Annotated in this window: 50 protein-coding genes (2 of these 50 only partly in view); 21 read left to right on the forward strand and 29 right to left on the reverse strand. The window is 63.7% G+C overall.

The genetic code is table 11. The annotated features are described in order from the left end of the window. The 3 genes from ACXJMY_RS07550 to ACXJMY_RS07560 form a co-directional block, all read left to right on the forward strand. Positions 1-759, forward strand: the 3' portion of a protein-coding gene (locus ACXJMY_RS07550) for a patatin-like phospholipase family protein (protein ID WP_456618685.1). Its footprint begins 408 nt before the window's first position; 759 of the gene's 1,167 nt are visible here — the last part of the coding sequence; the start codon falls outside the window, past its left edge; the stop codon is at positions 757-759. Positions 760-1,822: 1,063 nt separating this feature from the next. Beyond that, positions 1,823-2,098 carry a DUF3303 domain-containing protein gene (locus ACXJMY_RS07555; RefSeq protein WP_456618686.1) on the forward strand — a complete coding sequence of 92 codons (276 nt, stop codon included), beginning with the start codon at positions 1,823-1,825 and terminating at the stop codon, positions 2,096-2,098. A gap of 566 nt (positions 2,099-2,664) precedes the next feature. Then, complete coding sequence (locus tag ACXJMY_RS07560) at positions 2,665-3,735, forward strand: acyltransferase family protein (protein WP_456618808.1); 1,071 nt, start codon at positions 2,665-2,667, stop codon at positions 3,733-3,735. A 245-nt stretch (positions 3,736-3,980) separates the two neighbouring features. Here the strand turns inward: ACXJMY_RS07560 and ACXJMY_RS07565 are convergent, their stop codons facing one another. Beyond that, a complete protein-coding gene (locus tag ACXJMY_RS07565; RefSeq protein ID WP_456618809.1) occupies positions 3,981-4,775 on the reverse strand; it encodes an IclR family transcriptional regulator in 795 nt (264 codons plus the stop codon). Between the two features lie 233 nt (positions 4,776-5,008). Between ACXJMY_RS07565 and ACXJMY_RS07570 the strand changes: the two genes are divergently transcribed. The 5 genes from ACXJMY_RS07570 (at position 5,009) to ACXJMY_RS07590 (ending at position 9,432) form a co-directional block, all read left to right on the forward strand. Continuing rightward, positions 5,009-6,169, forward strand: coding sequence for an aminotransferase class V-fold PLP-dependent enzyme (locus ACXJMY_RS07570; RefSeq protein ID WP_456618687.1), 1,161 nt, complete (start codon positions 5,009-5,011; stop codon positions 6,167-6,169). A gap of 28 nt (positions 6,170-6,197) precedes the next feature. Beyond that, positions 6,198-7,091, forward strand: a complete 894-nt coding sequence (locus ACXJMY_RS07575) for an amino acid ABC transporter substrate-binding protein (RefSeq protein ID WP_456618688.1) — start codon at positions 6,198-6,200, stop codon at positions 7,089-7,091. A gap of 66 nt (positions 7,092-7,157) precedes the next feature. Then, positions 7,158-7,952: an amino acid ABC transporter permease gene (locus ACXJMY_RS07580; protein WP_456618689.1), complete on the forward strand. Its 795-nt coding sequence runs from the start codon at positions 7,158-7,160 to the stop codon at positions 7,950-7,952. Continuing rightward, complete coding sequence (locus ACXJMY_RS07585) at positions 7,949-8,641, forward strand: amino acid ABC transporter permease (RefSeq protein ID WP_456618690.1); 693 nt, start codon at positions 7,949-7,951, stop codon at positions 8,639-8,641. Before ACXJMY_RS07580 ends, ACXJMY_RS07585 begins: the two co-directional genes overlap by 4 nt. Before the next feature lie 23 nt (positions 8,642-8,664). Further along, entirely contained in the window at positions 8,665-9,432 is a 768-nt protein-coding gene (locus tag ACXJMY_RS07590) for an amino acid ABC transporter ATP-binding protein (protein ID WP_456618691.1), read from the forward strand. Between the two features lie 57 nt (positions 9,433-9,489). Here ACXJMY_RS07590 and ACXJMY_RS07595 read toward each other — a convergent pair whose 3' ends face one another. Beyond that, positions 9,490-9,984 (reverse strand): hypothetical protein, encoded by a 495-nt coding sequence (locus ACXJMY_RS07595; RefSeq protein WP_456618692.1) that lies wholly within the window; start codon positions 9,982-9,984, stop codon positions 9,490-9,492. A gap of 129 nt (positions 9,985-10,113) precedes the next feature. Then, positions 10,114-10,326: a hypothetical protein gene (locus ACXJMY_RS07600; RefSeq protein WP_456618693.1), complete on the reverse strand. Its 213-nt coding sequence runs from the start codon at positions 10,324-10,326 to the stop codon at positions 10,114-10,116. Between the two features lie 89 nt (positions 10,327-10,415). Here ACXJMY_RS07600 and ACXJMY_RS07605 point away from each other — a divergent pair, with 89 nt between their 5' ends. Beyond that, a complete protein-coding gene (locus ACXJMY_RS07605) occupies positions 10,416-11,885 on the forward strand; it encodes an FAD-binding oxidoreductase (RefSeq protein WP_456618694.1) in 1,470 nt (489 codons plus the stop codon). Between the two features lie 18 nt (positions 11,886-11,903). On the opposite strand, the gene ACXJMY_RS07610 is transcribed toward ACXJMY_RS07605, so the two are convergent. From ACXJMY_RS07610 to ACXJMY_RS07620, 3 genes are all read right to left on the reverse strand, one after another. Continuing rightward, positions 11,904-14,786 carry an ATP-binding protein gene (locus ACXJMY_RS07610; RefSeq protein WP_456618695.1) on the reverse strand — a complete coding sequence of 961 codons (2,883 nt, stop codon included), beginning with the start codon at positions 14,784-14,786 and terminating at the stop codon, positions 11,904-11,906. A gap of 384 nt (positions 14,787-15,170) precedes the next feature. Next, a complete protein-coding gene (locus ACXJMY_RS07615) occupies positions 15,171-16,184 on the reverse strand; it encodes an aldo/keto reductase (RefSeq protein WP_456618696.1) in 1,014 nt (337 codons plus the stop codon). A 55-nt stretch (positions 16,185-16,239) separates the two neighbouring features. Next, on the reverse strand, positions 16,240-16,992 hold the full coding sequence (locus tag ACXJMY_RS07620) for an alpha/beta fold hydrolase (protein ID WP_456618697.1): 753 nt from the start codon (positions 16,990-16,992) through the stop codon (positions 16,240-16,242). Positions 16,993-17,329: 337 nt separating this feature from the next. On the opposite strand from ACXJMY_RS07620, the gene ACXJMY_RS07625 reads away from it, so the two are divergent. The 4 genes from ACXJMY_RS07625 (at position 17,330) to ACXJMY_RS07640 (ending at position 21,705) form a co-directional block, all read left to right on the forward strand. Next, complete coding sequence (locus ACXJMY_RS07625) at positions 17,330-18,265, forward strand: helix-turn-helix domain-containing protein (protein ID WP_456618698.1); 936 nt, start codon at positions 17,330-17,332, stop codon at positions 18,263-18,265. 82 nt (positions 18,266-18,347) lie between these two features. Continuing rightward, positions 18,348-18,809: a (2Fe-2S)-binding protein gene (locus ACXJMY_RS07630; protein ID WP_456618699.1), complete on the forward strand. Its 462-nt coding sequence runs from the start codon at positions 18,348-18,350 to the stop codon at positions 18,807-18,809. 10 nt (positions 18,810-18,819) lie between these two features. Next, the gene (locus ACXJMY_RS07635; protein ID WP_456618700.1) at positions 18,820-21,063 is read left to right on the forward strand and encodes a xanthine dehydrogenase family protein molybdopterin-binding subunit; all 2,244 of its coding nucleotides are present in this window, start codon (positions 18,820-18,822) and stop codon (positions 21,061-21,063) included. Positions 21,064-21,072: 9 nt separating this feature from the next. Beyond that, a complete protein-coding gene (locus tag ACXJMY_RS07640; RefSeq protein WP_456618701.1) occupies positions 21,073-21,705 on the forward strand; it encodes a hypothetical protein in 633 nt (210 codons plus the stop codon). A 113-nt stretch (positions 21,706-21,818) separates the two neighbouring features. Here ACXJMY_RS07640 and ACXJMY_RS07645 read toward each other — a convergent pair whose 3' ends face one another. From ACXJMY_RS07645 to ACXJMY_RS07670, 6 genes are all read right to left on the reverse strand, one after another. Continuing rightward, a complete protein-coding gene (locus ACXJMY_RS07645) occupies positions 21,819-22,364 on the reverse strand; it encodes a hypothetical protein (RefSeq protein WP_456618702.1) in 546 nt (181 codons plus the stop codon). Positions 22,365-22,685: 321 nt separating this feature from the next. Beyond that, complete coding sequence (locus ACXJMY_RS07650; protein ID WP_456618703.1) at positions 22,686-23,348, reverse strand: TadE/TadG family type IV pilus assembly protein; 663 nt, start codon at positions 23,346-23,348, stop codon at positions 22,686-22,688. Between the two features lie 12 nt (positions 23,349-23,360). Further along, entirely contained in the window at positions 23,361-23,912 is a 552-nt protein-coding gene (locus tag ACXJMY_RS07655; RefSeq protein WP_456618704.1) for a TadE/TadG family type IV pilus assembly protein, read from the reverse strand. A 10-nt stretch (positions 23,913-23,922) separates the two neighbouring features. Next, a complete protein-coding gene (locus tag ACXJMY_RS07660) occupies positions 23,923-25,341 on the reverse strand; it encodes a TadE/TadG family type IV pilus assembly protein (RefSeq protein WP_456618705.1) in 1,419 nt (472 codons plus the stop codon). Positions 25,342-25,722: 381 nt separating this feature from the next. Beyond that, positions 25,723-27,282, reverse strand: coding sequence for an acyl-CoA carboxylase subunit beta (locus ACXJMY_RS07665; protein ID WP_456618706.1), 1,560 nt, complete (start codon positions 27,280-27,282; stop codon positions 25,723-25,725). Then, on the reverse strand, positions 27,212-28,186 hold the full coding sequence (locus ACXJMY_RS07670; protein ID WP_456618707.1) for an IclR family transcriptional regulator: 975 nt from the start codon (positions 28,184-28,186) through the stop codon (positions 27,212-27,214). The genes ACXJMY_RS07665 and ACXJMY_RS07670 overlap by 71 nt, the downstream gene beginning before the upstream one ends. 95 nt (positions 28,187-28,281) lie before the next feature. Here ACXJMY_RS07670 and ACXJMY_RS07675 point away from each other — a divergent pair, with 95 nt between their 5' ends. The 4 genes from ACXJMY_RS07675 to glsA all read left to right on the forward strand — a co-directional run bounded on the left by ACXJMY_RS07675 (position 28,282) and on the right by glsA (position 34,145). Continuing rightward, positions 28,282-28,503, forward strand: coding sequence for a biotin/lipoyl-containing protein (locus ACXJMY_RS07675; RefSeq protein WP_011086715.1), 222 nt, complete (start codon positions 28,282-28,284; stop codon positions 28,501-28,503). Positions 28,504-28,669: 166 nt separating this feature from the next. Next, a complete protein-coding gene (locus ACXJMY_RS07680; RefSeq protein ID WP_456618708.1) occupies positions 28,670-29,836 on the forward strand; it encodes a TAXI family TRAP transporter solute-binding subunit in 1,167 nt (388 codons plus the stop codon). 238 nt (positions 29,837-30,074) lie between these two features. Continuing rightward, complete coding sequence (locus ACXJMY_RS07685) at positions 30,075-32,282, forward strand: TRAP transporter permease (RefSeq protein ID WP_456618709.1); 2,208 nt, start codon at positions 30,075-30,077, stop codon at positions 32,280-32,282. A 21-nt stretch (positions 32,283-32,303) separates the two neighbouring features. Next, positions 32,304-34,145, forward strand: a complete 1,842-nt coding sequence (gene glsA / locus ACXJMY_RS07690; protein WP_456618710.1) for a glutaminase A — start codon at positions 32,304-32,306, stop codon at positions 34,143-34,145. A gap of 15 nt (positions 34,146-34,160) precedes the next feature. On the opposite strand, the gene ACXJMY_RS07695 is transcribed toward glsA, so the two are convergent. The 5 genes from ACXJMY_RS07695 to ACXJMY_RS07715 form a co-directional block, all read right to left on the reverse strand. After that, the gene (locus ACXJMY_RS07695; protein WP_456618711.1) at positions 34,161-34,463 is read right to left on the reverse strand and encodes a nucleoside triphosphate pyrophosphohydrolase family protein; all 303 of its coding nucleotides are present in this window, start codon (positions 34,461-34,463) and stop codon (positions 34,161-34,163) included. A gap of 26 nt (positions 34,464-34,489) precedes the next feature. Continuing rightward, positions 34,490-35,017, reverse strand: a complete 528-nt coding sequence (locus tag ACXJMY_RS07700) for a carboxymuconolactone decarboxylase family protein (protein ID WP_456618712.1) — start codon at positions 35,015-35,017, stop codon at positions 34,490-34,492. A gap of 321 nt (positions 35,018-35,338) precedes the next feature. Continuing rightward, positions 35,339-37,567 (reverse strand): N,N-dimethylformamidase beta subunit family domain-containing protein, encoded by a 2,229-nt coding sequence (locus tag ACXJMY_RS07705; RefSeq protein ID WP_456618713.1) that lies wholly within the window; start codon positions 37,565-37,567, stop codon positions 35,339-35,341. A gap of 13 nt (positions 37,568-37,580) precedes the next feature. After that, entirely contained in the window at positions 37,581-39,185 is a 1,605-nt protein-coding gene (locus ACXJMY_RS07710) for an ABC transporter substrate-binding protein (protein WP_456618714.1), read from the reverse strand. A 20-nt stretch (positions 39,186-39,205) separates the two neighbouring features. Next, positions 39,206-40,612, reverse strand: a complete 1,407-nt coding sequence (locus ACXJMY_RS07715) for an aspartate aminotransferase family protein (protein WP_456618715.1) — start codon at positions 40,610-40,612, stop codon at positions 39,206-39,208. Positions 40,613-40,724: 112 nt separating this feature from the next. Between ACXJMY_RS07715 and ACXJMY_RS07720 the strand changes: the two genes are divergently transcribed. Further along, positions 40,725-41,483: a FadR/GntR family transcriptional regulator gene (locus ACXJMY_RS07720; RefSeq protein WP_456618716.1), complete on the forward strand. Its 759-nt coding sequence runs from the start codon at positions 40,725-40,727 to the stop codon at positions 41,481-41,483. Between the two features lie 511 nt (positions 41,484-41,994). Here the strand turns inward: ACXJMY_RS07720 and ACXJMY_RS07725 are convergent. The 12 genes from ACXJMY_RS07725 to ACXJMY_RS07780 all read right to left on the reverse strand — a co-directional run bounded on the left by ACXJMY_RS07725 (position 41,995) and on the right by ACXJMY_RS07780 (position 53,569). Continuing rightward, complete coding sequence (locus ACXJMY_RS07725) at positions 41,995-42,354, reverse strand: Zn-ribbon domain-containing OB-fold protein (RefSeq protein WP_456618717.1); 360 nt, start codon at positions 42,352-42,354, stop codon at positions 41,995-41,997. Continuing rightward, complete coding sequence (locus ACXJMY_RS07730; protein WP_456618718.1) at positions 42,351-43,487, reverse strand: thiolase family protein; 1,137 nt, start codon at positions 43,485-43,487, stop codon at positions 42,351-42,353. The genes ACXJMY_RS07725 and ACXJMY_RS07730 overlap by 4 nt, the downstream gene beginning before the upstream one ends. A 125-nt stretch (positions 43,488-43,612) precedes the next feature. Next, positions 43,613-44,812: a CaiB/BaiF CoA transferase family protein gene (locus tag ACXJMY_RS07735; protein WP_456618719.1), complete on the reverse strand. Its 1,200-nt coding sequence runs from the start codon at positions 44,810-44,812 to the stop codon at positions 43,613-43,615. A 118-nt stretch (positions 44,813-44,930) separates the two neighbouring features. Then, positions 44,931-45,131, reverse strand: a complete 201-nt coding sequence (locus ACXJMY_RS07740; protein WP_456618720.1) for a hypothetical protein — start codon at positions 45,129-45,131, stop codon at positions 44,931-44,933. Positions 45,132-45,279: 148 nt separating this feature from the next. Further along, positions 45,280-46,449 (reverse strand): acetyl-CoA acetyltransferase, encoded by a 1,170-nt coding sequence (locus ACXJMY_RS07745; RefSeq protein WP_456618721.1) that lies wholly within the window; start codon positions 46,447-46,449, stop codon positions 45,280-45,282. 58 nt (positions 46,450-46,507) lie between these two features. Continuing rightward, positions 46,508-47,158 (reverse strand): bifunctional 4-hydroxy-2-oxoglutarate aldolase/2-dehydro-3-deoxy-phosphogluconate aldolase, encoded by a 651-nt coding sequence (eda, locus tag ACXJMY_RS07750; protein ID WP_456618722.1) that lies wholly within the window; start codon positions 47,156-47,158, stop codon positions 46,508-46,510. Positions 47,159-47,171: 13 nt separating this feature from the next. After that, positions 47,172-48,164 carry a sugar kinase gene (locus ACXJMY_RS07755; RefSeq protein WP_456618723.1) on the reverse strand — a complete coding sequence of 331 codons (993 nt, stop codon included), beginning with the start codon at positions 48,162-48,164 and terminating at the stop codon, positions 47,172-47,174. A 23-nt stretch (positions 48,165-48,187) separates the two neighbouring features. Next, complete coding sequence (gene denD, locus ACXJMY_RS07760; protein ID WP_456618724.1) at positions 48,188-49,174, reverse strand: D-erythronate dehydrogenase; 987 nt, start codon at positions 49,172-49,174, stop codon at positions 48,188-48,190. Positions 49,175-49,253: 79 nt separating this feature from the next. Beyond that, a complete protein-coding gene (locus tag ACXJMY_RS07765) occupies positions 49,254-50,129 on the reverse strand; it encodes a carbohydrate ABC transporter permease (protein ID WP_456618725.1) in 876 nt (291 codons plus the stop codon). A gap of 2 nt (positions 50,130-50,131) precedes the next feature. Further along, the gene (locus ACXJMY_RS07770) at positions 50,132-51,079 is read right to left on the reverse strand and encodes a carbohydrate ABC transporter permease (protein WP_456618726.1); all 948 of its coding nucleotides are present in this window, start codon (positions 51,077-51,079) and stop codon (positions 50,132-50,134) included. A gap of 67 nt (positions 51,080-51,146) precedes the next feature. Continuing rightward, entirely contained in the window at positions 51,147-52,460 is a 1,314-nt protein-coding gene (locus ACXJMY_RS07775) for an ABC transporter substrate-binding protein (protein WP_456618727.1), read from the reverse strand. 47 nt (positions 52,461-52,507) lie between these two features. After that, the gene (locus ACXJMY_RS07780) at positions 52,508-53,569 is read right to left on the reverse strand and encodes an ABC transporter ATP-binding protein (RefSeq protein ID WP_456618728.1); all 1,062 of its coding nucleotides are present in this window, start codon (positions 53,567-53,569) and stop codon (positions 52,508-52,510) included. 204 nt (positions 53,570-53,773) lie between these two features. Between ACXJMY_RS07780 and gntR the strand changes: the two genes are divergently transcribed. The 3 genes from gntR to ACXJMY_RS07795 all read left to right on the forward strand — a co-directional run. Beyond that, complete coding sequence (gntR, locus tag ACXJMY_RS07785) at positions 53,774-54,874, forward strand: HTH-type transcriptional regulator GntR (protein WP_456618729.1); 1,101 nt, start codon at positions 53,774-53,776, stop codon at positions 54,872-54,874. Positions 54,875-54,996: 122 nt separating this feature from the next. Further along, a complete protein-coding gene (locus tag ACXJMY_RS07790) occupies positions 54,997-56,826 on the forward strand; it encodes an IlvD/Edd family dehydratase (RefSeq protein ID WP_456618730.1) in 1,830 nt (609 codons plus the stop codon). A gap of 115 nt (positions 56,827-56,941) precedes the next feature. Next, positions 56,942-57,671, forward strand: partial view of an SDR family oxidoreductase gene (locus tag ACXJMY_RS07795; protein ID WP_456618731.1) — the 5' portion only. Its footprint extends 2 nt past the window's final position; the window shows 730 of its 732 coding nt (coding positions 1-730); it begins with the start codon at positions 56,942-56,944; the stop codon is cut by the window's right edge — 1 of its three bases falls inside, at position 57,671.

The raw sequence follows: 57,671 nt of genomic DNA on the forward strand, positions 1-57,671 counted from the left end.
GGCGCCCGCACCGCGACCAGCTATTACGACACCGCGCCGCTGAAGGAGACGCTGCTCGAGCTCGTCGACTTCGACCTCATCAACGACAAGAAGGTCCGCTTCGCGGTCGGCGCGGTGAACGTGCTGTCCGGCAACTTCATCTATTTCGACAACGCCCATGACGAGATCGAGCCGGAGCACATCATGGCGTCCGGCGCGCTGCCGCCGGCGCTGCCGATGGTGCGGATCGGCACCGATCATTTCTGGGACGGCGGCATCGTCTCCAACACGCCGCTCCAGCATCTGCTCGACCAGGAGGACGACCTCAACTCGCTGGTGTTCCAGGTCGACCTGTTCAGCGCCCGCGGCGTGCTGCCGCGCTCGATCCAGGACGTGATGGCCCGCCACAAGGACATCATGTATTCCTCGCGCACGCGCCACAACACCGACGTCTATCGCCGCACGCACAATCTCAAGGTCCAGCTCTACAAGGCCCTGGCGAAGCTTCCCGACGAACAGCTGTCCGACGAGGAGCGCCAGCTCAAGGCGAGCCTGCGCGACATGCCGGAGATCGCGATCCTGCATCTGATCTACCAGCAGAAGGCCTATGAGGGCGACGCCAAGGACCACGAATTCTCGGGCACCTCGATGCGCGAGCACTGGGCGAGCGGCTACGAGGACACCAAGCGCACCCTGAAGCGGCGCGACTGGATCAAGATGCCCGAGGAAGGCATGGGCCTCGTCGTCCACGACGTGCACCGGGAGACGGAGAGCGCGTAAGCGCCGGCCCGCCGTCATCGCGCGCGCAATAATCGAGAGTGGAACTCGAGTTCACCCCCCATCGTCATTGCGAGCGCGGCGAAGCAATCCAGGCAGTCGCCGCTGAGAGACTCTGGATTGCTTCGCTGCGCTCGCAATGACGGAGTATGACGCATCATTGCGTTCATCCAATTCACGCTTCGGCCTGCAGACACGCCTCCGCATTCTCGCGACTTGTTTCGCCCGAGCTTTGCTCTCGTCGTTGCCCCTTCCGGCACGAAAGGGCGCAGGGAAGGCCGGGCGCCGGCTGGCACCCGCAGTCCCGTGTGCTGAAAAGATGCGCACGGGATGGACAACAGGTGAAGCCGAGCAACCGGCCTTCCCTGCGCGGATGGTTTTACGGCTTATGTCGTGCTCTCCCCGGGGAGCGATGCACTATTGCCCCCGTCGCCTTGCGGATGGCTGATGTGCCGACCCGGTTGGGCCGYCCGCATCACCGCAACACTTGACGCACAGACCCCGGGCGTCAGGACCACACGATTTTGCCGTCCGCGCACATCCCCGCCCCTGTCCCCGATGGCTGGCGTGCGCTCACCATCGAAGCCGAACGAGGACGCTGTCAGCGCCGTGTCGTACCGCGCGTGCTGATGCTCACGGGGATTCCGCCCTGCAACGGCCCGGCGCGGCGACGCCGTCGCGGCCACCGCCTCCCTGCCCGCGTCTCGTGACGGTCGCGAAACGCCCCTTCTGGCGGGCCGGAATGGACGGAATATGCGTCATATCCGAAATTCGGTAAACAAGAATGTTTTTGCAAGGAGGGATTGACAGGGTGTTTTGCCCGACGGGCAACGCATCATCTCGCTGAGTATCGCGCAGCTTCGTCAATGGTGCTGACGGTAATTCCCCGGAATTGCCCGTTGCTCCTGCCCCGGTCTGGGATGGACCATTCAACGCATCCACTTCGCCTCGGATCACACCCGCCGCGTCTGTTCTTTCGCCGTTGTTATTCGATACGCAGGCGCTATCGTGTGCAGGCGGCGCAGCCGCGACATTCATCCGATAATTCTAGTAGTGGGAGAATCGCATGAAATTCATAACCACCTGGAGCGTACCTCAAGGCACCTTCAATGCAGCCGTCGCCCGCTTTCTCGAGACCGGCGGCGCACCGCCCGAGGGCGTCAAGATGCTGGGTCGCTGGCATGGCATGAATGGACAGGGATTTGCGATCTCTGAATCGAGTGATCCAAAAGCCATGTATCGCTGGCTCGCGCAATGGTCTGACCTGCTCCCATTGACCGTCACGCCTTGCCTCGAAGACGCAGACGCGGGCGAGGTGATGGCGTCGCTCCCCAAGCGCTGAGCGTCAAGCGTTGATCATCAATACTCACGTCACTGCCGCCGCTGAAACCGGCGGTAGTGACATGCCCGCCAGTGGCGACCTCGCTGCTAGCGCTCAGACGGCGACCGAAGCTCGCATTGCTCGTGGCACTCATTGAGGCGTGCCGTACGTGCTGGCCCAGCCCAATCATGAGGCGGTCGGCTGGCCGAGGCGGGCCTGTGCAAGCAGTATGCCGTCAGAAGCGTCTTGATAGCCATCTGGTCTGTCTACGGTTCATTCCCAGAGACGACCTCTTACAGAAAACTGCGTGTCTCACCTGCGGAGCGCAATCCAGCGCTGTCATCGCAACTTCGCAAAGGCTCTGCAAACAATGCGTCTCGCGTAACATGGCCATCCTGATGGACGGCGTTTCTTTTGGTGCTGCCGCGACCGAGTTCATTCAGACTCTGCGCGACGGCAACAAGGGCAATTCGAGAGGATCTCCGTGACCATCGGCCAACGACTAGACGAGGTCCAGGGATTTGGACCTGGTTTTGATTTCATGCGCATATTCCTGGCCGTCAGCGTCGTGCTGATTTCACGCTCCGCTGACTACTGGAACGTGGTCTCCGCTCGATCCGGTCTGGATGTTTCAGTTTTCGATCCTGCCGATGTTCTTTGCGCTCAGCGGCTTCCTGATCGGGGGAAGTGCGCAGCGACTCGCGTTCAGCTCGTTCATCCTGAACCGCGGATTCCGGATCATGCCGGCCCTGGTCGTGGAAATCGTTCTCTCGGCATTGATTCTCGGGCCGCTCGTAACGAGCTTGGATCTCGCCTCCTACTTCAGCGACGAACGATTCTTCAGGTACTTCCTCAGTATCGTCGGTTTCATCCAATACGAACTCCCGGGTGTCTTTGAGAACGCCCACTATACGCGGATGCTGAACGGGCACGCGGCGGGGATTGTCAACGGGTCGCTGTGGACCGTCCCGCATGAGATGTTCTGCTACCTCATCATGTCAGCCATCATCCTCCTGGGCCTGCTCAAGAGACCTCTTTTCGTGCTGTCGTTGACAATTCTCGTCGTATCCGGTGCCATCGCGTTGCAACTGACGGCACCACATCCGGGCCGTATTCTTGACTCGCTCTCCTACATCTTTGTCCAACGTGGCTCCGCCCGTCTTATTCCGGCGTTTCTGGCCGGTTTGCTCTTCTATCAATTCCGGTACGCGATACCGTTCAGGTGGTCGCTCGCGGCGGCTTGCTTCGCCGGCCTTACCGCGATCCAGTTCATTGGGACGCAAGACTGGATCGCATCGGTGCTCGTCCAGGCCATAACCACACCGATGCTCGCCTACATCACGGTCTTCCTTGGATTGACGCCGCTTCCAAAGCTCGGAATTCTCGGCTCGAGTGATTACTCCTACGGGGTCTATCTCTATTCCTGCCCGATCCAGCAGACTGTGAACTGGCTACTGCCGGATATTCGCAGCAATACCTTCAATTTCGTCACCAGCCTGGTATTGACGGCGCTGTTCGCAGCCTTCTCCTGGCACTTCATCGAGAAGCCTGCACTCAGGTTGCGGAAGAGCTTTTCTTTGGGGCGGCCCGCACATCAAGCCGAGACGCTTGCCGTCGAACCGGCGCCGCTCACGGTACCCTCCCGCGAAATCGCCTAGGCAGAGAATGCGATGGTGGTGACAAGGCCGGACTGTCATCGTGATTGGCGCGACTGTGTCAAGATGCCGATGAAGGCATGGGCCTCGTCGTGCACGACCCACCGGGAAACGGAGAGCGCGTAACGCCCCCACCGCAAAAAACGCGAAAACAACCCCATGCACAGTAGCCGGGGCATGGCGGGTCAATGACTTAGCGCGTCCGCAAAGCGGTTTGACTCGTCGGGCAAAACACCGGCATCATGTCATCATTGAGTATCTGCGCCATCGTCGTCTTCAACTTGCAGAATGGTCTCCGACAGCAGAGCGGCAGCCTTTTGAAGCGGCGGTATGAACCGGTCCAGTTCGGCGAAGCTCACGCGAGCCACCGGTACCGAGACGCCCAGGCAAGCGATCAGTTCTCGATCCGGTGACAGAATCGGGACGGCACATCCCACCACTCCCTTCACATACTCTTCGTTTGTTTTGGCCCAGCCGCGTTGCCGCGTATCCTCGAGAACCTTCATCAGCCCGTGGACATCGACGATCGTCGTTTCCGTGAATTTGGTGAGGGGTAGTGCGCGGCAGAGCTTCGCCCGGGTCCGCTCGGGCAGTCTGCTCATGTAGATCTTTCCGGTCGACGTACAGTGTAACGGCGCCGCCTCTCCCGGATTGAACTGAAGACCTTGCGGCTCCGAAACGCGAACGCTGTCGACATAGGCAACGAAATTATCGCGGACGACGCCGATCTCGCATTGCTCGCCAATTTCTCCGGCGACCGCCCGAAGCACCGCGTGCCGCCGCGCGGTACGAAACGCAGCTCCTATGACAGCGGCGGACAGTGTGACGAGTTGGTTTCCGACAACGTAACGCTTCGTACCCAATGCCTTCTGAAGCAGTCCGCGGTCCTCGAGATTTCCAATCAACCTGTGCGCTGTCGGAAGAGGCAGAGACAGAGCCTTTGCAATCTCTGCTGCTGAGACGGCTTTGCGTTGGTCGGCAACGTGCCGAACGATCGCAACCGCGCGATCCAAAGGCCCATCCTTCTCAATTCGCTTCGTCATTTGCCCACCGGCCGAAATTGGCAGCGAAATCAATATCAAGATCATTCATTATCATTTTTCGGAATAAAATCTATTGAAATTCGACAATTTTGTTTGTCGAAATCCGGAAAGCTCATATTCTTGGCGTCGCCGGTGATTGACTGGAAATTGTGCAGCGCCGTCTCGCCGTTCGAAAATCTCGCTCCGCCGCTGGCCGAGAGCCAGGTCCCGACGGCGCTCAACAGGAGATGTGCATGTCTCGTCACTACGACGTGGACGCCGTGAGGAAGGAATTCCCCGCCGTTGAACGAATGGTCTATCTGGACTCCGGGTTTCAAACGCCACTTGCGCGCCCGGTGAAGGCCGCGATCGAGCTTTTCCTTCGCGAGGGCTTCGAGACGGCCGGACCGAAGAGCGTCTGGCTCGATCGGGTGGAGCAGACCCGCGCCAAGGTCGCTCGCCTTCTCGGTGTGACGGCGGATGAAATTGCCTTCACGAAGAACACGTCGGAAAGCATGAACATCGCGGCAAACGCACTGCCGCTCCAGGCCGGCAATAACGTTCTCATGGTTCACGGCGATCATCCGAACAACGCCTATGCGTTCCTCAACCTGCAACGGAAGGGCGTCGAGGTCCGCTTCATCCCGATGACGGAAGTCGTCGATGCCGACAGCTTTGCTCCCTTCATTGACGACAAGACGCGTGCGATCTCGATGTCGCATGTGACATTCCACGCCGGTCACCGCTTTGACATCGAGGGCGTCGGCGCGATGTGCGCCAGGAAGAAGCTCTACTTCGTCGTCGATGTGATGCAGGCGATCGGCGTCGTGCCGATCAACGCGAGAGCGATCGGCGCCAGCTTCATCGGCTCCGGAAGCCACAAGGGATTGCTGGTTCCGCAAGGGCTCGGGCTTCTCTATTGGGACAAGGCGCTCACAGCGCTGGAGCCGGCCTATCTTGCGGCTGCGGGCCTCGCCGAGATCCCGGGTGATCTGATCGCGCGTTCCGACCTGATGACGCCTTCGCCGACCGCCCGGCGCTTCGAGCTCGGCAACTTCAATCTGCCCGCGATCCATGCCCTGGGTGCTTCCCTCGACATGATCGAGCAGATCGGGGTGCAGAACATCCAGAACCACTGCTTCGATCTCGGCGATCACCTGATCGCGCGCCTGGACGAGCTGGGCGTCCGCCTCGTTGGTCCGCGCGAGCGAAAGCACCGCGCTCCGCACATCTACGTCGTCGCCCTGCCCCCGGCGGACTGGCTCGGCCATTTCGAGGAGAACGGCGTGCGCGTGTCGCCCGAACGAGACGGCATTCGCGTCTCGCTCGGCATGTTCAACACCGCCAACGACATCGATCGCTTGATCGACGTCATTCGCAAGCGAGGGCTCGGACGCCCTTCGGTCGCAGCTTGAATTCGGCAAATGATGGGAAGGTAGAACCATGAAGAAGCTTGTGCAGGTGCTGGCCATTCTCCCCGGTCTCCTGGCGGTCGGCGCACGGCCATCCGCGGCAGCCGACAGCCCGACGCTGGACAAGATCAAATCCGGCGGCGCGATCACCATCGGCCACCGCGAGGCTTCGATACCGTTCTCATATCTCGGGCCCGATCAGAAGCCCGTCGGCTTCTCGCTTGATCTCTGCGCGGCGATCGTCGACCGCATCAAGGACGAGCTGAAGTTACCCAATCTCAAGGTCAACTACATTCCGGTGAACTCTTCGAACCGGATTCCGCTGATCCAGAGCGGGACCGTCGACATTGAATGCGGCGGCACCGCGAACGACAAGAAGCGGCAGGAACAAGTCTCATTTTCCGTCACGACGTTCGTCAGTCAGCCGCGATGGCTCGTCAAGGCGGATGGTCCGAAGACCGCGGCCGATCTCAAGGGCAAGACGATCGTCGTGACCCAGGGCTCCAATGCCGTCGGGTTCGCCCAGGGCGTGAATGCAAAGGAGCAGCTCGGTTTCAACATCGTGCAGGCGAAGGATCATGCCGAATCGTTTCTGATGCTGAGCACGGGACGGGCATCCGCCTTCATGGAGGACGACATCCTCCTTGCGGGCCTCAAGGCCGCGGCGCCAAATCCCGGCGCGTTGATGTTCCTCCCGGAAGGATACGCCAAGATCTATTACGGACTGATGTTCACCAAGGGCGATGCCGACTTCAAGGCGCTCGTTGACGATGTTCTGTCCAAGCAGATGGCGTCGGGGCAATTCGAGAAGACCTATGCCAAGTGGTTCAACAGCCCGATTCCGCCGAAGGGCGAAAATCTCGCATTCCCTCTCTCGGAGTCGCTCAAGGACAGGATCGCGCATCCGAGCGACGCGGTCGATTGACCGGCGACATCGTTCGGCTCTTCTCACAAGGTAATCCTCGTTCGCACCTGTAACCTGGGGCTCGCGATGTTCGGAGTGCTTTTTGAACAGACGGCAGATGGCCAACGCTATATCGACTGGCTTCTGTCGGGCCTCGGCTGGACCCTGGCTCTCGCCTTCTTTGGCTGGTGGATCGCCTTTGGCATCGGAGTGATCGTCGGCGTCGGCCGCACAGTCCAGAACCGTTTCTTCTCGATCCTGGCCCGGCTCTATGTCGAGATATTTCGAAACATTCCTGTCCTGGTGCAGATGTTCCTCTGGTACTTTGTTTTCCCAGAAGTGGTGCCGAGCGCTCTCGGCGATGCAATCAAGCAAATCCCGCCGCCCTGGGCATCGTTCTTCCCGGCACTTCTTTGCCTGGGACTCTACACCGCCGCCCGAATAGCCGAGCAGGTTCGGGCGGGGATCGAAGCGCTGCCGAAGGGACAGGTTGAGGCGGCCAATGCTCTCGGCCTCAGCGGTTACCTCACCTATCGACACGTCATCGTGCCACAGGCTTTGCGCCTCATCGTGCCAAGTCTCACCAGCGAGGTGATGGGCATCTACAAGAACACCTCCGTCGCGCTCACGATCGGCTTGATGGAGCTTACCGCCCAGGCACGCCAGATCAGCGAAGCCACGTTCCAGACATTCTCCGCATTTGGCGCCGCAACCATCGTCTATCTCTGCCTGGCACTGGTTGCCTATCAGGCCATGACGCTGATCGACAAAGCCGTCCGCATTCCGGGCAGCGCTTCCGTCAACCTCACGGCCGACCAGGATCTGGCCGCCGACGTGCAGCAAGGCGGCGCTCTGCCCGGCGCCATGGAGGCCGTGAAATGAACACCCTCGATTTCTCGATCGTCGCGCAATCCTGGCCCTATCTCTGGTCGGGCCTCCTCTTCTCGCTGTCGCTCACGGCCGCCGCATTCGCCGTCGGCATGGTTCTCGGAACCTGCCTTGCGCTCGTCCAGCATTTCGAGATTCCGGTGTTCGCCCAGATCATCCGCGGCTACGTTGCGGTCATCCGGTCGATCCCGCTCATCCTCGTCCTGTTCTGGTTCTTTTTCCTGGTCCCGATCGTGCTTGGGCATCTCAGCGGCAACGGCCGCCCTGTTCCGATCGGCGCCACCTATACCGCCTTCATCACCTTCGGCTTGTTCGAGGCCGCCTACTACTCCGAGATCATCCGTGTCGGGCTGCGGGCCGTGAACAAGGGCCAGTTCGAGGCCTGCCAGGCGCTCGCGCTGTCCACCTACGACACCTACCGCCATGTCGTCCTCCCCCAGGTGCTGCGCGTGGCCAGTCCGATCATCCTGAGCCAGACGATCATCCTCTTTCAGGACACCTCGCTCGTTTACGTGCTGTCGCTGACGGATCTTCTGGGCGCCGCTTCCAAGCTTGCGCAGCTCAACGGCCGCCTCGTCGAAATGTACCTCGTCGTCGCGGTCGCCTATCTCGCCATCAGTTCGGCAGCCTCCCAGTGTGTCGCTGTCCTTCGCAAGCGATACGCTCTCGCCACATCGCGATAACGCCTCGAATTTGGGAGACGAACATGCCTCGAGAGACCTTGAGCGAAGCCACGCGGCCCGGCGCAATTGTCGTCGTCGAGAATGTGATGAAGCGGTTCGGCGCATTCACCGCGCTGAACGACGTCAACCTCGAAGTCGGCAAGGGCGAGAAGATCGTACTCTGCGGACCTTCGGGCTCAGGCAAGTCGACGCTGATCCGTTGCATCAACCATATCGAGAAGCACGACGGAGGCCGGATCGTTGTCGACGGTGTCGAGTTGAGCGACCGCGTCGCCGACATCAACAGCGTTCGCTGCGAAGTCGGGATGGTGTTTCAGAGCTTCAATCTATTTCCGCACCTCACTGTTGCGGAAAACTGCATGCTGGCCCCGATGAAGGTTCGCGGCATTTCGCAAGTAGAGGCGCGCGATCGCGCACTCGGCCTGTTGCGGAAGGTCCGCATCCAGGATCAGGCGGACAAGTACCCAGCACAACTATCGGGAGGTCAGCAGCAACGCGTCGCCATCGCGCGAGCGCTGTGCATGCAGCCCAAGATCATGCTGTTCGACGAACCGACGTCGGCTCTCGACCCCGAAATGGTCAAGGAGGTGCTGGAAACCATGGTCGAGCTGGCGCGAGACGGAATGACGATGGTCTGCGTGACGCACGAGATGGGCTTCGCGCGCGAGGTCGCCGACCGGGTCGTCTTCATGGATCGCGGAAGCATCGTCGAGGAGGCGGATCCGGAAACCTTCTTCCGGGCGCCTCGCACCGACCGGGCGAAGGGCTTCCTGAACCAGATTATCCACTAGGGACCTGCCCTTTAACTCCGCGGCTGTCACCTTGCAGTCCGCGTTCGGTGATCGAAGTCACTTGGTTTCCTTGTTCAAATCGATCGCGACCTCCGACATCCAGGAGCCCGGTGCCTCCATCAGGAAGGACTGATGATTGCTCTTGGTCTGGATCGTCACCAGCGCGGCCACGGTGTTTCCCTCAATTCGCGCCTCGATCAGGCCATCCTTGTTGGTGCCGTAGACCTTGCCACCCTGCCGGTATTCGCTCTCGAACCAATTGCCGGAAAGCTCCGTCCCGCTCTGCTCGATGTTCGCGGACAGGACCATCTTGTACGCATCGCTCGCGCAGCGCAGATCAAGTGTCAACGACCGTCCAGGCCTGGTGACGTTGTACGCCACCTTGCAGCGAACCTTCTCACGCGGGCTGTCGGACGGCTTCATCGTGCCGATGCCCGACCATGTGCCAGCCAAACTGTCGAACACCGGCTCTGCGCACAATGGGCTGATGCCGACGAGCACGAGGCAGGCCGCGCCAATGCCCATGCGCGCCGCCGAGGACCTCAATAGCATTCTGTCTATCCTGATCGGTAAAGTTCGAGCGCGTCCTATACCCTGATGGCCGCGGGATGTTGGCGAAGATGTTTACAAATGTTGCGGAGATTGCCTGAACGTTGCCGGGATCGACGCGTGGTCAGCACATCAACCGGTGATGAAGCCGATATCGCCGCGACGAGTTCCGGTTGACCCGGCTCGGCCGTCGATGCGATGGATGTTGCCAATGACATCGGCTTGCGGGTGGCTCGCGCCGATGGGGCCAAGCGCCGTCTCTGCGGCGGAGGTTCTGCCGGCCGGGATCAAGCGGCCGCTATGAGGGGACAAACCACCCGCCCCGGTTTCATGGTCGAGCCACATTGCCGTTAGACTCCCCGGCCCAAACGTGGACAATGCCCCCGACGCACGTCACGTGCGCAGTGCACACCAAGATGCGCCAGGGGAAACAAATGCCGCTACCGTCGTCCGTACCCACCATCCCGACCGCTCCATTGACCGCCCGGATGCGCGATGCATTGCGCACGATCGTGGGCGAGAAGGGTCTGATCGAGGACGAGCACGGCAAGCAGCCGTTCGTGACGGACTGGCGTGGATTGCTGGTTGGAGGTGCCGGGGCCGTCGTTCGTCCGGGCAGCACCGAGGAGGTCTCCAAGGTGGTCCGGCTTTGCCATGAGCACGGCGTCGCCATCGTGCCGCAGGGTGGCAACACCGGCCTGATGGGCGGGGCCACGCCCTGGCCTGCGCACACCGGCATCGTGTTGTCGCTCGGCCGCATGAACCGCATCCTGGACGTCGATCCTGTCGGCTACGCGATGACGGTCGAGGCCGGCTGCGTTCTGCAAACGCTTCAGGAGACCGCGGCCCATCACGACAGGTTCCTGCCCCTCAGCCTTGGCGCCCAGGGCTCATGCATGATCGGCGGCAATCTGTCGACCAACGCCGGCGGCGTGCAAGTGCTCCGCTATGGCAATGCCCGCAATCTCGTCCTGGGGCTTGAAGTCGTCTTGGCCAACGGCGACGTCTGGGACGGATTGCGTTCGCTCAAGAAGGACAACACCGGCTACGACCTCAAGCACCTCTTCATGGGCGCCGAAGGGACGCTGGGCATCATCACGAAGGCCGTGCTCAAGCTATGGCCTGCCCCCAAGGATGTCTGCACGTCGTGGCTGGCCATCCGGGATCCACGCGCCGCCCTGGAGATCCTGTCCGACGCGCATGCCGCATCGGAGGACAATGTCGGCTCCTGCGAGCTGATGAGCCGCAGCGCCATCGACATGGTGTTGCGTCATATCCCCGGCACCCAGGACCCTCTCAGGGCGGACACGCCATGGTACCTCCTGCTTGAATGGTCGTCCTCGCGCGCGCGCCGGGACGGGGCCGAGGGCATGTCCGAGAAGATGGAGCAGTTTCTCGCCAATCAACTCGAGGCCGGCCGCGTGCTCGATGCGGCGATCGCTCACACGGTCGGTCAATCGCGCAACATGTGGCGTATCCGGGAAAGCGTCGCCGAGGCCTCCCGGGCGGAAGGTCCGGGGATCAGCTTCGACGTATCGGTGGCCATCTCCAGGATTCCGGAGTTCATCGACAAGGGGCTCAAGGCCGTGCTCGATATTTTACCGAGCATTCGCCCCTATCCGTTGGGACACATCGGCGACGGCAATCTGCATTTTTCGTTCATGGGGCCCAAGGGCATGGATCAGCAGACGCTGACCCAATATTCGTCCGCCATCACCCGGGCCGTGAACGATCTCGTCACCTCCATGGGCGGCTCGATCTCGGCGGAACACGGCATCGGCATCGACAAGCTCGACGAGCTCAGTCACTACCGGTCCAAGACCGAGCTCGACATCATGCGCACCATCAAACGCGCGCTCGATCCGCAAAACATCATGAATCCCGGCAAGGTGCTGCGGCTGTGATGGACGCCGGGCTGGACCTCACGGCCGAGGAAAAGCCGAAGACATTGTATGCTCAAGGAGCAGAGAGGTACGTTTGCCTCTTCTGAGCCTTGATTGATCAAGTTGCTTTCCATCACGACCCTTGGCAGCCGCCAGATGCAATAATCGGGAGGCACGAACGAGGTCTTGTGATTCGAACCCCTCGGTGAATTCATCATAGATCGGCGCAAGCAATTGGAGGGCCTTGCGCCTGCGGCCAAGCGCCATCCAATGGCTCGCAAGATCAGTGCCGATACGCAGTTGGTAGGTCAAGGCGCCTATTGCTCGCGCTTCGACAAGCGCTTCCTGCAGCAGTTTTTCAGCGCGTTGGGTCTCGCCTGCATGGAGCAGGACCGACGCATGGATCCGCAGCAGCTCCGAACGGCACCAACGCTCGCCTTGCTGCTCTTGGTGCGCGATCGCTCGCGCCACGGTTTCGCGCGCCTCGTCGATACGCTCCTGCCGTAACAAGGCACCGGCTACGACCGCGAGATAGCTGCCGATCCGCATCAAGAAGCGACATTCGATCAGTTCGTCGATCGCGGCGCGAATATCCTCCACTGCGCGCGGATCGCCACGCAAGTCGCGAAGGCAGGCGGAGAAATAGCGCTCGACCGGAACCCAGCGCGAGATGCGCTCACGTTCCAGGTTGCGACGCAGCCGCTCGGTGAAGCTCTCGAGCGCGTCCAGATTGCCGGTTTCGAACGCGACAGGAAGTGCGGCGAGCCCAAGTGCGTTCGACTGCGACACCCAATGGCCGCTGCGGTCCGCGGCGTCGACGGCGTCGCGGGCCAGTCTTGCCGCGTAATCGGCTTGCCCTTGCATCCACGCCACGAATGGCAGGTTGAAGCGAACGGTGATGAACCGGTAGACCTCGTTCGCATCCTTGCGCGAACGGCCCTCTGCCAGCGAATAGGTCGCCGCGAGACGATCCAGAACCGGGCGACTCTTGCTCAATTCGCCGGCAAAGGCGCGGGCCCAGGCGAGTGCGCGATCGGCTTCGGACGTTGCCGTCAGGTCGCGGTCCCGGTCGGCGAGCGCGGTGGCCTCCTCGAGATAGGTTATGGCGCGCGCAATCCGGCCGATCTGCAACAGGTAAAAGGCAAAGCCCACCAGCGCACGTTGCTGATACTCGATGTTGCCGGCCCGCCTTGCAAAGGCGATCGCATCGAGCCAGGCAACCTCGTTCTCATTCGACATCTTGCGAGCGTAGAACAGGCTCCATCCAAGGGCGCAGGCGAGCCTTGCCTTCGACAGATCATCGCACGCGACCGTCTTGGCCAGGGCGAGCGCGTCCTCCAATCGTGCCTGCGCTTCCGACAGGATGGAGGTTTCCGACCACAAGGTGATCGCCGCAACCGTGAGCCTGATTCCGAGGACGGTATCGCCTTCCTCGCCGAATGCCCAAGACAGCGCAGCTCTCATATCGGCGATGCGACCGAGGTAGCGCTGGGTCCAATCGGTCGGCTCGCGCCAGTTCCACTCCTCCTCGGACTGTTCGAACAACGCGAGGACGCATAGTGCATGACGGCGCCGTGCCTGGCCGCAGGCCGGATCGGCCTGGCGCCGCTCGGCGGCATACCGCCGTGTGCTGTCGAGCAGCCGGTAGCGCAGGCTCGCGCCCCGGGCCTGCGCACTCAACAGCGATTTGGCGACGAGACTGCCGAGGCCGGTGACGACGTCGACCGGGGTGAGCCCCGCCGCCTCCGCGACGAAAACCGCGTCCTCGGCATCAAAGGCGTCACTGAACACCGACAGCGACGCGAAAAGTCTCGCTTCCTTCTGCGACAGCAGCCGGAAGCTCCAGTCGATCGTCGCCATCAGGGTTTCATGGCGCGGCGGCGCGCCCTCGGCGCTGGGGGCGCGAAAACCCAGCTTCTGGTCGAGCAGCGCCACCAATTCGCGAGGGTTGAACCTGCCGATCTGGGCCGCCGCCAGTTCGATCGCCAGCGGAAGGCCGTCGAGCGAGTGGCAGATCGAGGCGACGTCCTCGCAATCATCGTCAGCGAACTGGTAGTCCGACCATTCGGCGGCGCGACGGACGAACAGCTGCACCGCCGGAAACTTCACGGCCTGATCGACCGTCAGGGCATGGCCAGACTTCGGTGAGGCCAGCGAACCAAGCCGCACGACATGCTCGGTGGCGGTGCCGAGCGGTTCGCGGCTCGTCGCAAGCAGCCTGCAAGGCGATGTGTCCGCCATGAACTTGCCGGCAAAGATCGTGGCGGCGGGCAGAACATGCTCGCAATTGTCCAGAACGAGCAGCATCTGCCGCGGTCTCAAATAATCGAGAGCCGCGGCCAGACCGTTGTCCGTATTGCCTCTGATGCTCAGTGCCGTCACCAGCGCCGCGCCGAACAGCGTCGGATCGGAAATTGTTGCGAGGTCGACGAAGCAGACGCCGTCGCGACACCGTGGTGCAAACGCCTGGGCGACGGCCACGGCAACGGTCGTCTTGCCGATCCCTCCTGCGCCAGCCAAGGTCACGTGCCTGTTGTCGGCCAACAGATCGGCGATTTCGACGATTTCCGCTTCGCGACCAACGATGCCGCGCAACAATGGCGGATTGGACAGGGGAAGCGGATCGGCAAGCGCCAGATCGTCCTCGATCTCGCCGATGCTGATTTGCACATCCGCGATGAACTTGTACCCGCGGCGCGCCACGGTGGCGATGTAAACGGGCTCGATCTGGGTATCCCCCAGCGAACGCCGCAAGCTCCACATGTTGACCTTGAGATTGCTGTCGTGGAGGAAGGTGCCCGGCCAGGCCGCCGCCATCAGCTCATTCTTGCTGACCAGCTCGCCGCAGCGCTGCACCAGCAGCTGCAAGAGCTCGAATGCGCGCCCGCCCAGTTTGACGGGGCGTCCGTCGAGAAGCAGCAACTGACGGCGGGGAACCAGTCGAAATGGGCCGAAGCAGTACGTGAGTTCCTGCCGGCGTGTGCCCCGTTGCCGTGTCTCCGTGGCAGCCCGCATTGATCATTGCCAATCGATCGACGAGATCGCCTGCTATTATCATGCACTGCACACTTGTTGAATAGAGCCGTTCTGAATTCGCACGAATGCGGCAGGCATTTGCCCGCGGGATGGCTGCGACAAAACCGCTCGCGCGCGGACCGGTCGGCGCGCGCACATGGAACGGGTTCTATTTTTTAGGCAGGCCAAGAATTGCCATGCGCACGACTTCGACGCCGCCTTGGCGAGCTCCGCCAGCCTGGCGAACCAAAAGGCATCGGGTTGGGGATGAACTGCTGCGCTCTCGGTGCCTCAATCGGCGGCGGGAAGCGGAGCCCCGGCGTTGACGAGCCCTTCCGAACGGAGCTCGCGCCAGAAATCGGCGGGGATGGCTTCCTCAAGCGCAGCGCGATCCTCGGCGATGCGGCTCGGGCGGCTCGCGCCGGGAATGACGGCCGCCACTAGCGGATTGGCGAGCGCGAACTGCAGGCCTGCCGCCTTCATGCTGATGCCGTAGCGGTCGGCGATCGCCTTGATTCGCGCCACCTTGTTGAGGATTTCCGGAGGCGCCGGCGCATATTCGAAGTTCGGACCGCCGACGAGCGCGCCCGAACTGTAGGGGCCGCCCACGACGATCGCGAGCTCGTGTTCCGCCGCCATCGGCATCACCCGCTGAAGCGCCCTTGCATGATCGAGCAGCGTATAGCGGCCCGCGAGCAGGAAGCCGTCGGGGCGCGGCTCTTCGAGCGCGAGCAGCAGCTCGATCGGCTCGACCCGGTTGACGCCGAGGCCCCACGCCTTGATCACGCCCTCGTCGCGCAGCCGGTCGAGCGTCCTGAACGCGCCCTTGCGCGCGCTTTCGAAAACCGCCAGCCATTCGTCGCCGTAGAAATCCTGCGCGACGTCGTGCACGAAGGCGATGTCGATGTGATCGGTGCCCAGCCGTTTCAAACTGTCCTCGATCGAGCGCAGCGTCCCGTCCCGGGAATAGTCGTTCACGATCCTGTTCGGGCGCCCGTATTTGAAGACGCCGCCCTTCTCGCCGAGGTCGCGGGCACTGACATCCTCGATCTCGTCCAGGATCAATCTCCCGACCTTGGTGCTGACAACATAGTCGCTTCGCGGCCGGCCGGCGAGCGCAGCACCCATGCGGATCTCGGCAAGACCTGCGCCATAGAAGGGCGCCGTGTCGAAATAACGGATGCCGTCGTCCCAGGCTGCATTCACCGTCGCCAGGGCTTCCTGCTCCGGGATGTCGCGGAACATGTTGCCAAGCGGCGCCGCACCGAAGCCCAGTCTTCCCGGCAGAATATCCTTGAGGGCCATGTTGCGAGTCCTTGTGTGTGACAGCCGAAGCCATCCAGGCGCGGCGCGATCGGTCTCACTCGGCGTCTGCGCTTCTGATGAACGCCGCGACCTCGCGCGGATGCGACAGCATCACCGCGTGGCTGCTTTTTAGCTCCGCCACTTTCGCGCCCGAGCGCTTGGCCATGGTGCGCTGTGCGGTCGGGGGGATCATGTGATCCTCGCTCGTCACCATGTAGTAGGTCGGCTTCGCCTTCCAGGCCACGCGATCGACCTTGGTCTGCACCGCCTGCAATCCCCAGGGCAGTTGCGCAGCCCCCATGAAGCGGGTCGTGGCCGCGTCGACATCGGCCGCGAACGAGGTGGGGAATTTATCGCGCTCGACGAGGAGATAATTGCCTTCGGCGACAAGCGGAGCCTTGTGCTCTCCGGCCGGCGCCGGTGCTTCCGCCAGCGTGCTGACCGACTCCCCGGCGTCGGGAGCAAATGCCGCGAGATAGACGAGGCTGCGAACCTTCGGATTGTCGCCTGCTTCCGTGATGACCATTCCACCATAGGAATGCCCGACGAGAATGACCGGATGCCGCGCCTTGGCGATCACGCGTTCGGTCTCCGCGACATCGTCACGAAGCGTGATCGTCGGCTGCTGGACGACGAGCACCTCATAGCCCGCGTCCGAGAGGATGTCGTAGGTGTCCTTCCAGCCCGAGCCATCGACGAAGGCGCCGTGGACAAGGACGATGGAAACGGTTCTTTCGGCCGCGACCGCGGTGGCGGCCTGGGCCGTTGCGATCGACATTGCGGCAAGCGCGGAGATAAGCGGCTTCATACTGGCTCCAATCCTCGATGCGGCGGCATCGCCGTCGATGAGCCCTCCACTAGATCACGCGAGCGGTGCGGTATTTCCGATTCCTGCGCGATGGCGGACGCATCTTGCTCATCCGCGGCGAGACGAGCTCTCGAAGCCGATCTTGCCTGGCTCCAAGCCTTTGCTTTGCTTGCCTTTTACCTCTTTTAACCGCACCGCCTCTGGACTTCGCCACAGCGGCCTGTGAGACATTCGCAACGGCGTGGCGGCGGCCGGGGCCGCAACTCACCACCGGATGGAATGATCGCTCGCTCGCGATGCGGGGCCGGGATTCGCCGCAACTGAAGCGGAGGTCATGATGGCGCTCGTGACGCATGGAGATCAGAAATATCAGAACAGCGAGAAGCTCGCGGAGGCCAGCGATTGGCCGGGACTGAGCATCGAGCATCGCAAGTTCGAGGCGGGGCGCCAGGCAACGCCCGTCCCGATTTGCACCGAGCTCGTCATGCTGCTGTCAGGCGGCGGGATGGTGCGCCGGGCCGGCAACGGCGAAGTCCAGAACAGCCTCGCGCGGCCGGGCATGAGCTATCTCGTCCCCGTGGGGACGCAGGAGAGCCATCTCGAGCTTTCGGACCGGATGGAATGTCTTCATCTCTATCTTCCCCCGGCGCTGCTGGACCAGAGCGCCCTCGCGGACTTTGATATCGATCCGGCCAAGGTTGAGATTGCCTACGCCCACGGTCTGGCGGACCAGGTGCTCTTCCACATCTGCTCGCCCCTTCGCGATCTGCTCTATCGCCCGCGACAGCCGACCGACGCGCTGTTCGTGGAAGGGATCCAGGTCGCGCTGGCGGCGCATCTTCTCGGGAATTATACGATCGACCGCTGGCGCGCGCCCGACAAGTCGCCGTCGCTCGAACCCAGGCGTCTCCAGCGCGTGCTGGACTATATCGAGGCTTGTCTTGGTGGCGACATCAGGCTCGAGGATCTGGCGGCTCAGGCCTGCCTCAGCCCCTATCATTTTTCACGGCTGTTTCGCGAGGCGACCGGGTTGTCACCGCACCGCTATGTGACTGATCGCCGCGTCCAGGCTGCCCGGCAAGAACTTGCACGCGACCGTTTGTCCCTGGTCGAAATTGCCCTTGATTTCGGTTTCGGCTCTCAGGCCAATTTCACGCGCGTGTTCCGCAAGGCCGCAAGTCTGACGCCGGGGCAGTATCGGGAATTGTGCTGCGGCCAGGCCGACGTGAAAGCCGATCGTCCCGATACGGCATCCCGCAGGGATTGCGCATGATCCCGCAGGATTCGGAAATACTGCTCAGCCTGCATCGGGCAGTGCTGTTGTGCCGACCAGATCCGTTAGGGGATATATCGACATGATCGAACTCACGGTGAACGGGACCAAGCATCAGGTTGACGTCGTTCCCGAGATGCCCCTGCTTTGGGTGCTGCGTGACGAGCTCGGCGTCACAAGTCCCAAATACGGCTGCGGGGTCGCGCAATGCGGCGCCTGCACCGTCCGGATCGACGGAAAGGCTGTCCGATCCTGTCAGGCGCATATCGGCGAGATCGCGGGCAAGTCGGTCGTCACGCTCGAAGGCCTGGACAACAGAGACCAGCACCCGGTTCTACAGGCCTGGATCGAACATCAGGTCCCGCAGTGCGGCTATTGCCAGACCGGCCAGATCATGCAGGCCATTTCGCTTCTTGAACACGTCTCCAAGCCAACCGACGACGAGATCAATCAGGTGATGTCCGGCAATCTGTGCCGTTGCGGTACCTATCCGCGCATTCGCGCGGCGATCCATGCGGCGGCCGCCAAAATGGCGGTGAAGTGAGATGGGCCACATGCAGACTCTTTCCCGCCGGGCCTTTGTTTTTGGTTCCGCCGCCATCGCCGGCGGCATCGCCTTTGGTTCTTATGGCAACGCTGAAGCGGCCACCACGGCCAGTGACAATCCATTGGCCGCCGGCCTCGGGCCGAACTCCGTGAGCTTCAATCCATGGGTCGAGATCAGCCCGGAAAAAATCACGCTCATCGCGCAGCACGCCGACATCGGCCAGGGCGTCGGCTCCGTGCAGCCGATCATGATTGCCGAGGAGATGGACCTCGATCCCGGCCAGTTCGAAATTCGCTTTGCGGGGCCGAGCCCCGCCTACTTCAACACCGGCTTCGCAGAAGAGCTTGCGCCGTTCCTGGCGGCGGACCAAAGCCCGGCTGCCGAACAGGCACGCGAGGCCGCGCTCGAATGGCTCAGAAAGTCCGGCCTGCAGATGACGGGCGGGTCAAGCACGGTCCCGGATACCTACGAAAAGTTGCGCGTTGCCGGCGCCGTCGCGCGAGAGACGCTGAAGGCCGCCGCGGCAAAACGCGCGGGTGTCGCTGTGGCGGACCTCCACACCCAATCGGGCCACGTGATCCTGCCCAACGGCACCAGGATCGCCTACGTCGATCTCGCGGCGGACGCCGCCAAGATTCCGCCGGTGCTCGATGCCAAGCCGCGCGATCCCTCGAAATGGCGCTTGCTGGGCAAGCCGATGACGCGCCTCGACGTTCGCGCGAAGGTCATGGGCGAGTTGAAATTCGGCATCGATCAGAAGATGGAGGGCATGATGTATGCCTCCGTCAAGCTGAACCCCGGCAAGGGCCAGCCGCTGAAATCATTCGACGCCAGCAAGGCGCGATCGATGCCGGGGGTCAAGAAGATCCTCGAGATCAAGAATGGCGTTGCGGTGATCGCGACGAACAGCTGGTATGCGATGAAGGCGGTCGATGCCATCACTTGCGAGTGGGCACCCTCAGCGTATCCCGCGGAGCAGGCCGACCATTGGAAGGTTCTGGAATCCTCGTTCAAGCCTGAATTCCTGGGCAAGGAGTGGCGGAAGATCGGCGATGTCGAGGCCGGGTTGAAAAGTGGCACGCTCGTCGAGGCCGAGTATCGCGCGCCTTACGTGGCCCATCAGCCGCTGGAGCCGCTCAACGGGATCGGCCTCGTCTCCGACGCAGGGATGGAGATCTGGGTCAGCCATCAGAGCCCTCAGGCCGTGCAGTACATCGCGGCGACGGCGATCGGTCTCAAGCCGGAACAGGTCACCTTTCACAATCAATGGGCCGGTGGAAGTTTTGGACACCGTCTCGAGTTCGAGAACGTCCGCGTCCTCGCCGAGATCGCAAATCAGATGCGGGGAACGCCGATCAAGCTCGTGTTCTCGCGCGAGGAGGATTTCCTCCAGGACATTCCGCGGCAGATTGCGATTGCCCGCCACAGAGGGAGCATCACCAAGGGCAAGATCGTTGCGGCCGACCTGCAACTGGCATCGACGGCTCCGTTCAAGGGGCTGCTCGAGCGCATGGGCACTCCCTCGAAGGATCCCGATCCTCAATTGGCCGTCGGCACGTGGAATGTCTACTACGACATCCCCAATTTCCGGGCCACGAGCTACGAGGCGCAGGGTCTATCGCCGTGCACCACGTGGCGGTCGGTCGGCGCCTCGACATCGGGCTTCTTCACCGAAAGCTTCATTGACGAGCTGATCCATGCGGCGGGCCTCGATCCGATGAAGGCGCGCATCGAGATGTGCACCGTTCCGCATTACCGCAAATTGCTGGAGACGGTCGCACAGATGTCGGATTGGAAGGGACCGCTCGGCAACGGCCGAGGGCGGGGCGTCGCCTTCGTCGAGTCGTTCGGGACACCGACGGCCGAAGTGGTCGAGGTGACGAAGACGGAGCGAGGAATCCGGATCGACAAGGTCTGGGTCGCGGTCGACGTCGGCAAGATCATGGATCCCGTCAATTTCGAGAACCAGGTGCAGGGAGGAGTCGTCTGGGGGCTCGGCCACGCCATCAACTGCGAACTCACCTACGCAAAGGGCGCGGTGCAGCAGACCAACTACAACCATCACGAAGCCATGCGGATCTACCAATGTCCGGTCATCGAGGTTCGCGGGCTCGAGAACGATCCCAAGGTGAGAGGTGTCGGAGAGCCGCCTGTTCCACCCGCCGCCCCCGCGCTCGCCAACGCGATCTTCGCCGCGACCGGCAAGCGCATCCGCGAAATGCCCTTCAACAAATTCGTCGATTTCGTGTGAGGGCAAGCCATGAAGAGATCACTGATCGCGGTCGCCCTTGCGGCTTCATCAATTGCGGCCCTCACGGGGATTGTCGCGGCCAAGAACGAAGCCGCCAAGGGCGCGCCGCCGCCGGGCAGCGTCAGCCGCGCCGAAGGGCTGGACGCCTGGAAGAGGATTGAGGCCGTGGTGACACATCCACGTTGCGCCAACTGCCACGTCGACGCCAAGGCCATACCGATATGGACGCCGGCAGGCGAAACCAGGCCCCGCGTGCATGGCATGGATATCCATGGCGGAGAGAGCCGCATCGGCGCCGAGGCGATCCCTTGTTCGACCTGTCACATGACCTCCACCCAGGCCAACGATCCGGCGCCGGCGCCGCCGCGCGCCGGCATCGACTGGCAGCTCGCTCCAGTGGCTTTCATCTGGTTCGGCAAGAGTGGCGCTGAGATTTGCGCGCAACTGAAGGATCCCAAACGCAATGGCGGTCGCGACGCGGCGGGTCTCGTCGAACACCTGCGGCACGATGCGTCCCTGAACGGCTTCATCCCTCGCGGGTGGGCCCCCGGAGCAGGTCGCACGACGCCGCCGGGGACGTTCGAGGATCATGTCAAGGACATGGCTCTGTGGGGAGCCGCCGGACAACCCTGTCCGAACTGACGTCTTTGTTGTTGCCGGAAATCGGACGCCGACGTCGCCGGGGCGGAGCCGGTTGCAGGCTCCGCTCCCTCGCGCCTCATCGCCTGACACGTCGCCTTGATGTCCGCTCGTCCTCACGTCACCGCGCCGCCGCGCGGGTTGACGACCGTATAACCCCGCAATGAACGCGCGTGCAGTCTCGTTGCGCGTCCACCCGAGTTGGCGTCATACGCCATCCAGATGTCTCCCTCGAGGTGCTGCTCCAGGACAAAGACGTGCCCTCGCCGTGCAGCAACCATTCCCGGTGCCGGCGATGTCCGTGGAAAGCGCAGCCAGTTGGCTGCCAGATTCAATTCCGGCATGATGCGACCGAACACGCGCAGCGCTGCGCCGCAGCCGCAGAAGGACGACGGACAACCGGCCGGTCGTCCGCCGACGACCTGGCCGCCGGAGACATTCACCGCCGTGGCGGCGCTGCCATCGTAGGCCATCGTGAGTTGTGTCGAGCGGAGCGTTTGCAAGGCGTGCCGCGAAACGCCGTCGCGGCGCGGTTGCGAATACGAGAAGTCGCAGGGCATTGTCACATTGCATTCGGGCGCCTGGGTGGTGCGGTAGGTGCGCGCTTCCGAAGCGGTCGAGCAGGCAAAAACGAGGAACGCAGAAAGGACTAACTTGAACATTGCAGGACTCCGGTTCGTACGGTCCTGCCCCTGACAATGAGCAACCGATAATAATTTGACTGAATTGGGCCTAAACGGCGGCCGAAAATGGCTGCATGTGCCCACACCACTCACCGGAAATCCCAGCGGCCCACGCGTCGTGTGGTTGCAGGGTTTCCGGAGGACAATGGATCGCTTTGACTCGGCTCTGATACGCGGAGCTGGCAACGCACCTGCGACGAATGCCGAATGGGCGCAGCGCCAAGCGGCGAAGCCCACGCTGTCAGAGGCGGCCTATCGTTTGATCGAACGCAGCCTCATGGATGGCGGGCGACGGCGCAGCTAGCAGGTCTTCAGTTGCAGATGCTGGATGCACGTGCACGTCGTCGTCGACGCGGAATACTTCACGTCGTAGTACGGAAAGCTGGAGTTGGCCGGGCTGTTGGTCGAGCAACGCGGGAACAGATAATAGCTGTCTGTCAGCTTCACGGTGCCGGCGATCGTGTAGCCGAGGTTGGGCGTGTAGTCATAGGACACCTCGCTCAGGATGAGCGAGATGTTGGCATTGTCGGCTTTCTTCGGGTCGGCCGCAGTGAACGCGGACAAGGTCAGCTGCTGACCCACGGCTCTCGCCGCCGAGGGTGTGGTCGACGTGCTCCATTGAACCGTCGCCTTGCCGGTGCTGTCGGTCGAGACGCCGGAGACCGTGATCGTCATCAGCGACGTGCTGCCGTTCTTGACCGGATAAGGCGCCATGATGGCCGTCGAAGCCGCAAGGATGCCGTTCATCTGGGTCGTACTAACCGACGTGTTCTGCGACACCATGTCGGCGACGCTGTGCGCCGTTGCGCTGACCTTGACGTTCATGGCCAGGCCGTTTCCCAGCTCCACGCCGCCGATGTAAAGCACCAGCATGAACGGCGTCACGATGGCGAATTCCGTCGCCGCCACGGCACTAACGTCGGTGCAAAAGCCCCGCGCGCGAAACGACAGGCCGGCGATCATAGCGATGTCCTTCTATGGCTCGTTCTGGAACGCGGCAGACGCCATGATCAGCCGGTTGCCGTCCGAGATATTCGAGAGATTGAAGCCGAGCGGCCCGAGCATCACCGGCCACACATACATCACCCGGAGAACGACGATATCGCCGATGTCCCCGGGATTGAATTGCCAGCTGTTCGTGACCGCTCCCTTGCTGTCGAAAGTCAGGGTCGGCATCGCCGTGTTCGCCGTAGACCACGTCGTGGCAACCTGCATGTCGACCATCAGGCCGCCGCAGCTGAAGAAAATCACGACCTGATCACAGACCTTCTGCTTGAATGCCGCCTGCGTCAGCGCCTGATCCTTCACCTGCCCGGTCAGGACCAGGCGGCTCGATTGGCGCACCACGGATTCGAGCAACTGCTGGGCAAAGAACACGAGAAACGTCTGGATGAGCGCAATGATGAGCGCGAGGAACGGCGCGGCAACGAGCGCGAATTCGACAGCCGTGGCACCCTTGCTATCCCGAGCGAAGGCGGCACAGCGATTGCGGCGCCTCTTCGTCGTTGCGATGTCCGGTCCGGTCATGGCGCGCTCTCTATTGCACAAGGTTGGCCGTGCTTGACGCAACCTTGATGAAGAGGTCCGTCAGGGCGTCGGAAATGTTCTGGCCATTTTGAACACTCTTGTAGAAACCCGGCGACGCGCAGGATTGCAGATTTTGTGCGATCTGGCCTGTCGTTGAGGTTGGCTGGTCGTACTTGTCGATCCAGGTCATGTACCAGTTGTCCGTTTTCTGGATACCGGTGGCGGGATTGGCGATAAGTTGCAGATACTCCGTGTAGAGCACCGCGATCTTGATGCCCCGGTTCTTGATGGTCGTGCACATCGTCGTGTCGAGCGGCTGCTGGCATCGATTGTTGGAGGCGAGGCTCGCGTTGGGGCAGGCTGAAGCGCCCGAGACGATCTTGTCCTCGACGCCGTCGGTGACAAGGAACACCACTTCCTGCGGCGTATCTCCCGTCGCGTTGCTGCCAAGCCCGGGATTGGGCATGATGCCGTTGAGGGTCTTAAGCGCACCGGCGATATCCGTGCCGTTGTCTGTCTTGCAGTTGGTCGTCACAACGACGCAGTTCTGGTAGGCGACCGCCATCAGCGAGATGCTGGAAACCTGGGTCCCGGCGAGTGTCGGGGTGGTCAGCGCGGCCAGTGTGTTCAAGCTCAAGTCGAACGAATAGAGCGCCGCTTTGTAGGTGGTGTTGTTCAACGCCGACATGCACTGCATGACGCCCCCCGAAACGCCCGACTGCGGGCAGTTCGACCATGTATTGAGCAACTGGTTGACGGCATTCGTCACGAGATCGATCCGCAACGTGATATTGTTGGCGCGCGCGATCGCGAGGTTATCCTTGGTTCCGCCATCGTGACCGATATTGGTTTGATGACAGGCGAAGCCGCAATTCTGCGAGGCCCCTGCTGCCTGGTACGCGGGGGCGGTGTACTTGATGAGATTGCTGATGTCGGTCGCGGTCGCGCCGATCCCCATGGACGGCGAGTCGTCCATCAGCAGATAGAAATTCATGTTGGGCGCGCTCGACGCCTTCGCCGTCGCGGAACCGGCGACCTGCCAGGTCTGCTTGCCGAGAACGCCGGGGAAATTGTTGACGGACTGCGCGGTGTAGGAAACCGTGATGGTCCGCGCGAGACCGGAATCGGTGACGGTGACCGTCGGTGTCGGGGTCGCGGACAGTCCGGGAAGATTCGCCTTCGCTGCGAAGACGGCTTCGGCGGTTGCCTTGACGATGGTGGTGTCGCTCTGCGTCAGCATCGCCGGCCGCACGGCCGCGATCGCGGCGGCGTCGGCAGCCGCGTTCAACTGCTCCCGCTTGCGCAGGGCGAGCGTATAGTCGAGCGCCATCCCCAGCAGAAAGATGGTGGGGACCATCATGAGCGCGAAGATAATGGCGACGTTCGCCTTCCGGTCTCTCGCGAAACGAAGCACTACGCGGCGGAGCATGCCTTCACCCTGGTTGCCGTCGTTGCGGCCGAGACATTTTCCCAAACACCAGTGACGGGCGAAGATTGTCAGACCCTGCCGCCGACCACTCGCTCGTCACGGGCGGAATATGGCGATAGCCGTCTTAATCAACGCTTACGGGCACCCCAGAAACAGGGACCGCAGCGGATCCATATGTGTCATATTGAGAAAGCATCATTAACGCGGCATAAACGGGTTCATCGAGATTGGGCCCGGTCGGCCCGGGACTGTGGTGCGAACCACCACCTCAATGTCGTCCCGGCCTAGTGCGCAATTGCGCACGGGGGCCGGGACGACTTAGGAAACGAAGCGCTTCTTGAATTAGACCGGTCCCCAGGTTGCAGTTCGCAACGATTGAGCCTACGGCCTGATCGTCATGTTCTCCGGCGGTCCTGCCTTCCGCAGCGGCTCGGCCAGCCGCGCGAACTCGCACAGCAGCGACCGCGTCTTGCGCGGGTCGATGATCTCCTCGACCCAGAACTTTTCGGCGGAGCGGAACGGCGAGCGGAGCTTGTTGAGGCGATCCTCGATCTCCTTCAGCTTGGCCGCCTTGTCCTCGGCCGCGTCGATGTCGGCGCGGTAGGCCGCTTCGATGCCGCCTTCGAGCGGCAGCGAGCCCCAATAGGCCGAGGGCCAGGCGTAGCGGATCGAGAAGCGGTCGGCGGGCTGATGCACCACGCCGGCGACGCCGAAGGCGTTGCGCAGGATCACCGTGCACCACGGCACCGTGGTCTGGTTGACCGCCGCCATGGCACGGACGCCGTGGCGGATGGTGGCGGCCTTCTCGGCATCGAGGCCGATCATGAAGCCCGGGCAGTCCATGAGATAGACGATCGGCAGATGGAAGGTCTCGGCGAAATCGACCCAGCGCACCACCTTCTGGCAGGCATCCGCCGTCCAGGAGCCGCCATAGTGAAAGCTGTCGCTGGCGAGCAGCAGCACCGCCCTGCCCTCGAGCCGCGCGAGGCCAACGATGATCGGCTTGCCAAAATTCTTTGCGACTTCGAAGAACGAGCCCTTGTCCACGACCTGCTCGATGATCGGTCGCATCTTGTAGACCTGCTTGCGGTTGCGCGGCACCGCGTTCATCAGCGCCTCTTCGGTGCGCTCCGGATTGTCGGTGCAGGGCAAGGTCGGCGGCAGTTCGTAAACCGACGACGGCAGATAGGACAGGAAGCGCCGCGCGCAGGCAAACGCCTCTTCTTCCGTATCGACCGCGTGATCGACCGCGCCGGCGCGGGTCTGGATATCGGCGCCGCCGAGCTCCTCCTTCGAGAGGTCCTGCCCCAGCGCCTTCACCACCGGCGGCCCCGCGACGAACATCGCGGACTTCCTTGTCATGATGGAGTAGTGACTGGCGGCAAGGCGCGCGGCACCAAGGCCCGCAACCGAGCCGAGCCCCAGCGCGACCACGGGTACGCGCGACAGGTTTTCGGTCGTGAAGCGATACCAGCGCGTGCCGCCAACGCCGCCGGGCAGATTGGCCGCGCCCTTGGTCTCGATGGTCTTGACCGAGCCGCCGCCGCCGGAGCCTTCGATAATGCGGACGATGGGCAGACGGAAGTCGTGCGCCATCTCTTCCGCCATCAAGGGCTTGGCCGAGATCGAGGCATCCGCCGAGCCGCCGCGCACGGTGAAATCATCGCCGACCACGACCACGGTGCGGCCGTCGACCTTGCCGCGGCCGAACACGCAGTTCGCCGGCGTCACGTGCTTCAGCTCGCCCGCTGGATCGTATTCGCCGATGCCGGAGACGGCACCGATCTCGTGAAAGCTGCCTCTGTCGATCAGTCCGTCGATACGCTCCCGAACAGTCAGCCGGCCCTGGTCATGCTGTCGCTTGACCTTGTCAACGCCGCCCATCTCCCGCGCGAAGGCTTCGCGCCGGGCGAGCTCGTCGAGTTCCGGCTTCCAGTTCATTCACTCCCTCCGAATTGATCGGCTTGTTATTGTTATGCACGGCCATCGCGACCGGTTTACGCGAGATACGGTTGTTGAAGACGTCGCCTTCCGCGCCTTCGAGCAGGCTGCCGAGCGAGCGGCCGAGCGCGACCATCAGCGGCGCGACCTCGGCATGCAGCCGTTGCTCATCATACATCGCCGACAGCAGGCCGATCGTGATGACCACGAAGGTCTGATATTGCGGCGACCAGATCGGCACCGCGAGCCCATTGATGTGCGGGCTCCACAGGCCGCAGGCCACGACATAGCCGTGCTCGCGCAGCGACTGCCGGTTGGCCTCGATGCGGGGCTTCAGGATCTTGGCAGCCTCGGGAGCTTCCCGTTCCATCTCCGCGATGAAGGCATCGCCGATCTCAGGCGCCAGCGCCGCGGTGTAGGCCGCGCCCGCGGCGGTCGAAGCCATCGAGATGCGGCTGCCGGTGCCCTCGTGCAGACCGAGTGCGGTCGCCGAGCGCGCGAACTGGAGATAGACGAGGTGGAAGCGATCGGGGACGACGAAGCCGACCGTGCCCGGCAATTGCTCGGCGACTTCCTGGAGCCGCTGCCGGATCATGCTGCGCAGTTGCGCGCCCTTCATCATCGAGGCGCTCATCGCAACAGCGCTCGGGCCGATGCGATACTTCTGATCGCGCGGCAGGTAGACCAGTTGGCCCATCCGCGTCAGCGTGTGCGTGAGCCGCGACACCGTCGAGCGCGGCAGACCGCAGCGATTTGAAATCTCGAGATTGCCGAGCCGGGCTTCGTGCCCCTCGAAGCATCGCAACACGTCGAACGCGCGCGAGACCACCTGGATGACATCACCTTCACCGGCATCACCGGCGAGGACTCCTTGCCTACTCAACCGCTCCGAACGTCGTCCCATGTTCCCTACCAGTTGTTCCGCTGTGCGGAATTAAATTCCGCTTGCAGACGAAGCTACCTCAGGCATTTTGCCACCACAACAAAAAGGCGATTGGCATGCCAGAAATAAAGATCGTCACTGAAGTTGCGGGCCGCATCTGCGCAACTCCCGTGCAAGTTGGAGGAACTGTTGCGGATGGCGACGACGTTGTAGTGGTCGAGGCGATGAAGATGGAGATACCCGTGCCCTCGCCCGCGAGCGGCACGATCACATCACTTCTCGTCAAGCTCGACGACGTCGTTGCCGAAGGACAGGCCATCGCGATCGTCGCGAGCTGACTGCATTATCCGTAGTTTCCGCGACAATCTGTCAGCCTACTTCCCGCCTTCGCGGTACGGCGTTGCCATCGCTTGATCGCGATGACATGATCTGTCTCAATAAAAATCTGTTTCAAACAAAGAACGAAAATCTTCGCGGCAAACGCGATGATCATTGGAGGGGAACATGCTTCGTGGGCTGCTCGTGCTCGCGCCTGCCTTGGTTGCGGGCATTTCTTTTGCGTCTACACGCTATTCGTTCGCCGAAGACGTCAAGCTGCCGGCAACCTTGACGTTGACCGCCTATGACACCGGCACCGCGGGCTTCAACATCGCGGTCGGCGTCGGCAAGATGATGAAGGACAAATACGGCACCGACGTGCGCGTGCTCCCCGCAGGCAACGACGTCGCGCGGCTTGCGCCGCTGCGCGCCAAGCGTGCCGTGTCGGCGGCGATGGGATCGGGGACCTATTTCGCGCAGGAAGGCGTGTTCGAGTTCGGAGCCAGGGAATGGGGCCCGCAGCCGCTCCAGATCATGCTCTCGAGCGTCGATTGCAATTGCGGTTCGCTTGGCGTCGCCGCCGATACCGGTGTGAAAGATCTGAAAGACCTGAAAGGCAAGCGCGTCGGATTTGTCGTCGGCTCGCCGGCGCTGAACCAGAACTCGCTCGCGGTGCTCGCCTTCGCCGGGCTGACGCAGAAGGACGTCAGGATCGTCGAGTTCGCCAGCTACGGCGCGATGTGGAAGGGCCTGATCAACAACGACACCGACGCCGCCTTCGGCACCACCATCACCGGCCCCGCCAAGGAGGCCGAGACCTCGCCGCGCGGCCTGATCTGGCCGCCGCTGCCGGCCAAGGACAAGGAAGGCTGGGCGCGGATGCAGAAAGTCGGCTCGTTCTTCTTCCCGCAACTTGCCACCTGCGGCGCCGGCATCTCGCCGGACAAGCCGATCGAGCTCGGCAACTACCCCTACCCGATCTTCGTGACCTACGCCGCGCAACCGGCCGACCAGGTCTACGCCATCACCAAGGCGATGATCGTGAACTACGACGCCTACAAGGACTCCGCGCCCGGCGCCGGCGGGCTCGCCGCCGACCGGCAGACCAAGAACTGGGTGGTGCCGGTGCATCCCGGCGCGGTGAAGGCGCTGAAGGAAGCCGGGCAATGGAGCGACGCCCAGGAGGCGCACAACAACRAGCTGTTCAAGCGCCAGGAGGTGTTAGCTACCGCCTGGACCGAGTACGGCAAGTCCAATCCGCCGTCGGACGAGAAGGCGTTCCTCGACGGTTGGATGAAGGCCCGCGCCGCAGCGCTGGCCAAGGCCGACATGCCGAACGGGTTTGAGGATTAGGGCGAGATGGGCTCGTTCGTTGCTACACGCGAGGTGCGCTCCCTCTCCCGCTTGCGGGAGAGGGTTGGGGAGAGGGTGTCTCCGCAGAAAGACTCCCCCAGAGGAGAAAGCCCTCACCCGGCGCTGCGCGCCGACCTCTCCCGCAAGCGGGAGAGGTTGAGGAGCCCGCGGCCCTATCGATTCAACCAAAAGCCATTTGCATTAGTCAGCGGTTAGCTGCCCACGCGCGGGATCGATCATGTCTGTTTCCACCACCGACCCGCAAGCGCAGCGCAAGCCAGTCGAATTCGAGGATCCGCATCTCGGCGCCGCCGCCGATCTGCAGGAAGCCGAGGTCACGCGCGTCCGCACCTTGAAGGGCGCGTGGCGCTGGGTGCTGATGGCAGCCACGGCCGCCACCATCCTGCTCTGCGTCAACCAGCAATTCTCGCTGCGGTTCTTCATCGACTACACCCAGCTCAACACCGAATATTTCTACCTGCTGATCGCGCTGATGCTGCCATTCACCTTCCTGATCTTCCCGGGATCGGAGAAGGCGCCGCTCGACCGCATCCCCTGGTACGACCTCGCGCTGTTCGCGGCGACCTTCGGTGCGGCGATCTGGCTGATGCTCAACATCCGCAAGGCCGCGCAATCCGGCTGGGAGTTCGACGGCGCCCCGGCCAACGTCATCGCCGCCGGCCTCGTGATGTGGTTCGTGCTGATGGAGGCGCTGCGCCGCACCGGCGGCTGGAGCCTGCTGCTGAGCGTGCTGCCGTTCACGCTCTATCCGCTGTTTGCGGATTCGACCTGGCTCGGCCCGTTCCGCGGCACGCAGTCGACGCTGCAGCAGACCATCGCCTATCACATGCTGTCCGGCGAAAGCCTGCTCGGAATCCCGATCCAGGCCTTTGCCGACACCGTGATCGGCTTCCTCGTGTTCGGCACTGCGCTGATGATGACGGGCGCGGGAAAATTCTTCATCAACATTGCGTTCGCGATGTGCGGCACCTTCCGCGGCGGTGCCGCAAAGGTCTGCGTGTTCGCCTCCGGTCTGCTCGGCACCGTCGGCGGCAGCATCGTCTCCAACGTGCTCACGGCCGGCACGATGACGATCCCCGCGATGAAGAAGACGGGGTTCACGCCGTCCTATTCCGGCGCGATCGAGGCCTGCGCCTCGACCGGTGCGGTGCTGGCGCCGCCGGTGCTCGGCGCCACCGCCTTCGTCATGGCGCAGTTCATGAACACCGGCTATGCCGACGTCGCGCTCGCCGCGACCATTCCCTCGATCCTCTATTATGTCGGCCTGTTCGCGCAGGTCGACGCCTATGCCGCCCGCCACAAGCTGAAGGGCCTTCCGCGCGCCGAGCTGCCGCGCTTCTGGGACGCCTTCAAGGAGGGCTGGTACTATCTGTTCGTGATCGTCGTGCTCGTGGTGATGCTGCTCTACTTCAAGCGCGAGAGCCACGCCCCGTTCTATGCGTCCGTGCTGCTGGTGATCCTGCACCAATGGTCGGGGCCAGCGCCGTGGAAGTTCGGCAACACGCTCGTGCTCGCCGGCTCGATCGCGGCGACGGCTTTGATGTTCTGGTTCGGCGTGCTCAACGCCGCGCTGTGGGGCATGTGCCTGCTGGCCGCGCTGAACGAGTTCTTTCCCGGCAAGAACTGGGGCGGCGCGCGCTGGCTGCATTTCCTCGAGCTCAACGGCAAGACCTTCGTCGAGCTGATCGCCATCCTCGCCGGCTGCGGCCTCTTGATCGGCGCGTTCTCGCTGACCGGCGTGATCTCGAGCCTCGCCAACGATCTGCTCAGCATCGCCGGCGGCGACGCCTTTCTGCTGCTGATCATGTGCGCGGTCACCAGCCTGATCCTCGGGCTCGGGCTGACCACGACCTCCTGCTACATCTTCCTCGCCATTCTGGTCGCGCCCGCGCTGGAGAAGCTCGGGCTGAACAAGATAGCGGTGCACATGTTCATCTTCTACTGGGGCATGCTGTCCGCGATCACGCCGCCGGTCGCGATCGCCTCGTTCGCGGCGGCCGGTATCGCCGGCGCGCCCGCAATGAAGACGGGCTGGGAATCGATGTGGGTCGGCAGCATCATCTACTTCATCCCGTTCTTCTTCGTGCTCAACCCAGCGCTGCTGCTCCAGGGCAGCAACCCCTATCTGGAGGCATTCGGGCTCACCGGGCTCGCCTGCTTCGGCATCGTCTTCATCTGCGGCGGCATCCAGGGCTACCAGGCTTTTGTCGGCGACCTCCGCGGCGCGGGCATGATGGAATGGCCGATCCGCGCGCTGCTGGTGATCGGCGGTTTTGTCGTGGCGACCCCCGGCGGCGGGATCATGCCGCTGTCGCAAATGCAGGTCACCCTTCTGGGCCTCGCGATCCTGGTGCCCACGGTTTTGATCGCGCTTCTGCTGGTCCGGCGGCAGCCCCCGATGCCCGACGGGTTGCGCGTGCCCTGATTGCGTTGCACAAGAGAGGCGATGACACCGCCGCCCGCCTCCGCCTGGACCCGCTCGAAGCCGCCTTTGCTGCGGTTTCTGGACACCTGCCTCAACGAGTTCTCCGCCGAAACCTCCGGCGCCGTGGCCGATTACATCCCGGAGCTCGGCAAGGCCGATCCTGCCCATTTTGGCATCAGCCTTGCGACACTCGACGGCCATGTCTACGAGGTCGGCGACAGCCGGGTGCCCTTCACCATCCAGTCGATGTCGAAACCGTTCGTGTTCGCGCTGGCGCTGGACCTGCTCGGCGCGGGCAAGGTCGAGGGCGCGATCGGCGTCGAGCCGTCGGGCGATCCCTTCAACTCGATCCGGCTCAACGCCGACAACCACCCGTTCAACCCAATGGTCAATGCCGGCGCGATCGCCTGCACCGGGCTGATCCACGAGAGCAAGGGCGCCGAGGCCTTCGAGCAGATCCGCCTTGCGCTCGGCCGTTTCGCGGGGCGCGACCTCGCCGTGGATGAGGCCGTCTATACTTCGGAAAGCCAGACCGGCGACCGCAACCGCGCCATCGGCTATCTGCTGAAGACCAATGCGGTGATCTCGGACAACGTCGCCGCTGTCCTCGACGTCTATTTCCGGCAATGCGCGGTGCTGGTCACGGCGCGCGACATCGCGGTGATGGCGGCAACTCTCGCCAACCGCGGCGTCAATCCGGTGACGGGCGAGCAGGTGATGAGCGCTTACGCGATCTCGCGCACGCTGTCGGTGATGACGTCGTCCGGCATGTACGACTATGCCGGCGAATGGATCTACCGCATCGGCATTCCCGCCAAGAGCGGCGTCGGCGGCGGGATTTTGGCCGCCCTGCCCGCCCGTCTCGGCCTCGGCAGCTACTCGCCGAAACTCGACAAGCACGGCAACAGCGTGCGCGGCATCAAGGTGTGCGAGGCGCTGTCCTCGCATTACGACCTGCACATGCTCAACCGCAGCGACGACGCGCGCAACGCGGTCATCGCCGACTACGACATCGGCAAGAGCCCGTCACGGCGCGTCCGCCGCGCGCAGGAGCGCGACATCCTCGCCGCCCATGAGCAGGAGGTGCGGATCATCGAGCTGGTCGGCACGCTGTCGCTCTCGGCGGTCGACTACGTCTCGCGGCGGCTTGCGGCGCGGCCGCGGCCGCAATTCGTGGTGTTCGACCTGCACCGCGTCACCTCCACCACGCGCGCGGGCGCGCGGCTGGTGGCCGAAGCCTTCGAGGAGCTCGCCGCGCTGAACGTCACCGTGATCCTGTCCGGCGTCAAGCGCGCCTCGAAGGAATGGAACACGTTGCGGGAGTGGACCGCCGAGCTGAAGAACGTGCGCGACTTCTACCTGCTCGACACCGCGATCGAATGGGCGGAAGACCAGATCGTCTACCGCCACGGCGGCTCGATCGACTTTCACGAGACCACCGAGCTCGTCGAACAGCCGCTGCTCGCCGGCCTCGGCGACGACGAGCTGGCCGATCTGGCATCGCTCTGCACCATCCGCACCTATCCATCCGGCGCCAGGATCGTGGCAGCGGGCGATCCCGCGGATTCCCTGTTCTTCCTGCGCAGCGGCGCCGTCCACGTCACCCTGCCCGACGGCGTGCGGCTGGCGACCCTGACCGCCGGCATGGCGTTCGGCGAAATGGCGCTGCTGGAAGCCACCCGTTCCGCCGACGTCTTCGCCGACATGGCAGCGACCGCCTTCGAAGTCCCTCTCGCGGCATTCGAGCGCTTCCGCAAGCAGCACCCGCGGGCCTCCGAGCGCATCATGCGCAATTTGGCGCAGCTGCTGGCCGATCGCCTGATCGTCGCCAACGCCAAGGTGGATATCTTGACGTCGACCTGACACCGCCGGCACAGCTTAGCGGCTCGCGGCCTCGCTCAGGCGCCGGGTGATCTTCGCCGCGCTGGCCTTCAGCAATTCGGATGGCTGCTGGCCGGTCGCCGCGCACAGGCAGGCCCAATAATAGATGACGTCGCCGAGCTCATCGACGAGACCTGCCTGATCGAGCCAGTCATCGCGCAACAGCTTCTTGATGTGATCGGCGACTTCGCCGGCCTCGCCGGCGAGGCCAAGACCAAGATAGGACAACCGCTCGTTCGACGGATGCTCATCGACTTTCGCGATCGTCGCAGCCCAAGCCGCATATTCATCGATTGTCATCGGCAACCCTCGCCGCTGCTTGCGAACTAGCCCACCACTTCCGTCACCGGCTGGAGATCGATCTCGAAGGTCTCGAGGAATTTCGAGGTCATGATGTAGAAGCCGACCGAAAGCTGCAGCTCGACCAGCGCGGCCGGCGTCAGTTTTGAGGCGATCGCCTTGAAGGTGGCGTCCGTCGGCTTGTTCAATTTCACGATCTCGTCGGTGAAGGCGAGCGCGGCGCGCTGCACCTCATTGAAGCAGGACGCCCCCTGCCAGTTCTCCAGCGCCTCGTTCTGCTCGTCGGTGACGCCGACATTCTTGCCGATGCGCTTGTGCGCGACAATCTCATATGGCGCCTCGCACAGGATGCCCGTGCGCGTGATCGCAAGCTCGCGCACGATCGGATCGAGCTCGCCCTTATGGCGGATGGCGCCGCCGAGCCGGCAGTACTGCTCAAAGTAGCTCGGCGAATGCGCCATCATGCGGAAGATATTGGCATGACGGTTCTTGTCGAGGATTTCGCGGGTGCGGTCGGACGCGTTGATCGGGTCGCTGTAGAGGATTCGGGCCATCAGTCACCTTGGGGCTTGGTCTTGTTGTCGTTTTTTTGAGTAGACGTCCCAAGAGTATTCTCGCACCGGCACAAGAGCAACATCGTCGCGTGAGGCCGCCCCCTTATGCAGGGCAATCGCATTTGAAGAAAATCGTGGCTGAAAGCTCACCTGCGGCCCATCCTTTCGAGACGTCCGCCTGCGGCGGGCCCTCAGGACGAGGTCGCGTCTTGCGGCGAGATATCAGACCCTCATGGTGAGGAGCCCGCCAAAGCGGGCGTCTCGAACCATGCAGGCCGAGTTCATCCGGCAGTCTCCAGCTGTCATATGCGATAGGCCTGCTTACGCGGGGGCCTTCGGCACCGGGAACGGCGTCGAATCGGCAAAGCGCCTGACGATGTTGGTCACCAGCAGGGCCGCCACGTTGTTGTAGCCATCGACCGGCAACGCGCCGATGAAATTCATCGAACCGACCGAAAACACCGCGCCGCCATTCGGTGTTTCGAAGAAGGTCAGGTCGGAGCGGATGATGTCCTCCCGCGAGGCCGGCCAGGTGTGGTCGTAACGCTCCTCGTTGACCGGCTGATAGGTCGGATCGGTGAGAACGGCGCGGCCTATGATGATCGCATGATGCGGCGTGCCGAGGCGCGTGTCGGCGCGGTCGAGCTCGTGGCCGGCGGCGCCACCGCCCATGAACCCGCGCTCGCCGAGCTTGGCGCCCGGCCTTGCCAGAACCTCGATACCGTCGCGCATGAATGCGACGCGGGGATCGAGAACGCCGTCGAGAAAGGTGTAGGGGAAGCCCATATACTCCCCTTGCGTACTGAAGCCGACGCCGACCAGCGCCTGCGGCGGGCGGCCGAGCCGTCGCCAAAGGCCGCCATAGGAGCCGTCGAAAGCATGATAGCTCTCGCCGGGAAGCGTTTCCCAGAGACGGATGCCGCCCTCGGCGCGTCGCAATTCGAAGGCCCAGGTGCCTGTCGCATGCGGCACCACCTTCCAGTAGAAGCCGTTGCCGCCGAGATACATGAAGCGGCCGCCATTGCCGAGATAGGCACTGAGCGCGTCGAGCGTCTCGTGGGTGTGGTACTCTGGATGCTGGCCGGTCAGAACGACGGAATATTTCGACAGCAGATCGACGCCTTCGGCATGGACGTCGTGATCGGTGATGACCTCGAAGTCGATGCCCTTGCGGGTCAGGAGATCGGTGATGGCGCTGTCGGCGGAGATCCAGTAGAGGCCGGAGCCATAGTCGCTCGGATCGACCAGATGGATCTGGTTGACGCGCTTGTCGATCAACGGCCGGCGCATGGTCGACATCACCACGCCGCTGCCGTCCGAATGGAAATTGTAGGGCGAGACGCCGTATTCCGGATGGCCGTCCGGCGCCTGTGCCAGCGCGCCCCAGGCCAGCGAACGTTCCGTGATCAGGGCCTGCCTGCCCTTCTTCTGATACTGGCTGTAGACCGTGTAACTGAAGGTCGGCGCGAGGAACGCCACCTTGGCCTGCGAACCCGGTATTCTGGCGCGGACATAGAAGACGATGTTGTCGCGCGCCCCATCCTTTTCGAGGTGCAGCGCGTAGACGCCGCTCGTCCAGTCCTGGGGCACGGTGAAGGTCAGCGACGGCTGCCAGCCGGCATCGCCAATGTCGTCGTCGTGGAAATGGATCGCGCCCCAGAGCTTCGGCTCTTCCGTCCAGCGATGCGTCACCCCGCCGGTCCAGCGCGAGCCCGTCATCGCGCGCGTCGGCAGGTTGATGCAGGTGCCGTGCGCCTTGAAGGGGCCGATATCGGTTGCCGTATCGGTCGGAATGCCGATGGAAAAATCCCATTCGGCGATGGCCGCGGCCGCCGTTCCGGAAGCTTGCGCGGCGATGATGCCGTCGAGGCCCGTGCCGCCATCGGTGATGCGGGGACGTTCGACCTTGCCGTTGAAGTGACGGGCCACGCCCTTCCCTGCGCGCTCCGCCGCGATCGCGACGGCCCCCATGCCGGCCAACGCGGTGCGCGGCGCGCCCAGCATTTTCGTCGCGCGCTCGTCGCGGTCGAGCCTGATCTTGCGCGGCGCCTGTGCGATCGCCAGCGATCCGGTCGCCGGATCGAACAGGCACGCGATGTCGTGCCACGCCCGCTCGGTCAGCGCGATGCCGGTCTCGACCTCGAAGGTGCCCTCGCCGGTCACCAGCCGGGCGAAAGCGCCCGCCTTGCCGACGCCGAGCGTCAACGAGCCGCCTGCGCCCGCCCAGTTCAGCACGGCCTGCTTGCCCGCGGCGAGCAGGGTCGGCCAGACGGTCGCGGCAAAGGCGATCGGACCTGCCGGCAACGCCAGTGCTGATACATCGACCCAGGAGCCCTTGGCGATGGTCTGCTCGATGCCATCGTGCTGGCCTTCGAGATCCCACTTGACCGGAATCTCGCGATAACCGGGTCCCCTGGGATTCGGGTCACCACAGATGATTCGGGCGATCCGCGCCGAATAGCGGCCGCCGCCCTTGACCGCGATCATGAAGTTGATGTCGTCGCCGGAGCGCACGCTCCAGCGGTCCGCATAGCCGGTGATCGGAAGCATCGAAAATCCTTCTTCAGGCGCCGCGCACATTCCAGAACAACGGCAGGCCCTTGAGCATGCCCGTCAGACTCTTCTTGTAAGCGGTCGGCTGATAGAAGACACCAAGCGGAACATAGGGGACATCGATAAAGCACTGCTTCTGCATCTCGACGCCGATCCTGGCCTGCGCGGCGGCATCGGGCGCGGCGAACCAGGCATCACGCAGTTGCTCCAGCTTCTCGCTCTTCGCCCAGCCGAACGTCGCCTTGTCACCGCTGCCGCGGATGAAGTTATGCGCCGAAGGATTGAGCTGCGTGACGCCGGCGGAATAAGTGCAGAAGGCGCTGTATCCGCCCTTGTCCGGCGTCTCGCGGTTGCCCATGCGCCGCAGCATCGAGCCCCAGTCCATCGCCGCGTAGTCGAGATTGAAACCGAGCTTGCGGAACAGGTCGGCCGCGACTTCGCTCATCTGCCCGATGACGGGGAAATCGCCCGGCGCCATCAGCAGCACTTTCTCGCCCTTGTAGCCGGCGTCCTTGATGGCCTTGGCCGCGGCGGCGATATCGCGGGGGCCGGTCAGCGCGTCCATGCCGGCATCGTTCGCCATGATGCCGCCGGGCGCGAAGAAGCCGACCTTGTCCCGCCAGAGACTGGTGTCCTCTCCCGCGACCGCGGACATGAACTCCTTCTGGCTGATGGCGGAGAGCACCGCGCGGCGGATCGCCGGGTTGTCGAACGGCGGCTGCGTGTGGTTGAAGCGCAGCACGCCGACATTACCGATCGGGTCGAGCAGTTCGACAGTCAGCGCCTTGTTGCTCTTCAGCTTCGGCAACAGGTCGACGATGGGCTGATCCCACCAGTCGATCTCGCCCTGCTGAAGCGCAGCCGCAGCCGTCGCGGGGTCCGGGATGACCTGCCACTCGACCCGGTCGAAATGCGCGATCTTCGGGCCGGAGAGCAGGCTCGGCGTCCCCTCGGGGCGCGGCACATAGCCGTCGAAACGCGTGTAGACCAGGCGCGCGCCGGGCACGTGCTGATCGGCCTGGAACCTGAACGGACCGGAGCCGATCAGCTCCTTGACCGGCGTGACGCTGTCCGTCTGCGCAAGACGTTCCGGCATGATGAAGGCGACGATGGCGCCCACTTTGCCGAGCGCTTCCGGCAGGAGTGGAAACGGCGACTTGAGACGCCAGCGTACGGTCTTGTCATCGGGTGCCGAGATTTCTTCGACCAGGTTGAAGAGTGAATTGCCGAACGCATCGCGCGAGGCCCAGCGTTTCAGGCTCGCCACCACGTCGCGGCCGCGCACGGGCTCACCGTCGTGGAATTTCAAGCCATCCCGCAACGTCATCGTCCAGAGCTTGCCGTCGTTCTCGACGGTATGGCCGGCGACCATCTGCGGCTGAACCTGGAATTTCTCATCGACGCCGTAGAGCGTGTCCCAGATCAGGAAGCCGTGGTTCCGGTTGACCAGGCCCGTGGTGATCATCGGATCGAGGATCGCCGCATCGGCCTGCGGCACGAAGCGCAGCACGCGCGAACCTTGCGCGCGGGCCAGCCGCGGCATCGCAAGAGCAGAGCCAAAGGCGACGCCGAGACCGGCGCCCAGTGTGGATCGGAGCAGGTCTCGACGGCGCATGTTATGGTCTCCTCAACGGGTTACGCAGATGGACGTGTCTCGGCAAGCCTGGCTTCGGCGCTGAACAAGGTTTTCGCGAACAGGTCGAGCGCCTCGTCGACTCCGGCGTCGTCGATGATCAGCGGCGGGCAGAACCCGATCGTGTCGCCCATCGCGCGAATGATCAGGCCATTCTCGATCGCGAGCGCGTCGAACATCGCGCCGACCTTCAGCGCGGGATCGAAGGCTTGCCGCGTCGCGGGGTCGGCGACCAGCTCGACCCCCATCATCAATCCCTCGCCCCGCACCTGGCCGACGATGCGCGAATCCCGTGCGATCTGCTCCAGCCCGGCGCGGAGCCGGCCGCCCATGCGGCGAACATGCGGCACCACATCCATCTCGTGATAGATCTTCAGCGTTTCGAGCGCGATGGCCGCGCCGACCGGGTGCCCGGAATTGGTGAAACCGTGGCCGAACAGCTCGCCGCCCTTGTTCATCTCGCTGAGCGCATCGCGGATCGGACGTCCCAGCAACACGGCTGACATCGGGAAGTAGGACGAGGTGATGCCCTTGGCGAGCGCCACCATGTCCGGCTTCATGCCGACCGTCTCGCAGCCGAACCAGTTGCCGGTGCGGCCGAAGCCGCAGACCACCTCGTCGCCGAGCACCAGGATGTCGTGACGGCGCAGCACCGCCTCGATCTTTGCAAAATATCCCTTCGGCGGCACGACGATGCCGCCGCCGGCGTTGATCGGCTCGGCGATGAAGGCTGCGATCGTATCCGGTCCCTCGGCCATGATCAGTGCTTCGAGATCGGCCGCGAGGCGGTCGACGAACGCCGCCTCGCTCTCGCCCGGCCTCGTGCCGCGATAGGCATCCGGGCAATGCGTGTGCAGGAAGCCGTCGAGCGGGAGGCCGAATTCACGGTGCATGCGCGGCAAGCCGCACATCGAGGCCGCAACGATCGTCGAGCCATGGAAACCGCGATCACGGGCGATGATCTTGCGCTTGCCGGGCTTGCCATGGACCGCGTGATACACCCAGGCGAGCTTCACCATGGTCTCGGTGGCCTCCGAGCCGGAGGTGGCGAAATAGGCCTGCGCATCCGGGATCGGCGAGATTTCGACCAGCTTCTCGGCGAGGTCGATCGTGTTGTCCGGCGTCTTGTGATTGAAGCTGTGGTAGAAGCCGAACTTGTCGTAGGCAGCAAGCGCCGCCGCCTTGAGCCGCGTCTCGGAAAAGCCGAGCGAGGTGCACCAGAGCCCGGCCATCGCTTCCAGATAACGCTTGCCGCTGGCGTCATAGACATGGACGCCCTCGCCGCGCGCCATGATCAACGGTCCGATTTCTGCATGCCGCTGAGGATTGGTCTGCGAGTGCAGATGGAACGCGATGTCGCGCGCCTCGGCTGAATTCGGCTTGCTGTCGAACACGCGCGCAGCCTCCATCGTCCCACCGACGGAGTATTCCCAACCCCGGTCGCGCGAAACTGGTCAGTCCAAATTGGTCTGACCAGCTTGGCTTTCGTGCCGCAGCTTGTCAAACTCAAAAAAAGAGCTGATGAGCACGAAGATGTTGCACGATCCCCCATCCAAGCCCGAACGCAGCTTCGAGATCGTCGCTCGGCGCATTGCTGCGATGATCCAGGCGAGTTACCGGATCGGCCAGCGCCTGCCGGCAGAGCGCGATCTCGCGAAGACTTTTGGCGTGTCGCGGCCGACGGTGCGCGAGGCCATCCTGTCGCTGGCGATGGCCGGGATGCTGAAGGTGCGCAGCAACAGCGGCGTCTATGTGATCAGTCGTCAGGAAGCCCCTGACGTGCATGCGCTCGAAGGATTTGGCCCGTTCGAGAATCTGGAAGCGCGCCAGCTCATCGAACCGCAGATCGCGGCGATCGCGGCGCAGCGCGGCTCCGAGGCCACCTTCGCGCAACTCGCCGAAGCGCTTGCGATGATGCGCTGGGAACACGCGCAGGGACGCGAGGCCGACACGTCTGACCACCGCTTCCACATGGTGCTGGCCGAAGCGACGGGAAACGGCGCGCTGGTGTCGATCAGCGACTCGCTGTGGCGCGCACAGACCGAGTCCGGCATCTGGCAGGAGATTCACAACCACATGCAGATGGAGGACTATCGTCCCATGTGGCGCAGCGATCACGAGGCCATCTTCGAAGCCGTTCAAGCGAGGAACCCGCGCAAGGCGAGCCACGCCATGACGCGCCATCTCACCAACATCAGGGATGCGCTGATGGAGGCCTCGAAGGCCAAATCCATGGCCACACCCAAGGCACCCGCGAGTTCTCCCAGGAAGCTCCGGTGAAACTTTTCGCGGTTGAGGAAAGTTTCCGCAAACCGTTCGCTGCGAGACCGCAAGAGCAACATCATCGAGTCAAAATGCCGCCGCATTGCTGATCGACCTTGGCACAGTCGATATTCGCCGTGTGGGGACAAATCACGGTGAATACTCGCAAGGGGTGTTCCGAGTAAAAACAATTGACCGTCGGGTGCGCAGTGCGCGCAACGATGAGTCACGCCCAAGTCTAGGGAGAATAGGCATGAAGGAAGCCACCAAGGGGGCGGCCTCGGGAGCGCTCGCGCATATGCTGGCGGTGACGGCGATGCTCGTCATCGCCAGCATCTTGTTCTACGGGCGTTAGCAAGAGTTGCGTAGAGTGTTTTCGTCATTCCGGGGTGGCTCTCGCACAAGCCAGGCCCAGAATCCCGTTCCAGGCTCGGTCCCTTGGACCGCCCCCGAATGACGAATCCTACTGTTCGTCCCTGTAGCCCGGATGGAGCCAACGGGTCGGCGCGAAGCCGAGCATCCAAGCCCACTATTTCTCTTTGGCGAAGAACGGCACGAGCTTTCCGGCGAACGGCTTGAAGCTCGCAGTGACCGCATCACCGATGGCCAGATCGTTCTCGCCGTGCGCCATCATGCGAAATCCCTCGGCGCAATCGACCAGCAGGATGTTGTAGGGCACGTGGGCGCGCGTCTCGGGCGTGGCGGCGCGGCAGACCAGCGAAGTCGCGTAGACCCTGCCCTTGCCGCTGGCGCGCGCCTCGCGCGGATCGGCGGTTCCGCACGCAGCGCAGAAGGCGCGATGGAAATACTGCACATGGCCGCATGCCGCACAGGTCTGGTAGGTGATGGCGTGCTCGCCCTTGGTCCAGTCCGCCAGACGCTCGCTCATCGCACCCGCTCCAGGAACATGCTGACATGCGACGAGAGCACGCCGCCGTCGCCGTGCAGCAGCGCGATCGAGGCGTCGCGCACCTGGCGCTGAGCCGCCCGTCCCGTCATCTGCAAATGCGCCTCGACCAGATGCGCCATGGCACCGCCGACCCCGCAATGGCCGTAGCTGAGCAGGCCGCCATGGGTGTTGAGCGGCATCGCGCCGTCGCGGCTGAAATGGCCGGCGCGCACGCGCGCGGCCGCCTCGCCGCGCCCGGCGAGGCCGAGGTCTTCCAGCAGCATCGCGAGCGTGATGGTGAAGCTGTCGTAGATCGCGGCATAGCGCACGTCTGAAATCGCAAGACCGGAGATCTCCTTGGCGCGCGCGATGGAGATCTCGGCGCCGAGCTCGCTGAGCGCGGGCGCGGCGGTGACGTGCTGGTGAGTGTGCGCCTGGGCGCAGCCGCGGATGCGCACGCCCGCTTCCCCCGTACGCTCGCGGCTGATTACGAACGCCGCGCCGCCGTCGGACACCGGGCAGCAGTCGAGCAGTTTCAGCGGCATCGCCACCGGCTTCGACGCCATGACATCGGCGACCGTGATGGGATCGTGGAATTGCGCGCCGGGATGGGTGCAGGCGTGGGCGCGCATCAGCACCGCGAACTCGGCGAGGTCCTCTTCCGTCACGCCATATTCGTGCATGTACCTGTTAGCAACGAGGCCGTAATAGGCGGGAATGGTCGGTCCCAGCGGCACCTCGTAATCGGGGTGCCCGACCTGCGCAAGCGCCTGGATCGAGGCATCGCGGCTCTGCCCGGTGAGGCGATTCTCGCCGGCGACCACGAGCACATTGCGCGCGACACCGGCTTCGACCAGGTGATGCGCGAGCATGGTCATCGCAAGCCCCGTCGCGCCGCCAACCTGCACGGCATGCGCGTAAGATGGGCGAATGCCGAAGTGCTCGGCGAAGACGGTGGCCAGCATGATGTGCGGCGAGACGGTGGAGTAACCGCAGAGGACGCCGTCGATCTCGGCACGCTTGAGCCCGGCATCGTCGAGCGCGAGTTGCGCCGCCCGGCTCATCAGGTCGAGCGAGGACGAGCCTTCATGCTTGCCGTAAGGTGTGAGGCCGACGCCGGTGATGAAGCTCATGCTCTCTCCTCCTCGTCATTCCGGGGCGGTCCGAAGGACCGAGCCCGGAATCTCGAGATTCCGGGGTCGATGCTAACGCATCGCCCCGGAATGACGGATGAGAGAGTTGTCGTCATCTCTACCCCCTACTCCGGCCCCGTACGCGTGACGCCGTCGTTGACCATGGCCGCGATCTCGTCCGGGGAATATCCGATCTCCTTCAGAATCTCCGCGCCATGCTCGTTGAGCCGCGGCGCGAGGCGGACCGGTTCGGCTTCGGTCTCGGACCAGCTCGCAGTAACCTTCATGCTGCGGATCGGCCCTTCGGTCGGATGGTTGACGACCGGAAAGAAGCCGGTCGCTTCGAGATGCTCATCGTGCAGGATCGATTGCAGGTCATGCATCGGCATCACCGGCACGTCGGCCCTGGTGAGCAGCTCGATCCATTCCGCCGTGGCGCGCGTCTCGAAGATGCGCGCGAGCTCGGCATAGACGACATCGATATTGGCGGCGCGGCCAGCGAAGGTCGCAAACTTCGCATCGGCGCGCAGATCGTCACGGCCGGTTGCCTCGAAAAAGCTATTCCACTGCTTGTCGTTGTAGACGATGACGCTGAGATAACCGTCCGAGGTCTTGTACGGCCGGCGGTCGCGCGAGAGGTGGCGGGCATAGCCGCCCTTGTCGAGCGGCGGCTCGTAGGTGAGCCCGCCCATGTGGTCGCCCATGACGAAGCCGGCCATGGTCTCGAACATCGGGATGTCGACGCGCTGGCCGCGTCCGGTGCGGTCGCGATGCACGAGGCTGGCGCAGATCGCGCCGACGGCCGTGAGACCGACGATGCGGTCGACCAGCGCATTCGGCACGTAGCGCGGCACGCCGTCGCCGGTCTGCGCCATCAGCGCGGGGAGCGCCGTCGCGCCCTGGATCAGATCGTCATAGGCGGGTTTCGCGGCATAGGGGCCGTCCTGGCCGAAGCCGAACACGCCGGCATAAACCAGCCGCGGATTGATGGCAGAGACCACGTCGTAGCCGAGCTGAAGCCGCGCCATCGCCTGCGGGCGGACGTTGTAGACGAGCACGTCGGCGTCCTTGAGAAGACGCAGCACGGCATCGCGCCCCGAAGGCTTCTTCAGGTCGAGACAGATCGAGCGCTTGCTGCGGTTGGTGTTGAGGAACACCGGGCCCATGCCGGCGTGACGCATCGGGCCGATCAGGCGGGTGACATCGCCCTCGAGCGATTCCACCTTGATGACGTCGGCACCGTAGTCGCCGAGCATCTGGGTCGCATACGGCCCCATCAGCACGGTCGTCATGTCGATGACCTTGATGCCCTTCAGCGGCCCCATCGTTCGCTCCCGATTGCGCGGGCTCGGCCCGCGATTTCGGTCCAGCTAACGGCAGCGGCGCCGTGCACGCAAGGGCGGCCGGCGTATGGCCGCATGCGTTATGCGGCGATATCGCGGGCTATTTCTTCTGGCGGGATTCGCGGATCTTCAGGAGCCGGTCGAGCTCGTCGTTCTGCTGGTTGATGCGGTCGGCGATGCGCGCCTCGTTCTGCTCGCCCGAGGCGGCGGCGGCCTGCTCGATCAGCTGCCTGATATTGTCCTCGAGGATCGCGATGCGATCGTTGAGTTGGTCCAAAGTGAGGTAGTCGTCATTGCTCATGATGCATTTCTCGCAAATCAATCAGGAGCCGTAGGGTGGGCAAAGCGAAGCGTGCCCACCATGATCTAGCGCAAGACAAGAAAGAAGGTGGGCACGGCGCTTTCGCGCCTTTGCCCACCCTACTAGGACTAACCCACTCTACAAGAGCTTACTTCAGCGGCTCCAGCACGGAGACGTAGTTGGCGACCGCGGCGCCGCCCATGTTGAAGATGCCGCCGAGCTTGGCGTTCTTGAGCTGCATGCCCTCGGGGGCCTGCCCCGCAAGCTGCATCGCGGTCATCACATGCATGGAGACGCCGGTGGCGCCGATCGGGTGGCCCTTGGCCTTCAATCCGCCGGACGGATTGACCGGCAGCTTGCCGTCCTTGAGCGTCCAGCCTTCCTTGATGGCGCGGGCGCCCTGCCCCTTCGGGGTCAGGCCCATCGCTTCGTACTCGATCAATTCGGCGACCGTGAAGCAGTCATGGGTCTCGACGAAGGAGAGATCGGTGAGCGCGACGCCGGCCTGCTCCAGCGCGCGCTGCCAGGCGACCGTGCAACCCTCGAACGCGAGGATGTCGCGCTTGGACATCGGCAAAAAGTCCTGGGCGTGCGCGGTGGCGCGGAAGCCGATCGACTTGCTCATGCCTTTGGCGGTCTCGGCGTCGGCCAAAACCAGCGCCGCGGCGCCGTCGGAGACCAGCGAGCAGTCGGTCCGCTTCAGGGGACCGGCGACATAGGGGTTCTTCTCGCTCTCGGAGCGGCAGAATTCGTAGCCAAAATCCTTGCGCATCTGGGCGTAGGGATTGGCGACGCCGTTCTTGTGGTTCTTGGCGGCGATCAGCGCCAGCGCGTCGGACTGGTCGCCGTATTTCTGGAAGTAGCCGCTGGCGATCTTGCCGAACACGCCGGCGAAGCCGCCGACGGTGTCGCCGTCCTCGGGCAGATAGGACGCCTTCAGCAGGTTCTTGCCGATCTCCGGGCCCGGCGTGCGCGTCATCTGCTCGACGCCGACGACCAGCACGATCCTGGCCGCACCCGCGGCAATCGCGCGCAGGCCCTGGTGCACCGCAGCGGATCCCGTGGCGCAGGCGTTCTCGACGCGGGTGGCCGGCTTGAAGCGCAGCTTCGGGTCGGCCTGGAGCACCAGCGAGGCGGTAAAATCCTGGGGCGAGAAGCCGGCGTTGAAATGACCGAGCACGATCTCGTCGACGTCGGACGCGGAAATGCCCGCATCGGCCAGCGCCTCATTGGCCACGCGGGTGACGAGGCTTTCGACGGTTTCGGTGTCGAACTTGCCGAACGGCGTATGCGCCCATCCGACGATGCTGGCGGTCATGGTCATTCTCCCTAGCGTCTCTTACTGACCTAAGTCTTAGCCGATCGATGGCAAGACTTCACCCGGCTTTCAGGGCCTTGAGCGTGCGCTGGCAGATGGCAGTTATGCCGGCCCAGTTCCCGGCCCTGATCTCCGCGGTCGGGCACAGCCAGGACCCGCCGACCGCCACAACGTTGGGCTCGGCGAGCCAGGTCGCCGCATTGGCCTCGCCGACGCCGCCGGTCGGGCAGAACCGCACGTTCGGAAACGGACCGCCGAGCGCGCGCAGGCCCTTGATGCCGCCGGCCTGCTCGGCCGGGAAGAATTTTGCGACGTCGAAGCCGTGCGCGAGCGCCATCATCAGCTCGGACGCGGTCGCGATACCCGGCGCGAACGGCAAGGCGCTGTCGGCGGCGGCCTTCAGGAGATCGGGGGTCAGGCCCGGGCTGATGCCGAACTTGACGCCGAGCTTCTCGACACGGGTAAAGTCGGCCGGATTGATAATCGTGCCGATGCCGACGAGCGCCTCGGGGACTTCGGCCATCATCGCTCTCGCCGCCTCGATCGCAACAGGGGTGCGCAGGGTCACCTCCAGCGTGCGGACGCCGCCGGCAACCAGCGCACGCGCCAGCGGCACGGCATCCTGGATACGCTCGATGGTGAGGACGGGAATAACGGTCGCGGCCTTGAACAGCGCGACGAGGTGGTTCTGTTGGGCAGTCGTGGTCATCGTTGTCGCTTCTTTACTTGGTCGCCTGGCGAGAGGTCGCCGGCCGGTGCCGTTTCTTCGGCGGCATGGCATAGCCCGGAATGATGGCCCCGGCATAGCAGATCACGAGGCTGGCGAGGCGATGCCCGGCCTGGGCGGCCTCGACCGGCTCGGAGCCGCCGAGCCGGGCCGCGATATAAGCTGCCGCAAAGCTGTCGCCGGCCGCGGTGGTGTCGACCACCGGCTTGGTCATGGGCTCGGCGCGCACCTCGCTGGTTCCTCCGGGAAAGCGCAGCAGGCTGACCGGCTCGGCCAGCCGGAACACCAGCTCGGAGCTCGGGATTCGCGCCATCAATTGGTCGTGGCTCTCCCCGGGATACAGCGCGAGCAGGTCCTCGGTGGAGGTCAGCACGATGTCGGCGGCCGCGAAGGCCGCCGCAAACACCTCGCGGGCGACATCGCGATCGGGCCAGCCGCGTGCGCGAAAGTTGGTGTCGAACACGAAGCGGGTGCCGAGCAGGCGCGCCCGCTTGATCGCCGCGAACAGGCGCTCGCGCCCGGGTGCGTCATAGATCGAGAGCGTGATCGCCGAGAGATAAACGACGTCGTAGCTCATCAGCGAGTTGAGGAGCTCGTCCGTCTCCGGCAGATTCATCAACTGACGAGCCGCCGCACTGTCGCGCCAGTGGAAGAACTGGCGCTCGCCCTTCGCGTCCGTCTGGATCATGTAGAGGCCGGGCAGCTTGCCCGGCAACCGCGCGACACGGCGTGTCCCGACGCCCTCCGCATTCCAGGCCGCGATCATCTCATCGCTCAACGCATCATCGCCCAGCGCGGTGAGATAATCGACCTTGACCTCGAGCCGCGCCAGATAGACCGCGGTGTTGAGGGTGTCGCCACCGAAGCCGCGCGCGTAGAGACCGCCACCCTGCCCGCCGGACTGGCCGGCAGACTGTCCAGCCGAATGTCCGCCCTGGGCCTGCCGGAGCTCGACCATGCACTCGCCGATGCAAGCAACGCTCGCCATCACTTTACCCGCTCAGTCAGAGATCAGGCGACGAAATTGCCGCCGAGCTCGTCTTCGATGTGAATGCGGATGATGTCGTCAAAGCTCTTCTCGGCTGTGGTGAAGCCGAGCTCGAGCGACCGCTTTGCATTGAAATTGCGCGGCCAGCCGCCGACGATGCCGACGATGAAGGGATCGGGCTCCCGCTTGATGCGGGCGGCGACCTTGTCGCCGGCAACGCGCTTCAGGGCCGCGATCTGCTCGCCGACGGTGGCCGACAGGCCGGGCATGGTGAGATTGCGGCGCGGGCCGACGGTCGCGAGGTCCATGGTGCCGGCATGGAGCAGGAAGCCGACGGCGGAGCGCGGCGTGGCGTGCCAATGGCGGACGTCCTCGGACACCGGCAACACCGCTTCCTTGCCGGCCAGCGGCTCACGCAGGATGTTGGAGAAGAAGCCCGATGCCGCCTTGTTGGGCATGCCGGGCCGGATGCAGATGGTCGGCAGGCGGATGCCGATGCCGTCGAGGAAGCCGCGGCGGGAATAGTCGGCGAGCAGCAGTTCGCCGATCGCCTTTTGCGCGCCGTAGCTCAGCAGCGGGGTGTGAAAGAATTCGTCGCCGATCGCCTCCGGGAACGGCGCGCCGAACACCGCGATCGAGGACGTGAACACCACGCGCGGCTTGTAGCCGCCGCCAACGAGCCTGACAGCGTCGAGCAGCATCCGCGTGCCGTCGAGATTGATGCGGTAGCCCTTGTCGAAGTCGAGCTCCGCCTCACCCGACACGATCGCGGCGAGATGGAAGATCACGTCGGGGCGGCCTGCGATCAGCTTCTCGGCCGCGCCGGGAACGGCGAAATCACCGGACACCGTCTCGACGGCAAAACCGGCCTTTTCCGGCTTCTTCGGCTCGACCACGTCATGCATGGTCAGCTTGGTGATCTCGCTCTTGCCGAGCCGGCCGTCGCGCAACAGCCGTTCACACAATTTGCGGCCGACCATGCCGGCGGCGCCCAGAACCAGAATGTGCAAGAGCCTACTCCTTTTTATTGGCCGGAACGCGCCGCCCTTGACGTCTTCTCTTGGCGCGTTCTCGAGGCAGGCCCCGCGATTACTCCTTCACGGCGCCGGTCATCGCCGACACATAATACTCCACGAAGAAGGAATAAAGGATAACTACGGGGACCGAGCCGGTCAGTGCCGCCGCCATCAGCGCGCCCCAATGGTAGACGTCGCCGTTGACGAGCTCGGTGATGGCGCCGACCGGGATGGTCTTGTTCTCCGAGGAGGAGATGAAGGTCAGCGCATAGATGAACTCGTTCCAGGACAACGTGAAGGCGAAGATGCCGGCCGAGATCAACCCTGGTAGCGACAGCGGCAGCGTGATCTTGGTGAGGATCTGGAGCCGCGTGGCACCGTCGATCAGGGCGCACTCCTCGAGCTCATAGGGGATGGTGCGGAAATAGCCCATCAAGAGCCAGGTGCAGAACGGGATCAGGAAGGTCGGATAGGTCAGGATCAGGGCCAGATTGCCGTCGAACAGGCCGAGCTGGAACACGATCGCCGCCAGCGGAATGAACAGGATCGACGGCGGCACCAGGTAACCGAGGAAGATCGCCAGGCCGACATAGCGCGATCCCCTGTAGCGCAGCCGCTCGATCGCATAGGCCGCGCAGACGCTGGCAAACAGCGAGATGAAGGTCGAGGACACCGAGACGATGATGGTGTTCCACATCCACAGCGGATAGTCGGTGTCGAAGAACAGCTTCTTGATGTGCTCGAGCGTCGGATGCACGATCCAGAACGGATTGTACTTCTCGTAATCGTACATCTCCGCGTCCGGCTTGAACGTCGCGACCGCCATCCAGTAGAACGGGAACAGCAGGAAGACGACGATCAGGCCGAGCGGGAGGTAGACGCGGAGAAACTTCCGCGGCAGGCTTTCCAAATAGGACATTCCGATGGTTTGGTCGTCCGCGGTGGTCATGGTCAGTCCCTTCCGCCCTGCTGCCAGCGAGAGCGCTGAAGTCCGAAGAAGCTCAACAGGATCGCTGCGACCAGGAACGGGATCATCGCGTTCGAGATCGCCGCGCCCTCGCCAAGATTGCCGCCGGTGATCGCGCGCTGGAACGACAGCGTCGCCATCAGATGCGTGGCGTTGATCGGCCCGCCCCGCGTGATGGTGTAGATGAGCTGGAAATCGGTGAAGGTCATCAGCACCGAGAACGTCATCACGACGGCGATGATCGGCGACAGCATCGGCAGCGTGATGTGGCGGAAGCGCTGCAAATTGGTGGCGCCGTCGAGATTGGCCGCCTCGTAGAGCGAGGGCGAGATGGTCTGCAATCCCGCCAGCAGCGTGATCGCCACGAACGGCACGCCGCGCCAGATATTGGCGACGACCACCGACCAGCGCGCGTTCCAGGGATCGCCGAGGAAGTCGATGTAGCTCGTGATCAGGCCGGCCTTGATCAGCACCCAGGAGATGATCGAGAACTGGCTGTCATAGATCCACCAGAACGCGATCGCCGAGAGCACCGTCGGCACCACGAACGGCAGCAGCACGATCGCCCGGATCATCGACTTGAACGGCAGCCGCTCGTTGAGCAGCAGCGCCAGGTAAAGTCCGATGGCGAATTTCACGATGCTGGCGCTCACGGTGTAGAAGATGGTGTTGAACACCGACAGCCAGAACACCGAGTCCTTTGCGAGCGAAACGAAGTTCTGGAATCCGATGAAGCGTCCGACCCCGCCGATCTTGGTATCGGTCATGCCGAGCCAGAGTCCCAGCGCCAGCGGGTAGGCCAGAAACAGCACAAGGATCGTGATAGCCGGCACCATGAACATCGCGCCGAGAAAGTGCCGGCTTTCGAACGCTCTGGACCACAGGCTGCTGCGCTTGACCTGCGCGGCGACGGGCTCGGCCATAACTGCCATGTCGGACTCCCCTCACGGAACGACGACGGCGGCGCCCAGCGAGCTGGACGCCGCCGCCGGTGGCTGATCAGACCTGATAGTAGCGCTTGGCGCGCTCGGCTGCCCGCGCCGCAGCCTGCTGCGGCGTGGCCGAACCGGTCGCGGCCTCTGCGAACATGTCGACCACGACGAAGTCGCCCATCACGGCCGCCGAGGCGTAGCCGAGATCGCCGGCATAGCCGTTATCGCGGCAGCGCTTCAGGCAGTCACGGAATGGTGTGATCTTGGGATCCGAGGTCCACACCGGATTGTCGTTGTAGGCCGGCAGCGGCGGCGCGACGTAGCCGTTGGAGGCGACCTCCCAGGCGTCGTAGTTCTCCTTGTCCCACATGAACTTGATGTATTCCTTGACCGCCTTGGGATACTTCGAGTGCTTGTAGCCGTAGGCGACCAGCACGTTCTGCTGCTCGGTCGACACGCCAACCGGGCCGATCGGCATCGGCGCGTGGTCCATGTCCTTGGCGATCTCCTGCTGCTTGGGGTCGGTGGAGTTCTTGCCGACGGTCCAGATCGAGATGCCGTTCAGGGTCAGGCTGAGTTCGCCGTTCAGGAAGGCCTTGTTGTTGTTGCTGTCGTTCCACGACAGCACGCCGGGAATGAAGGTCGCATACAGCTGCTTGACGTATTCCAGCGCCGCAATCGTCTCCGGCGACTCGATCACGACCTCGTTCTTGTCGTTGACGACCTTGCCGCCATGCGCCCACAGCAGCCACTGGCACCAGCCATTGGCGTCACCGGTCGCATGCCCCAGCGCGAAGCCCGCCGGCGTATTGTTCTTCTTCAAGGCCTGGCAAAGCTTGAGGAAGCCCGGCAGGTCCTTCGGGAACTCCTCGAAGCCCGCCGCCTTCATGTGGCTGACGCGGTAGTTCATGCAGCCGCCGGTCGCGCCCTGCGGAATCGCGATCCAGCTGTTGCCCTTCTTGCCGTAGCGCTCGGCGACCGGATACCAGCCGCCATACTTGGCGCCGAGATAGTCGGCGACGTCGGTGACGTCGATCAGCTTCTCCGGGAATTTGTGGGGATCGTCGAGCGTGCCGATGATCAGGTCGGGGCCGGCGCCGACATTGGCGGCGACCGCGGCCTTCGGCCGAATGTCATCCCAGCTCTCGGCTTCGAGCTTCACCTTGACGCCGGTCTTCTCGGAGAACTTCTTGGTCTGCTCGGCGAACTTGTCGAACTCGGCCTGGATGAACTGCTTCCAGCGCAGCACGCGGATGGAGGCGTTCGGCTCCGGCACGTTGGTCCACTCCGCCGCACGGACCGGGACGATCCCCGGGCCGGCCAGCAGGGCTGCGCCGCCCAGGCCAGCCTTGAGCAAACTACGCCTGTCGAAATCGCTCATCGTTCTCTCCCTGAATTTTATATTTGTATTGGTTGGTTTTTACGTCGTTACATGCGTTTACCGGTCGCCTCGTCGAACAAGTGAACCAGCGACGGGTCGGGCTTCAGCCTGACCTTGTCGCCGGGATTGAACTGGTGACGTTCGCGGAAGACCGCGACGACCTGCTCGCCGCCGACCTTCGCGAACACCTGCGTCTCCGACCCCGTCGGCTCGACCACGATGATCTCGGCCTCGGCGCCGTCGTCGGCGATGGTGAAATGCTCGGGACGGACGCCATAGACCACAGGCTTGCCGTCGGACGCGGCCGGTGCGTTCTGGAGCGGCAGCTTGACCCCGTTCGGTCCCTCGAAGGTCGCAGCGCCGTTGACGCGGATATGGCCCTTCAGGAAATTCATCGCGGGAGAGCCGATGAAACCGGCGACGAACTGGTTCTCCGGCTTGTCGTAGAGCTCGAGCGGCGTGCCCATCTGCTCGACGATGCCGTCGTGCATGACGACGATCTTGTCGGCCATGGTCATGGCCTCGATCTGGTCGTGGGTGACGTAGACGGTCGTGGTCTTCAGCCGCTGGTGCAGCTCCTTGATCTCGGTGCGCATGGCGACGCGGAGCTTGGCATCGAGGTTCGACAGGGGCTCGTCGAACAGGAACACCTGGGGATCGCGCACGATGGCGCGGCCCATGGCGACGCGCTGGCGCTGGCCGCCGGAGAGCTGCCGCGGATAGCGTTCGAGCAGCGGCGACAGCGCGAGAATTTCGGCGGCGCGCTTGACCCGCTTGTTGATCTCGTCGGAGCTCGCACCGCGCAGCTTCAGCGAGAAGCCCATATTCTCGCCAACGGTCATATGCGGATAGAGCGCGTAGTTCTGGAACACCATCGCAATATCCCGCTCCTTGGGCTGGATATTGTTGACGACGCGGTCGCCGATCGAGATCGTGCCGGAGGTGATGTTCTCGAGGCCCGCGAGCATGCGCAGAAGCGTCGACTTGCCGCAGCCGGAGGGGCCAACCAGGACGACGAACTGGCCATCCTCGATCGGGATCGAGACGCCGTGCAGGACTTCAAAATTGCCGAACGATTTCCGCACGTCGCGGATTTGCACAGACGACATCTAGCTCCCTCCTCCGACTCGACGACGCAATTGTCGCGCCGCCACCGTCTTGCTTTTTCCAGACTTCACCGAACGAAGCCCGACCTTATCGGGCGACATTGTCAGCAGTTTGTGCGGTTTTGGCAATTTGTCTTTGGTTAGTCGTTGCTGGTAGCGCTGTCAACGTTCCTTTGTTTGCGGGAGTGACTGTGTTAAGAGCAACAAATGGGTCGAAAGCGCACCAAGTCAGGCAAAATCCGGCTGGCGGAAGTCGCCGAGCTTGCCGGCGTCAGCCCGATCACCGCCTCCCGCTTCTTCCGCAATCCCGAGGCGCTGTCGGTCGCCAAGCGGACGCGGGTCGAAAGCGCGGCCAGGGAGCTCGGCTATGTGCCGAACCTTGCGGCACGCGCGCTGGCCTCGCACCGCACCGAGGTGATCGGCGTCCTGATCCCGTCGCTCACGAATAATGTGTTCTCGGACGTGCTGCGCGGCATCTATGACGCATCCGAGGGCAGCCGCTACTCGATCCAGCTCTCCAACACCCGCTACAGCATCCTCCAGGAGGAGAAACTGCTGCGCCTGTTTCTTGCGCAGAAGCCGGCCGGGCTGATCGTCACCGGGATCGACCAGACCGCGGAATCGCACGCGATGCTGGAGGCGGCCGACTGCCCGATCGTGCAGATCATGGAGATCGGGCCCAATCCCGTCGACATGATGATCGGCTTTTCGCACTATGATGCGGCCCGCGCCGCGATTGCGCATCTGTTCGCACAGGGCCACCGCAAGATCGGATTCCTCGGCGCGCGCATGGATCCGCGGGTGCAGCGGCGGCTGGACGGATACGTCTCGGCCATGAAGGAAGCCTCCCTGTTCGAGCAGCGCCTCGTCGTCACGACCGCGACACCGACCTCGGTGACGCTCGGGGGAGCCCTGTTCACCGATCTGCTGGCGCGGGACCCCGGCATCGACGCGGTGTTCTGCGCCAATGACGACCTCGCGCTCGGCGTGCTGTTCGAATGCCGCCGCCGCGACATCGCGGTCCCCGAGCAGATCGCGATCGTCGGCTTCAACGACCTCGAATTCATGGCCTCCGCCGTCCCCACTTTGACCAGCGTGCGCACCAACCGGTACGAGATGGGCCGGACCGCCGCCGCCATGCTGATCGAGGCGATCGAAGGACGGCGCCCGGAGCAACCGGTGCTCGACCTCGGCTTCAAGGTGATCGAGCGCCAGAGCTCGCCGGCACGGCGTCCGGACAGCAGGCCACCCGCCTCCGGTGTGGGTGCCGCGAACAAAATGATAGCGTTACCAAGTAGCCATGACTAATATCGCACTTGTGAGGAAACGACCCGCCAGCGGGCCGGCGATGTGTCGCTTGCGCCGTTGGGCATCGCACAAGCCAACACCCTAAGGCCGACGCCAGTGCGTTTGCATTGCAGGAGAGATCAATGACAAAAAAGCCGACCAACGGGCATGCGCCCGCCAGCAACGGCAGCCGCCGCCACCTTCGTTCGCAGGAATGGTTCAACAACCCGCATAATCCGGGCATGACCGCGCTCTATATGGAGCGCTATCTCAATTACGGCCTCACCCGCGCCGAGCTGCAGTCCGGCAAGCCGATCATCGGCATCGCCCAGACCGGCAACGACCTCTCCCCCTGCAACCGCCACCATATCGAGCTCGCGCACCGGGTCCGCGAAGGCATCCGCGAGGCCGGCGGTATCGCGATGGAATTCCCGACTCATCCGATCCAGGAGACCGGCAAGCGCCCGACCGCGGCGCTCGATCGCAACCTCGCCTATCTCGGCCTGGTCGAGATCCTCTACGGCTATCCGCTCGACGGCGTGGTGCTGACCACCGGCTGCGACAAGACCACGCCGGCCTGCATGATGGCGGCGGCAACCGTCAACCTGCCGGCGATCGTGCTCTCGGGCGGCCCGATGCTGAACGGCTGGCACAATGGCGAGCGCACCGGCTCCGGCACCATCGTCTGGAAGTCGCGCGAGCGGCTCGCCGCGGGCGAGATCGACTACGAGGAGTTCATGGAGATCGTGGCGTCGTCCGCGCCATCGGTCGGCCATTGCAACACCATGGGCACCGCCTCGACCATGAACGGGCTTGCCGAAGCGCTGGGCTTCTCGCTGCCGGGTTGTGCCGCGATCCCCGCGCCCTATCGCGAACGCGGGCAGATCGCCTATGAGACCGGCAAGCGCATCGTCGAGATGGTCTGGGAGGACCTGAAGCCCTCGGACATCCTGACCCGCAAGGCATTCGAGAACTGCATCGTCATCAACTCGGCGATCGGCGGCTCGACCAATGCGCCGATCCACATCAACGCGCTGGCGCGCCATATCGGCGTGGAGCTGTCGATCGACGACTGGCAGAAATTCGGCCACGACGTGCCGCTGCTGGTAAACATGCAGCCGGCCGGCTTCTATCTCGGCGAGGAATTCCACCGCGCCGGCGGCGTGCCGGCCGTGGTGCGCGAACTGATGAAGCACAAGCGCATCCACGAGGACGCGGTCACGGTGAACGGCCGCGGCATCGGCGAGAACTGCGCCAATGCGCCCACACCCGACAACGACGTGATCTGGAATTACGACAAGCCGCTGGTCAAGGACGCCGGCTTCCTGGTGCTGCGCGGCAATCTGTTCGATTCCGCGATCATGAAGACCAGCGTGATCTCCAAGGAGTTTCGCGACCGCTATCTCAGCAACCCGAAGGACCTCAACGCCTTCGAGGGCCGCGCCATCGTGTTCGAGGGACCGGAAGACTATCACGAGCGAATCGACGATGCCTCGCTCGACATCGACGAGCGCTGCGTGCTGTTCATCCGCGGCACCGGGCCGATCGGGTATCCCGGCGGCGCCGAGGTCGTGAACATGCAGCCGCCGGCGGCGCTGATCAAACGCGGCATCCACTCCCTGCCCTGCATCGGCGACGGCCGGCAGTCCGGCACGTCGGGCTCGCCGTCGATCCTGAACGCCTCGCCGGAAGCCGCCGCCAATGGCGGGCTTGCGATCCTCAAGACCGGTGACAAGGTGCGCATCGACCTCAACAAGGGCAGCGCCAACATCCTGATCTCGGACGACGAGGTGAAGAAGCGCCACGCCGAGCTCAAGGCCAACGGCGGCTTCAAGCATCCGCCGAACCAGACGCCGTGGCAGGAGCTCTATCGCAACACCGTCGGCCAGCAGTCGACCGGCGCCTGCATGGAGCTCGCCACGCGTTACCAGAACGTCGCCGGCACGTTTGGCGTGGCGCGGGATAATCACTGAGTTAGGCACACGTAGCCCGGGTGAGCGAAGCGACACTCGGGACGTCCGCTCCCGGATATCGCGCTTGCGCGCTCATCCGGGCTACGGCACCGAGCAAATCGAGGAGAACAAGAAAATGGCAGACCGCCTCAAGGGAAAGCGCGCTGTAGTCACCGCCGCTGCGGCAGGCATCGGGCGCGCATGCGCCATCGCATTCGCGCGCGAAGGCGCAACCGTGATCGCCACCGACATCAACGAGGCCGGCATCGCGGGCCTGACCAAGGAAGGCATCGCCGAGACGGCGAAGCTCGACGTTCGCAACACCGCCGATGTCAACGCGTTCGCCAAGCGCATCGGCAAGGTCGACATCCTGCTCAACGCGGCGGGCTTCGTGCACCACGGCACCATCCTGGAGTGCTCGGAAGAGGATTTTGATTTCTCGTTCGACCTCAACGTCAAGTCGATGCACCGGACCATCCGGGCGTTCCTACCCGACATGCTGGCGGGCGGTGGCGGCAGCATCGTCAACATCTCGTCCTGCGCGGCGCTGCGGCCGCCGGCCAACCGTTACGTCTACAGCGCGTCGAAGGCGGCGGTGTCGCTGCTGACGCGCGCGGTCGCGCTCGACTTCATCACCAAGGGCATCCGCTGCAACAGCATCTGCCCCGGCACCGTCGAGACGCCCTCGATGCTCGACCGCGCTGCCGCGCAAGGGCCACAGGGCAAGGAGATGTTCGTCTCCCGCCAGAAGATGGGCCGGCTCGGCACCGCGGACGAGATCGCGGCCATGGCGGTCTATCTCGGCAGTGACGAAAGTGCGTTCACCACCGGCGTCGACCTCGTCGTCGACGGCGGCTACATGCTCT

This window comes from Bradyrhizobium sp. P5_C12, assembly GCF_054049735.1.

Excerpts from the sequence above, each read along its gene's own strand:
- ACXJMY_RS07555 (WP_456618686.1), top strand. The coding sequence starts at position 1,823 with ATGAAATTCATAACCACCTGGAGCGTACCTCAAGGCACCTTCAATGCA.
- ACXJMY_RS07565 (WP_456618809.1), bottom strand. The coding sequence starts at position 4,775 with ATGACGAAGCGAATTGAGAAGGATGGGCCTTTGGATCGCGCGGTTGCG.
- ACXJMY_RS07570 (WP_456618687.1), top strand. The coding sequence starts at position 5,009 with ATGTCTCGTCACTACGACGTGGACGCCGTGAGGAAGGAATTCCCCGCC.
- ACXJMY_RS07575 (WP_456618688.1), top strand. The coding sequence starts at position 6,198 with ATGAAGAAGCTTGTGCAGGTGCTGGCCATTCTCCCCGGTCTCCTGGCG.
- ACXJMY_RS07580 (WP_456618689.1), top strand. The coding sequence starts at position 7,158 with ATGTTCGGAGTGCTTTTTGAACAGACGGCAGATGGCCAACGCTATATC.
- ACXJMY_RS07585 (WP_456618690.1), top strand. The coding sequence starts at position 7,949 with ATGAACACCCTCGATTTCTCGATCGTCGCGCAATCCTGGCCCTATCTC.
- ACXJMY_RS07590 (WP_456618691.1), top strand. The coding sequence starts at position 8,665 with ATGCCTCGAGAGACCTTGAGCGAAGCCACGCGGCCCGGCGCAATTGTC.
- ACXJMY_RS07595 (WP_456618692.1), bottom strand. The coding sequence starts at position 9,984 with ATGCTATTGAGGTCCTCGGCGGCGCGCATGGGCATTGGCGCGGCCTGC.
- ACXJMY_RS07600 (WP_456618693.1), bottom strand. The coding sequence starts at position 10,326 with ATGTGGCTCGACCATGAAACCGGGGCGGGTGGTTTGTCCCCTCATAGC.
- ACXJMY_RS07605 (WP_456618694.1), top strand. The coding sequence starts at position 10,416 with ATGCCGCTACCGTCGTCCGTACCCACCATCCCGACCGCTCCATTGACC.
- ACXJMY_RS07615 (WP_456618696.1), bottom strand. The coding sequence starts at position 16,184 with ATGGCCCTCAAGGATATTCTGCCGGGAAGACTGGGCTTCGGTGCGGCG.
- ACXJMY_RS07620 (WP_456618697.1), bottom strand. The coding sequence starts at position 16,992 with ATGAAGCCGCTTATCTCCGCGCTTGCCGCAATGTCGATCGCAACGGCC.
- ACXJMY_RS07625 (WP_456618698.1), top strand. The coding sequence starts at position 17,330 with ATGGCGCTCGTGACGCATGGAGATCAGAAATATCAGAACAGCGAGAAG.
- ACXJMY_RS07630 (WP_456618699.1), top strand. The coding sequence starts at position 18,348 with ATGATCGAACTCACGGTGAACGGGACCAAGCATCAGGTTGACGTCGTT.
- ACXJMY_RS07635 (WP_456618700.1), top strand. The coding sequence starts at position 18,820 with ATGCAGACTCTTTCCCGCCGGGCCTTTGTTTTTGGTTCCGCCGCCATC.
- ACXJMY_RS07640 (WP_456618701.1), top strand. The coding sequence starts at position 21,073 with ATGAAGAGATCACTGATCGCGGTCGCCCTTGCGGCTTCATCAATTGCG.
- ACXJMY_RS07645 (WP_456618702.1), bottom strand. The coding sequence starts at position 22,364 with ATGTTCAAGTTAGTCCTTTCTGCGTTCCTCGTTTTTGCCTGCTCGACC.
- ACXJMY_RS07650 (WP_456618703.1), bottom strand. The coding sequence starts at position 23,348 with ATGATCGCCGGCCTGTCGTTTCGCGCGCGGGGCTTTTGCACCGACGTT.
- ACXJMY_RS07655 (WP_456618704.1), bottom strand. The coding sequence starts at position 23,912 with ATGACCGGACCGGACATCGCAACGACGAAGAGGCGCCGCAATCGCTGT.
- ACXJMY_RS07660 (WP_456618705.1), bottom strand. The coding sequence starts at position 25,341 with ATGCTCCGCCGCGTAGTGCTTCGTTTCGCGAGAGACCGGAAGGCGAAC.
- ACXJMY_RS07665 (WP_456618706.1), bottom strand. The coding sequence starts at position 27,282 with ATGAACTGGAAGCCGGAACTCGACGAGCTCGCCCGGCGCGAAGCCTTC.
- ACXJMY_RS07670 (WP_456618707.1), bottom strand. The coding sequence starts at position 28,186 with ATGGGACGACGTTCGGAGCGGTTGAGTAGGCAAGGAGTCCTCGCCGGT.
- ACXJMY_RS07675 (WP_011086715.1), top strand. The coding sequence starts at position 28,282 with ATGCCAGAAATAAAGATCGTCACTGAAGTTGCGGGCCGCATCTGCGCA.
- ACXJMY_RS07685 (WP_456618709.1), top strand. The coding sequence starts at position 30,075 with ATGTCTGTTTCCACCACCGACCCGCAAGCGCAGCGCAAGCCAGTCGAA.
- glsA (WP_456618710.1), top strand. The coding sequence starts at position 32,304 with ATGACACCGCCGCCCGCCTCCGCCTGGACCCGCTCGAAGCCGCCTTTG.
- ACXJMY_RS07695 (WP_456618711.1), bottom strand. The coding sequence starts at position 34,463 with ATGACAATCGATGAATATGCGGCTTGGGCTGCGACGATCGCGAAAGTC.
- ACXJMY_RS07700 (WP_456618712.1), bottom strand. The coding sequence starts at position 35,017 with ATGGCCCGAATCCTCTACAGCGACCCGATCAACGCGTCCGACCGCACC.
- ACXJMY_RS07705 (WP_456618713.1), bottom strand. The coding sequence starts at position 37,567 with ATGCTTCCGATCACCGGCTATGCGGACCGCTGGAGCGTGCGCTCCGGC.
- ACXJMY_RS07710 (WP_456618714.1), bottom strand. The coding sequence starts at position 39,185 with ATGCGCCGTCGAGACCTGCTCCGATCCACACTGGGCGCCGGTCTCGGC.
- ACXJMY_RS07715 (WP_456618715.1), bottom strand. The coding sequence starts at position 40,612 with ATGGAGGCTGCGCGCGTGTTCGACAGCAAGCCGAATTCAGCCGAGGCG.
- ACXJMY_RS07720 (WP_456618716.1), top strand. The coding sequence starts at position 40,725 with ATGAGCACGAAGATGTTGCACGATCCCCCATCCAAGCCCGAACGCAGC.
- ACXJMY_RS07725 (WP_456618717.1), bottom strand. The coding sequence starts at position 42,354 with ATGAGCGAGCGTCTGGCGGACTGGACCAAGGGCGAGCACGCCATCACC.
- ACXJMY_RS07730 (WP_456618718.1), bottom strand. The coding sequence starts at position 43,487 with ATGAGCTTCATCACCGGCGTCGGCCTCACACCTTACGGCAAGCATGAA.
- ACXJMY_RS07735 (WP_456618719.1), bottom strand. The coding sequence starts at position 44,812 with ATGGGGCCGCTGAAGGGCATCAAGGTCATCGACATGACGACCGTGCTG.
- ACXJMY_RS07740 (WP_456618720.1), bottom strand. The coding sequence starts at position 45,131 with ATGAGCAATGACGACTACCTCACTTTGGACCAACTCAACGATCGCATC.
- ACXJMY_RS07745 (WP_456618721.1), bottom strand. The coding sequence starts at position 46,449 with ATGACCGCCAGCATCGTCGGATGGGCGCATACGCCGTTCGGCAAGTTC.
- eda (WP_456618722.1), bottom strand. The coding sequence starts at position 47,158 with ATGACCACGACTGCCCAACAGAACCACCTCGTCGCGCTGTTCAAGGCC.
- ACXJMY_RS07755 (WP_456618723.1), bottom strand. The coding sequence starts at position 48,164 with ATGGCGAGCGTTGCTTGCATCGGCGAGTGCATGGTCGAGCTCCGGCAG.
- ACXJMY_RS07765 (WP_456618725.1), bottom strand. The coding sequence starts at position 50,129 with ATGACCACCGCGGACGACCAAACCATCGGAATGTCCTATTTGGAAAGC.
- ACXJMY_RS07770 (WP_456618726.1), bottom strand. The coding sequence starts at position 51,079 with ATGGCAGTTATGGCCGAGCCCGTCGCCGCGCAGGTCAAGCGCAGCAGC.
- ACXJMY_RS07775 (WP_456618727.1), bottom strand. The coding sequence starts at position 52,460 with ATGAGCGATTTCGACAGGCGTAGTTTGCTCAAGGCTGGCCTGGGCGGC.
- ACXJMY_RS07780 (WP_456618728.1), bottom strand. The coding sequence starts at position 53,569 with ATGTCGTCTGTGCAAATCCGCGACGTGCGGAAATCGTTCGGCAATTTT.
- gntR (WP_456618729.1), top strand. The coding sequence starts at position 53,774 with ATGGGTCGAAAGCGCACCAAGTCAGGCAAAATCCGGCTGGCGGAAGTC.
- ACXJMY_RS07790 (WP_456618730.1), top strand. The coding sequence starts at position 54,997 with ATGACAAAAAAGCCGACCAACGGGCATGCGCCCGCCAGCAACGGCAGC.